The 54,764-nt window shown below is 57.3% G+C and carries 51 protein-coding genes and 1 pseudogene (1 of these 52 only partly in view); 23 read left to right on the top strand and 29 right to left on the bottom strand.

What is annotated here, in order from left to right; translation table 11 throughout:
• The 3 genes from EJA72_RS08315 to rpmE form a co-directional block, all read right to left on the bottom strand.
• Positions 1-265, bottom strand: the 5' portion of a protein-coding gene (locus EJA72_RS08315; protein WP_157711014.1) for a malic enzyme-like NAD(P)-binding protein. The gene continues 1,004 nt to the left of window position 1, outside the view; only the first 265 of its 1,269 coding nucleotides appear in the window; the start codon lies at positions 263-265; the stop codon falls past the left edge of the window.
• A 183-nt stretch (positions 266-448) separates the two neighbouring features.
• Entirely contained in the window at positions 449-1,237 is a 789-nt protein-coding gene (locus tag EJA72_RS08320; RefSeq protein WP_157711015.1) for a thermonuclease family protein, read from the bottom strand.
• Between the two features lie 26 nt (positions 1,238-1,263).
• Complete coding sequence (gene rpmE / locus EJA72_RS08325; protein WP_007899231.1) at positions 1,264-1,494, bottom strand: 50S ribosomal protein L31; 231 nt, start codon at positions 1,492-1,494, stop codon at positions 1,264-1,266.
• Positions 1,495-1,694: 200 nt separating this feature from the next.
• Here rpmE and EJA72_RS08330 point away from each other — a divergent pair, with 200 nt between their 5' ends.
• From EJA72_RS08330 to EJA72_RS08375, 10 genes are all read left to right on the top strand, one after another.
• Positions 1,695-3,914, top strand: a complete 2,220-nt coding sequence (locus EJA72_RS08330) for a primosomal protein N' (protein ID WP_178129186.1) — start codon at positions 1,695-1,697, stop codon at positions 3,912-3,914.
• A gap of 220 nt (positions 3,915-4,134) precedes the next feature.
• Positions 4,135-5,871, top strand: coding sequence for an arginine--tRNA ligase (gene argS, locus EJA72_RS08335; protein ID WP_157711016.1), 1,737 nt, complete (start codon positions 4,135-4,137; stop codon positions 5,869-5,871).
• Position 5,872: 1 nt separating this feature from the next.
• Entirely contained in the window at positions 5,873-6,571 is a 699-nt protein-coding gene (locus EJA72_RS08340) for an SPOR domain-containing protein (RefSeq protein WP_157711017.1), read from the top strand.
• A 279-nt stretch (positions 6,572-6,850) separates the two neighbouring features.
• Complete coding sequence (gene hslV / locus EJA72_RS08345) at positions 6,851-7,381, top strand: ATP-dependent protease subunit HslV (protein WP_007899242.1); 531 nt, start codon at positions 6,851-6,853, stop codon at positions 7,379-7,381.
• Positions 7,382-7,436: 55 nt separating this feature from the next.
• On the top strand, positions 7,437-8,774 hold the full coding sequence (gene hslU, locus EJA72_RS08350; RefSeq protein WP_157711018.1) for an ATP-dependent protease ATPase subunit HslU: 1,338 nt from the start codon (positions 7,437-7,439) through the stop codon (positions 8,772-8,774).
• A gap of 206 nt (positions 8,775-8,980) precedes the next feature.
• Positions 8,981-9,361, top strand: a complete 381-nt coding sequence (locus EJA72_RS08355; RefSeq protein ID WP_157711019.1) for a gamma-butyrobetaine hydroxylase-like domain-containing protein — start codon at positions 8,981-8,983, stop codon at positions 9,359-9,361.
• A gap of 259 nt (positions 9,362-9,620) precedes the next feature.
• Complete coding sequence (gene phaC, locus EJA72_RS08360) at positions 9,621-11,300, top strand: class II poly(R)-hydroxyalkanoic acid synthase (RefSeq protein ID WP_157711020.1); 1,680 nt, start codon at positions 9,621-9,623, stop codon at positions 11,298-11,300.
• 157 nt (positions 11,301-11,457) lie between these two features.
• Positions 11,458-12,312, top strand: a complete 855-nt coding sequence (gene phaZ, locus EJA72_RS08365) for a poly(3-hydroxyalkanoate) depolymerase (protein ID WP_123511108.1) — start codon at positions 11,458-11,460, stop codon at positions 12,310-12,312.
• A gap of 115 nt (positions 12,313-12,427) precedes the next feature.
• Entirely contained in the window at positions 12,428-14,110 is a 1,683-nt protein-coding gene (gene phaC / locus EJA72_RS08370; RefSeq protein WP_157711021.1) for a class II poly(R)-hydroxyalkanoic acid synthase, read from the top strand.
• A 59-nt stretch (positions 14,111-14,169) separates the two neighbouring features.
• Positions 14,170-14,790, top strand: a complete 621-nt coding sequence (locus tag EJA72_RS08375; RefSeq protein WP_157711022.1) for a TetR/AcrR family transcriptional regulator — start codon at positions 14,170-14,172, stop codon at positions 14,788-14,790.
• 159 nt (positions 14,791-14,949) lie between these two features.
• Here EJA72_RS08375 and EJA72_RS08380 read toward each other — a convergent pair whose 3' ends face one another.
• The 3 genes from EJA72_RS08380 to EJA72_RS08390 all read right to left on the bottom strand — a co-directional run bounded on the left by EJA72_RS08380 (position 14,950) and on the right by EJA72_RS08390 (position 16,770).
• Positions 14,950-15,816, bottom strand: coding sequence for a phasin family protein (locus EJA72_RS08380; RefSeq protein ID WP_157711023.1), 867 nt, complete (start codon positions 15,814-15,816; stop codon positions 14,950-14,952).
• Between the two features lie 10 nt (positions 15,817-15,826).
• Complete coding sequence (locus EJA72_RS08385; RefSeq protein WP_157711024.1) at positions 15,827-16,249, bottom strand: phasin family protein; 423 nt, start codon at positions 16,247-16,249, stop codon at positions 15,827-15,829.
• A 245-nt stretch (positions 16,250-16,494) separates the two neighbouring features.
• On the bottom strand, positions 16,495-16,770 hold the full coding sequence (locus EJA72_RS08390) for a polyhydroxyalkanoic acid system family protein (RefSeq protein WP_157711025.1): 276 nt from the start codon (positions 16,768-16,770) through the stop codon (positions 16,495-16,497).
• Between the two features lie 155 nt (positions 16,771-16,925).
• Between EJA72_RS08390 and ubiE the strand changes: the two genes are divergently transcribed.
• The 11 genes and pseudogenes from ubiE (at position 16,926) to EJA72_RS29625 (ending at position 25,142) form a co-directional block, all read left to right on the top strand.
• Positions 16,926-17,696, top strand: coding sequence for a bifunctional demethylmenaquinone methyltransferase/2-methoxy-6-polyprenyl-1,4-benzoquinol methylase UbiE (ubiE, locus tag EJA72_RS08395; protein WP_007948968.1), 771 nt, complete (start codon positions 16,926-16,928; stop codon positions 17,694-17,696).
• Positions 17,696-18,319, top strand: coding sequence for an SCP2 domain-containing protein (locus EJA72_RS08400; protein ID WP_157711026.1), 624 nt, complete (start codon positions 17,696-17,698; stop codon positions 18,317-18,319). The genes ubiE and EJA72_RS08400 overlap by 1 nt, the downstream gene beginning before the upstream one ends.
• The gene (gene ubiB / locus EJA72_RS08405) at positions 18,316-19,920 is read left to right on the top strand and encodes a ubiquinone biosynthesis regulatory protein kinase UbiB (protein ID WP_157711027.1); all 1,605 of its coding nucleotides are present in this window, start codon (positions 18,316-18,318) and stop codon (positions 19,918-19,920) included. The genes EJA72_RS08400 and ubiB overlap by 4 nt, the downstream gene beginning before the upstream one ends.
• Positions 19,921-20,010: 90 nt before the next feature.
• Positions 20,011-20,412: a phosphoribosyl-AMP cyclohydrolase gene (gene hisI, locus EJA72_RS08410; protein ID WP_157711028.1), complete on the top strand. Its 402-nt coding sequence runs from the start codon at positions 20,011-20,013 to the stop codon at positions 20,410-20,412.
• Complete coding sequence (locus EJA72_RS08415; RefSeq protein ID WP_008047820.1) at positions 20,405-20,737, top strand: phosphoribosyl-ATP diphosphatase; 333 nt, start codon at positions 20,405-20,407, stop codon at positions 20,735-20,737. Before hisI ends, EJA72_RS08415 begins: the two co-directional genes overlap by 8 nt.
• 25 nt (positions 20,738-20,762) lie before the next feature.
• Positions 20,763-21,035, top strand: a complete 273-nt coding sequence (locus EJA72_RS08420; RefSeq protein WP_157711029.1) for a twin-arginine translocase TatA/TatE family subunit — start codon at positions 20,763-20,765, stop codon at positions 21,033-21,035.
• Positions 21,036-21,045: 10 nt separating this feature from the next.
• Entirely contained in the window at positions 21,046-21,495 is a 450-nt protein-coding gene (gene tatB / locus EJA72_RS08425) for a Sec-independent protein translocase protein TatB (RefSeq protein WP_157711030.1), read from the top strand.
• Positions 21,492-22,286 (top strand): twin-arginine translocase subunit TatC, encoded by a 795-nt coding sequence (gene tatC / locus EJA72_RS08430; RefSeq protein WP_090176639.1) that lies wholly within the window; start codon positions 21,492-21,494, stop codon positions 22,284-22,286. The genes tatB and tatC overlap by 4 nt, the downstream gene beginning before the upstream one ends.
• Complete coding sequence (locus EJA72_RS08435; RefSeq protein WP_178129188.1) at positions 22,283-22,990, top strand: 16S rRNA (uracil(1498)-N(3))-methyltransferase; 708 nt, start codon at positions 22,283-22,285, stop codon at positions 22,988-22,990. The genes tatC and EJA72_RS08435 overlap by 4 nt, the downstream gene beginning before the upstream one ends.
• Before the next feature lie 232 nt (positions 22,991-23,222).
• Positions 23,223-24,281, top strand: a pseudogene (locus EJA72_RS29620) (methyl-accepting chemotaxis protein); the annotation flags it as partial.
• 144 nt (positions 24,282-24,425) lie between these two features.
• The gene (locus EJA72_RS29625) at positions 24,426-25,142 is read left to right on the top strand and encodes a methyl-accepting chemotaxis protein (protein WP_372240692.1); all 717 of its coding nucleotides are present in this window, start codon (positions 24,426-24,428) and stop codon (positions 25,140-25,142) included.
• A gap of 128 nt (positions 25,143-25,270) precedes the next feature.
• On the opposite strand, the gene EJA72_RS08445 is transcribed toward EJA72_RS29625, so the two are convergent.
• The 5 genes from EJA72_RS08445 to EJA72_RS08465 form a co-directional block, all read right to left on the bottom strand.
• A complete protein-coding gene (locus EJA72_RS08445; RefSeq protein ID WP_157711032.1) occupies positions 25,271-26,041 on the bottom strand; it encodes an ABC-2 family transporter protein in 771 nt (256 codons plus the stop codon).
• On the bottom strand, positions 26,042-26,830 hold the full coding sequence (locus EJA72_RS08450) for an ABC-2 family transporter protein (RefSeq protein ID WP_157711033.1): 789 nt from the start codon (positions 26,828-26,830) through the stop codon (positions 26,042-26,044).
• Positions 26,831-26,833: 3 nt separating this feature from the next.
• Positions 26,834-27,844 (bottom strand): ATP-binding cassette domain-containing protein, encoded by a 1,011-nt coding sequence (locus EJA72_RS08455; protein WP_157711034.1) that lies wholly within the window; start codon positions 27,842-27,844, stop codon positions 26,834-26,836.
• A gap of 72 nt (positions 27,845-27,916) precedes the next feature.
• Positions 27,917-29,380, bottom strand: coding sequence for an ATP-binding cassette domain-containing protein (locus EJA72_RS08460; protein WP_157711035.1), 1,464 nt, complete (start codon positions 29,378-29,380; stop codon positions 27,917-27,919).
• Positions 29,381-29,382: 2 nt separating this feature from the next.
• Entirely contained in the window at positions 29,383-30,795 is a 1,413-nt protein-coding gene (locus EJA72_RS08465) for a phenylacetate--CoA ligase family protein (protein ID WP_157711036.1), read from the bottom strand.
• Between the two features lie 376 nt (positions 30,796-31,171).
• Between EJA72_RS08465 and EJA72_RS08470 the strand changes: the two genes are divergently transcribed.
• Complete coding sequence (locus tag EJA72_RS08470) at positions 31,172-31,609, top strand: VOC family protein (RefSeq protein WP_157711037.1); 438 nt, start codon at positions 31,172-31,174, stop codon at positions 31,607-31,609.
• A gap of 100 nt (positions 31,610-31,709) precedes the next feature.
• Here the strand turns inward: EJA72_RS08470 and EJA72_RS08475 are convergent, their stop codons facing one another.
• Both EJA72_RS08475 and EJA72_RS08480 read right to left on the bottom strand, forming a co-directional pair.
• Positions 31,710-32,666 (bottom strand): NAD(P)-dependent oxidoreductase, encoded by a 957-nt coding sequence (locus tag EJA72_RS08475; RefSeq protein WP_157711038.1) that lies wholly within the window; start codon positions 32,664-32,666, stop codon positions 31,710-31,712.
• Positions 32,663-33,856, bottom strand: a complete 1,194-nt coding sequence (locus EJA72_RS08480) for a pyridoxal phosphate-dependent aminotransferase (protein WP_157711039.1) — start codon at positions 33,854-33,856, stop codon at positions 32,663-32,665. Before EJA72_RS08480 ends, EJA72_RS08475 begins: the two co-directional genes overlap by 4 nt.
• Positions 33,857-34,399: 543 nt before the next feature.
• On the opposite strand from EJA72_RS08480, the gene EJA72_RS08485 reads away from it, so the two are divergent.
• A complete protein-coding gene (locus EJA72_RS08485; RefSeq protein WP_178129189.1) occupies positions 34,400-35,446 on the top strand; it encodes an RHS repeat-associated core domain-containing protein in 1,047 nt (348 codons plus the stop codon).
• A 51-nt stretch (positions 35,447-35,497) separates the two neighbouring features.
• Here EJA72_RS08485 and EJA72_RS08490 read toward each other — a convergent pair whose 3' ends face one another.
• From EJA72_RS08490 to EJA72_RS08565, 16 genes are all read right to left on the bottom strand, one after another.
• Complete coding sequence (locus tag EJA72_RS08490) at positions 35,498-36,232, bottom strand: amino acid ABC transporter ATP-binding protein (RefSeq protein ID WP_178129192.1); 735 nt, start codon at positions 36,230-36,232, stop codon at positions 35,498-35,500.
• Complete coding sequence (locus EJA72_RS08495; RefSeq protein WP_157711041.1) at positions 36,225-37,184, bottom strand: amino acid ABC transporter permease; 960 nt, start codon at positions 37,182-37,184, stop codon at positions 36,225-36,227. Before EJA72_RS08495 ends, EJA72_RS08490 begins: the two co-directional genes overlap by 8 nt.
• Positions 37,185-37,396: 212 nt before the next feature.
• Complete coding sequence (locus tag EJA72_RS08500) at positions 37,397-38,194, bottom strand: transporter substrate-binding domain-containing protein (RefSeq protein WP_157711042.1); 798 nt, start codon at positions 38,192-38,194, stop codon at positions 37,397-37,399.
• A gap of 193 nt (positions 38,195-38,387) precedes the next feature.
• Positions 38,388-40,958 carry a glucans biosynthesis glucosyltransferase MdoH gene (gene mdoH, locus EJA72_RS08505; protein WP_157711043.1) on the bottom strand — a complete coding sequence of 857 codons (2,571 nt, stop codon included), beginning with the start codon at positions 40,956-40,958 and terminating at the stop codon, positions 38,388-38,390.
• The gene (locus EJA72_RS08510) at positions 40,951-42,765 is read right to left on the bottom strand and encodes a glucan biosynthesis protein G (RefSeq protein WP_372240688.1); all 1,815 of its coding nucleotides are present in this window, start codon (positions 42,763-42,765) and stop codon (positions 40,951-40,953) included. The genes mdoH and EJA72_RS08510 overlap by 8 nt, the downstream gene beginning before the upstream one ends.
• Before the next feature lie 321 nt (positions 42,766-43,086).
• Positions 43,087-43,524, bottom strand: coding sequence for a D-aminoacyl-tRNA deacylase (dtd, locus tag EJA72_RS08515; protein ID WP_157711045.1), 438 nt, complete (start codon positions 43,522-43,524; stop codon positions 43,087-43,089).
• Positions 43,521-44,492 carry a prolyl aminopeptidase gene (gene pip / locus EJA72_RS08520; RefSeq protein WP_157711046.1) on the bottom strand — a complete coding sequence of 324 codons (972 nt, stop codon included), beginning with the start codon at positions 44,490-44,492 and terminating at the stop codon, positions 43,521-43,523. The genes dtd and pip overlap by 4 nt, the downstream gene beginning before the upstream one ends.
• 263 nt (positions 44,493-44,755) lie before the next feature.
• The gene (hutG, locus tag EJA72_RS08525; protein WP_178129194.1) at positions 44,756-45,559 is read right to left on the bottom strand and encodes an N-formylglutamate deformylase; all 804 of its coding nucleotides are present in this window, start codon (positions 45,557-45,559) and stop codon (positions 44,756-44,758) included.
• 10 nt (positions 45,560-45,569) lie between these two features.
• The gene (hutI, locus tag EJA72_RS08530) at positions 45,570-46,775 is read right to left on the bottom strand and encodes an imidazolonepropionase (protein ID WP_157711047.1); all 1,206 of its coding nucleotides are present in this window, start codon (positions 46,773-46,775) and stop codon (positions 45,570-45,572) included.
• Positions 46,776-46,876: 101 nt separating this feature from the next.
• Positions 46,877-48,409, bottom strand: a complete 1,533-nt coding sequence (hutH, locus tag EJA72_RS08535) for a histidine ammonia-lyase (RefSeq protein ID WP_157711048.1) — start codon at positions 48,407-48,409, stop codon at positions 46,877-46,879.
• A 131-nt stretch (positions 48,410-48,540) separates the two neighbouring features.
• Positions 48,541-50,064: a histidine ammonia-lyase gene (gene hutH / locus EJA72_RS08540; RefSeq protein ID WP_157711049.1), complete on the bottom strand. Its 1,524-nt coding sequence runs from the start codon at positions 50,062-50,064 to the stop codon at positions 48,541-48,543.
• A gap of 155 nt (positions 50,065-50,219) precedes the next feature.
• Positions 50,220-51,050 carry a glycine betaine/L-proline ABC transporter ATP-binding protein gene (locus EJA72_RS08545; RefSeq protein ID WP_007948989.1) on the bottom strand — a complete coding sequence of 277 codons (831 nt, stop codon included), beginning with the start codon at positions 51,048-51,050 and terminating at the stop codon, positions 50,220-50,222.
• Positions 51,047-51,898: a proline/glycine betaine ABC transporter permease gene (locus EJA72_RS08550; RefSeq protein WP_157711050.1), complete on the bottom strand. Its 852-nt coding sequence runs from the start codon at positions 51,896-51,898 to the stop codon at positions 51,047-51,049. Before EJA72_RS08550 ends, EJA72_RS08545 begins: the two co-directional genes overlap by 4 nt.
• 70 nt (positions 51,899-51,968) lie before the next feature.
• Positions 51,969-52,937: an ABC transporter substrate-binding protein gene (locus EJA72_RS08555; protein ID WP_157711051.1), complete on the bottom strand. Its 969-nt coding sequence runs from the start codon at positions 52,935-52,937 to the stop codon at positions 51,969-51,971.
• Positions 52,938-53,006: 69 nt separating this feature from the next.
• Positions 53,007-54,479, bottom strand: coding sequence for a cytosine permease (locus EJA72_RS08560; protein ID WP_157711052.1), 1,473 nt, complete (start codon positions 54,477-54,479; stop codon positions 53,007-53,009).
• A 154-nt stretch (positions 54,480-54,633) separates the two neighbouring features.
• Positions 54,634-54,764, bottom strand: a 131-nt coding sequence (locus EJA72_RS08565) for a hypothetical protein (RefSeq protein ID WP_157711053.1), incomplete at its 5' end; no start/stop codon positions are given.

Raw genomic sequence — 54,764 nt, forward strand, 5'->3', positions numbered from 1 at the left:
CAGGCTTGGAAGCCAATGGGCCGAGGTTACCCAGACCAAGAATCGCGGTGCCATCGGAAATGACTGCAACCAGGTTGCCTTTGCCGGTGTATTTGTAGGCCAATTCAGGATCGCGGGCGATTTCGCGTACTGGTTCGGCTACGCCGGGGCTGTAGGCCAGCGACAGGTCGCGGGCGGTAGCGGTGGCCTTGGTGAGCTCGACACTCAGCTTACCTGGACGAGGATGGGCGTGATATTCGAGAGCGGCAGTTTTCAGATCAGACATGGGGGCATTCCGCTTTTTACTGTTGGACAGACTGGTCAGCGAGGATACGCGCCTCGCAAAATCCCCACAAGACTGACCGGTCACCCCTGTCAAGCGCCCTACCCTACGACTTTGGCCCAAGAGCCACGGAACACAAGGGATAGACTGTTCACAATCGACATAAAAAATGTCTACAATTTTTTCTTACGGCGCCGGTTGCAGCATCGACGGATCGGTCAACGGCAGTAGCCAGCGCGCCTGTCCGGATTTCAAACCGCCGCGACGGGAACGATCCACCACCCAGCCGCGAGCCTCGACCTGCTTGCCCTTGAGCTTTTCCAGCGTCGACGCGTCGAACGGCCCGAGCAAATTGGGTGCAACCCGCAATACAACCGAATCCTGCAACTCGATCCAGATACCGCCGCGATTTCGCTGCACCTTGCTCACACGCCCGCTCACCACGGCAAAACCGGACGTGCGGATCTGCTCCGCTTTCAGTACAGGCGACTGGCGCCAAACCCCGAGCCCGGCACGACGGGCATGACGCTCGGCAACTTGCTGACAACTGACCAAAGCGACGTTGGGCGCGACCGCCACCTGAAAACCGAGGCCTTCGGCGAGCATCTGCGCTTCGAGATTGGCCCCGTCGGCGCCGTAGACATGAGCCAGCGTGCGGCCGTATTTATCCTTGCTCTCTTTACCCGGCAGCAAACCGACCCGCCCGCCGCTCGACGCCACCAACGCTTCCAGGCGCTTTCGCGCCACCACCGCAAAGGGCTCGTCGGAACGCCCCTGCTTACCCAGCTCAGGCGTGTTCAAACCGATCATGCGCACACTGCGGCCGTCGGCCAGGCGCAATGTGTCGCCATCCACCACGCGCTGCACCGCGACCGTCGCCAGGCCATTGGGTGCCGGGCAGTAGGCCTGGGCGCCGCCCAGCCAAATCGCAGACACAAAAAAGGCGCCCCATAGGGACGCCTTTTTCATCAGCATGGATAAGCCCATCGGGCTTGCCAGCCTTACTCTGCAGCAGCAGGAGCTTTCTTGCCGAAAGCGCCGAAACGGTCTGCGAAGCGCTGTACACGGCCGCCAGTATCCAGAGTCTTCTGCTTACCGGTGTAGAACGGGTGGCACTCGTTGCATACGTCGATCGCCAGAGGCTTGGCCAGGTTCGAACGAGTTTCGAACTTGTTGCCACAGCTGCAGGTAACTGCGGTGATTTCGTATGTTGGATGGATATCGGCTTTCATGGTAATTCCTCGGTCTAGCGTGCCGCCACTCAACACTATTGTTGAATACCGCACGTAATTAGGCCGCGGATTCTACCAGACATTGCCAATCACGCAAGCTGTCACTGAGACCGACCGTCTGCTAGGCTCCCGACCCAAAGCTCCCACAGGTGATGTGGCCAGCTCCTGCATTTATTGCCTGCTGATCGAGAATCCCCCGCGTGCCCGACGCCATTTTGCGCCTCGCCCTGCCTTCGCCCCTGCGCCGCCTGTTCGATTACCGTGCACCTGCGGGAATCCTGCGCGCCCAGTTGCAGCCCGGCATGCGCTTGCGGGTGCCGTTCGGGCGGCGGGAGATGATTGGGATTCTGGTGGAAGTAACCGACCACAGCGAAGTGCCGGTCGAGAAACTCAAACCTGCCCTGGCCTTGCTCGACGCAACGCCACCGCTGCCGCCAGCGCTGTTCAAGCTGTGCCTGTGGACTTCCCAGTATTACCAGCACAGCCTCGGCGACACGTTGAGCTGGGCGCTGCCAGTGTTGCTGCGCCAGGGCGAACTGGCCGAAGCGCGCCAGGAGCGCTTTTGGTCCGCCGCGCCCGGCGCCAGCCTTGATGACCCGCGCATCGCCCGTGCCCCGCGCCAGCGTGAAGCTCTGGCAACGCTGGCCCAGCATCCCCACGGTGTCGCCCATCAGTTGCTGAGCAAGTTGATGCTGAGCAAGGACAGCCTGGACTTGCTGCTGGCCAAGGACCTCGTGCAGGTCGAAATCCGCAAACACGCGCCCGGCGCCCGGCACGAACACTGGCTGGCACAACCGGAACTGCCGCTTAATCCCGAACAGCGTGCAGCCTATGAAGCGATCCGCGCCGGGTTCGACAGTTATCACGCGTTCCTGCTGGCTGGCGTCACCGGCAGCGGCAAGACCGAAGTCTATTTGCAACTGATCCGCGAAACCCTGGAAGCCGGCAAGCAAGCCTTGGTGCTGATCCCGGAGATCAACCTCGGCCCGCAAACCCTGGCGCGCTTCGAGCAGCGTTTCAATGCGCGCATCGCGCTGATTCACTCGGCGGTCAATGATCGCGAACGCCTGGAAGCGTGGCTCGCCGCCCGCGACGGCGACGCCGACATCATTATCGGCACCCGGTCGGCGCTGTTCACGCCCATGAAGAATCCCGGCCTGATCATCATCGACGAAGAGCACGACGGCTCTTATAAGCAGCAGGAAGGTTTGCGTTATCACGCCCGCGATCTGGCACTCGTCCGCGCCCGGCAGGAAAACATTCCGATCGTGCTCGGCTCCGCCACGCCTTCGCTGGAAAGCCTGCATAACGCCTACACCGGTCGTTACGGTCTCCTACGCCTGAATGAGCGTGCGGGTGGCGCCAAGCAGCCACGATTCCTGCGTCTGGATGTAAAAAGCCGTCCGCTGGACAGCGGTATTTCCGGGCCGATGCAACAAGCCATCGGCCAGACCCTGGCAGCCGGCCAGCAAGTGCTGGTGTTCCTCAACCGGCGCGGCTTCGCGCCGACCTTGCTCTGCCACGACTGCGGCTGGATGTCCGAGTGCCAGCGCTGCGATGCGCGGATGACGGTGCATCAACGCTCTGGCGAACTGCGCTGCCACCATTGTGGCTACGTCGAACGCGTGCCCCGGCACTGCCCGAAATGCCGCAAGGTCGATCTAAGGCCGGTGGGCGCCGGCACTGAACGGGCCGAAGAACGCCTGGCGATTCTGTTCCCGGACTTCCCGGTGCTGCGGGTCGACCGGGACAGCACGTCGCGCAAAGACGCGATGAATCAACTGTTCGCCACCATTCAGAAAGGCCAGCCGTGCATTCTGGTGGGCACGCAGATGCTTGCCAAAGGGCATCACTTTCCACGGGTGACGCTGGTGTCGATTCTCGATGCCGACGGCGGACTGTTCTCCGGCGACTTCCGCGCCAGCGAGCGCATGGCACAGTTGATCGTCCAGGTGGCCGGTCGCGCGGGCCGGGCCGAGGAGCCTGGCCGGGTGATTATCCAGACGCACCTGGCCGACCATCCGCTGCTGGTGCAACTGACGGAACAGGGTTACTTCGCCTTCGCCGAGCAGGCGCTGAGCGAGCGCCGCAGTGCGGGGTTGCCGCCGTTTGCGCACCTGGCGCTGTTGCGGGCCGAAGCGCACAAACCGGGGCAAGCCGAAGGCTTTCTCGATGAAGCATGCAGCGAGGCCGAGCGTTTACTGGCCGAGCAGAATTCGAGCGGGATTGAGCTGCTCGGGCCGGTGCCGGCACCGATGGAACGTCGGGCCGGGCGTTATCGGGCGCAGTTGTTGTTGCAGGCGACGGCCCGGGCACCGTTGCACCGGTTGCTGGCCAGCTGGTTGCTGGTGCTGGAGCAGATGCCGAGTGGACGGGCGGTGCGCTGGTCGCTGGACGTCGATCCCGTGGATTTGTATTGAATTCGAGATTGCTATCGCGAGCAGGCTCGCTCCCACAGGGGATCTGTGGCGCTCAACTGACCAATGTGGGAGCGAGCCTGCTCGCGATGAGGCCCGATTTGTCACCACATATCCATAACCTGCCCGCTATAGTTGGCAAGCCCGCTTTCGCAACGGATAATGCCCAGTTTTTCCACTAGCGCATCAAGCGCCGCCGCGCTTGCGGTCGAAAGAGAACACCATGAAAGACACCATTCGCCAGCTGATCCAACAAGCCATCACCCAACTCGTCAACGAAGGTGTGTTGCCTGAAGGCCTGACGCCGGCGATCCAGGTGGAAAACTCCCGTGACAAGACGCACGGCGACTTCGCCAGCAACATCGCCATGATGCTGGCCAAGCCGGCCGGCATGAAGCCGCGCGATCTGGCCGAGAAAATCATCGCCGCGCTGCCGGCTGACGAGAACGTCACCAAGACCGAAATCGCCGGCCCGGGCTTCCTGAACTTCTTCCAGAACACCCAGGCCCTGGCCTCGCGCCTGGACGCGGCCCTGGCCGACGAAAAAATCGGCGTGCGCAAGGCCGGCCCGGCGCAGCGCACGGTGGTCGACCTGTCGGCACCGAACCTCGCCAAAGAGATGCACGTCGGCCACTTGCGCTCGACCATCATTGGCGACGGTGTGGCCCGCGTACTCGAATTCCTTGGCGACGAAGTGATCCGTCAGAACCACGTGGGCGACTGGGGCACCCAATTCGGCATGCTGATGGCTTACCTCCAGGAAAACCCGATCACCAGCGACGAGCTGTCGGACCTGGAAAACTTCTACCGCGCGGCCAAAGGGCGCTTCGATGAATCCGAAGAGTTCGCCGACCGCGCCCGTGGCCTGGTGGTCAAGCTGCAAGCCGGCGACCCGGACTGCCTGGCGCTGTGGACCAAGTTCAAGGACATCTCGCTGTCCCACTGCCAGAAAATCTACGAGCTGCTGAACGTCAAACTGACCATGGCCGACGTGATGGGCGAAAGCGCCTATAACGACGACCTGATCAATGTGGTCAACGACCTCAAGGCCGCCGGAATGCTGGTCGAAAGTAACGGCGCCCAGTGCGTGTTCCTCGACGAGTTCAAGAACGCCGATGGCGATCCGCTGCCGGTGATCATCGTCAAGGCTGACGGCGGTTACCTCTACGCCACCACCGACCTGGCGGCCGTGCGTTATCGCAGCGGCAAACTGAAAGCTGATCGCGCGCTTTATTTCGTCGACCAGCGCCAGGCCCTGCACTTCCAGCAAGTCTTCGCAGTCGCCCGCAAGGCCGGCTTTGTGACGCACCCGATGGAAATGGAACACATGGGCTTCGGCACCATGAACGGCGCTGACGGCCGTCCGTTCAAGACCCGTGATGGCGGCACCGTGAAGCTGATCGACCTGCTGACCGAAGCCCAGGAACGCGCCTACACCCTGGTGAAGGACAAGAACCCGGAGCTGGCCGAGGCCGAGTTGCGCAACATCGCCAAGGTCGTGGGCATCGGCGCGGTGAAATACGCCGACCTGTCCAAGCATCGCACCAGTGACTACAGCTTCAACTTCGACCTGATGCTGAACTTCGAAGGCAACACCGCGCCGTACCTGCTGTACGCATACACCCGCGTGGCTGGTGTGTTCCGCAAGCTCGGCAAGGACTTCAGCGAAGTCGAAGGCCAGATCGTCCTCGAAGCGCCACACGAACATGAGCTGGCGGCCAAGCTGGCTCAGTTCGGCGAAGTGCTGAACAACGTTTCCGACAAAGGGACGCCGCACATCCTCTGCACCTACCTGTACGATGTGGCCGGCCTGTTCTCCAGCTTCTACGAGAACTGCCCGATCCTCAGCGCTGAAACCCCGGCGCAAATGCAAAGCCGCCTGCGCCTTGCCGCGCTGACCGGTCGCACCCTCAAGCAAGGCCTGGAACTCTTGGGTCTGGAAACTCTGGAGCGTATGTAAGTTGGCTGCCAAGAAAAAACCTGCACCCAAGCGTGGCGCCAGCCGTTACCAAGCTCCTGCAAAGCAACCGATCCCGGGCTGGTTGTGGATGGCCATCGGCCTGACGGTCGGCGCGTTCATCGTGTTTCTGATGAAGCTTGAACCGGGCAAGGGCAGCGAGAGTGTCAAGCGCGAAAAGATCGAGCAGCAGAAAGCCACCAAGATCGCCGAGGCCAACAAGACCCCGCCGAGCCCGACGCAACCGGTGAAGCCGAAGTACGACTTCTACACCTTGCTGCCGGAATCGGAAGTGATCGTGCCGCCGGATGCCGTACCGGAGAAAACCCTGCCGACGCCGGCAGTTCCGACCACGCCGGTCACCCCTGCGGAAGCGGCGAAAATCGACACTGCACGCGCTCAGGCCGCCCTGGCCGGCGTTACGCCCCCACCGGCACCGCCCGTCGCCAAGGCCGCACCTGTCACCAAGTTCTTCCTTCAGGCGGGTTCGTTCCGCAAAGAGGCTGATGCGGACAAGGTGCGTGCGCAGATCATCCTGCTGGGTCAGGCGGTGGCGGTCGAGTCTGGCACGGTCAAGGACGAAACCTGGTACCGGGTGCTGGTCGGACCGTTCAGCAACCGCGAACAATTGACCACGGCACAGAAACAACTGGCCGGGGCCGGGTTCAGCAACCTGTTGTTACAACAACGTCAGAACCGCTGATTCCGGCTCAAAACAACGAACGCCTGTGGCGAGGGAGCTTACTCCCGCTGGGTCGCGAAGCGGCCCCAAAGCCCGCAAACGCGGTGGATCAGACAAACCGCGTTCGCCGGGTTTACGACGGCTTCGCCGCCGAGCGGGAGCAAGCTCCCTCGCCACAGGAGATTGCGCCGTACGGCCGCACCGCTCGTCCCCTCTCCTGTCCCGCAGTTGAAATCCTCTCCACCACCCCCATATGAATGGGCAGAAGGCATTTTCGCCCCGCTGCGTGGAGACTCTCCCTTGACCACCATCGTTTCAGTTCGCCGCCACGGCAAAGTCGTCATGGGCGGCGACGGCCAGGTTTCACTAGGCAACACCGTGATGAAAGGCAACGCGAAGAAAGTTCGTCGCCTGTACCACGGCCAGGTGATCGCCGGTTTTGCCGGGGCCACCGCTGACGCCTTTACCCTGTTCGAACGCTTTGAAGGCCAGCTGGAAAAGCACCAGGGGCACCTGGTTCGCGCCGCCGTCGAACTCGCCAAAGAATGGCGCACCGACCGCTCCCTCAGCCGCCTCGAAGCCATGCTCGCGGTCGCCAACAAAGACGCGTCCCTGATCATCACCGGCAACGGTGACGTGGTTGAACCCGAAGAAGGCCTGATCGCCATGGGTTCCGGTGGCGGTTACGCACAGGCCGCTGCCAGCGCACTGCTGAAGAAGACCGATCTGTCGGCCCGCGAAATCGTCGAAACCGCGCTCGGCATTGCCGGCGACATCTGCGTATTCACCAACCACACCTTCACCATTGAGGAGCAGGACCTCGCCGAGTAAGCCTGGTTCGGCCTTAGCGCCACGGCTCACTTTTGCTTGAGGACCGCCAATTACTATGTCCATGACTCCCCGTGAAATCGTCCACGAACTCAATCGCCATATCATCGGCCAGGACGATGCCAAGCGCGCCGTCGCCATCGCGTTGCGTAACCGCTGGCGCCGGATGCAGCTGCCTGAAGAGCTGCGTGTTGAAGTAACCCCCAAGAACATCCTGATGATCGGCCCGACCGGTGTCGGTAAAACCGAGATCGCCCGTCGCCTGGCCAAACTCGCCAATGCGCCGTTCATCAAGGTCGAAGCGACCAAGTTCACCGAAGTCGGCTACGTCGGCCGTGACGTCGAATCGATCATTCGTGACCTGGCGGATGCGGCGATCAAGCTGCTGCGCGAACAGGAAATGACCAAGGTTCGCCACCGTGCCGAAGACGCCGCTGAAGAGCGCATCCTCGACGCCTTGCTGCCACCGGCACGCATGGGCTTCAACAACGACGAAGCACCGACGTCCGATTCCAACACCCGTCAGCTGTTCCGCAAGCGCCTGCGCGAAGGTCAGCTGGATGACAAGGAGATTGAAATCGAAGTCGCCGAAGTGGCCGGCGTCGATATCTCCGCGCCACCGGGCATGGAAGAAATGACCAACCAGCTGCAGAGCCTGTTCGCCAACATGGGCAAGGGCAAACGCAAGAGCCGCAAGCTCAAGGTCAAGGAAGCGCTGAAACTGGTGCGCGACGAAGAAGCCGGGCGCCTGGTCAACGATGAAGAATTGAAAGCCAAGGCCCTGGAAGCGGTCGAGCAGCACGGCATCGTATTCATCGACGAAATCGACAAGGTCGCCAAGCGCGGTAACTCCGGCGGCGTCGACGTGTCCCGTGAAGGCGTACAGCGCGACTTGCTGCCGCTGATCGAAGGCTGCACCGTCAACACCAAACTGGGCATGGTCAAGACTGACCACATCCTGTTCATTGCCTCCGGTGCGTTCCACCTGAGCAAGCCGAGCGATCTGGTGCCTGAGCTGCAAGGTCGCCTGCCGATTCGCGTCGAGCTCAAGGCGCTGACGCCGGACGACTTCGAGCGCATTCTCAGCGAACCGCACGCATCGCTCACCGAGCAATATTGCGCGCTGTTGAAAACCGAAGGTTTGGCCATCGAGTTCCAGCCGGACGGCATCAAGCGCATCGCCGAGATCGCGTGGCAGGTGAACGAGAAAACCGAGAACATCGGTGCCCGTCGCCTGCACACGCTGCTCGAGCGCTTACTGGAAGAGGTGTCGTTCAGTGCCGGTGATCTGGCCAGCGCTCACGACGGCAAGGTGATCCTGATCGATGCCGACTACGTCAACAGCCACCTCGGCGAATTGGCGCAGAACGAAGACCTGTCCCGTTATATCCTGTAGGTCACATTCTGTGTGATCGGGCTCCCGTGGCGAGGGAGCTTGCTCCCGCTGGGTCGCGAAGCGGCCCCAAAATCGGTGAATGCGGTTTATCAGACAAACCACATTCACCGGCTTTACGACGGCTGCGCAGCCGAGCGGGAGCAAGCTCCCTCGCCACAGGATCACCCGTCGACACAGGGCCTTCATACAGACGGAAGACCGGCCCCATGACGACCCAACTCCCCACCGACATCAAACTGCACAAAGCCTCGAAAACCCTGTCGCTGAAATACGCTTCGGGCGAGGAATATCACCTGCCCGCCGAGTTCCTGCGCGTGCACTCTCCTTCCGCCGAGGTCCAGGGCCACGGCAAACCTATCCTGCAATTTGGCAAGATCAACGTAGGACTGACCAAGGTAGAACCGGCCGGTCAGTACGCACTGAAATTGACCTTCGACGACGGCCACGACAGCGGCCTGTTCACCTGGGAATACCTCTACGAACTGGGGCGACGTTATGACGCACTCTGGGAGGATTATCTGGCCGAGCTGAAAGCGGCTGGAAAAACCCGCGACCCGAACGAATCCGTCGTCAAGCTGATGCTCTAAGTCAAGCCTCTCGCTCATTAGAAGGCATTTTCTAATTCCATCTGTTTGAATGCTCCGCCTCAGGGCCGCTGATTGGCCCGCTTGCGAAAAAAATTAAACTCGGGTAACCAATGGAACTGGCAAGTTCCCTGCAGTGCTCTCTGCGATAAAAAAGCAGCGATGCAGTATTAACGGTCACCCGAGTAGTAGTACCTGGCTTTGGCTGTGTGACTACACAGCTGGACTCAGGTACTCGTCTCAGGACAATGGAGCGTCGTAGATGAGTAACAAGAATAACGATGACTTGAAGTATCAAGCCTCGGAAAACACCTTGGGGCTGAATCCTGTCGTTGGGCTGCGTGGAAAGGATCTACTGGCTTCTGCTCGAATGGTGCTCAGGCAGGCCATCAAACAACCGATTCACAGTGCCAAACATGTTGCCCATTTTGGCCTTGAACTGAAGAACGTGTTGTTCGGCAAATCCGAGTTGCAACCTACTAGCGATGACCGTCGCTTCGCCGATCCGGCATGGAGCCAGAACCCGCTTTACAAACGTTATTTGCAAACTTACCTGGCGTGGCGCAAGGAGCTTCACGACTGGATCGATGACAGCAATCTTCCACCCAAAGACGTCAGTCGCGGGCACTTCGTGATCAACCTCATGACCGAAGCCATGGCCCCGACCAACACCGCCGCCAACCCGGCAGCGGTCAAGCGCTTCTTCGAAACCGGCGGCAAAAGCCTGCTCGATGGCCTGTCGCATCTGGCCAAGGATCTGGTACACAACGGCGGCATGCCGAGCCAGGTCAACATGGGCGCATTCGAAGTCGGCAAGAGCCTGGGCGTGACCGAAGGCGCGGTGGTGTTCCGCAACGATGTGCTGGAGCTGATCCAGTACCGCCCGACCACCGAACAGGTGCATGAGCGCCCGCTGCTGGTGGTGCCGCCACAGATCAACAAGTTTTATGTCTTCGACCTGAGCCCGGACAAGAGCCTGGCGCGCTTCTGCCTGCGCAACCACGTCCAGACCTTCATCGTCAGCTGGCGCAACCCGACCAAGGAACAGCGCGAGTGGGGCCTGTCGACTTACATCGAAGCGCTCAAGGAAGCGGTCGACGTGGTCACCGCGATCACCGGCAGCAAAGACATCAACATGCTCGGCGCCTGCTCAGGCGGCATCACTTGCACCGCGCTGCTGGGCCACTACGCCGCGATCGGCGAGAAGAAGGTCAACGCCCTGACCCTGCTGGTGAGCGTGCTGGACACGACACTGGACAGCGACGTGGCCTTGTTCGTCGACGAACAGACCCTCGAGACCGCCAAGCGTCATTCCTATCAGGCCGGCGTGCTGGAAGGCCGAGACATGGCGAAAGTCTTCGCCTGGATGCGCCCCAACGACCTGATCTGGAACTACTGGGTCAACAACTACCTGTTGGGCAACGAGCCCCCGGTGTTCGACATCCTGTTCTGGAACAACGACACGACTCGACTGCCGGCAGCCTTCCACGGCGACTTGATCGAGATGTTCAAAAGCAATCCATTGATTCGCTCCAATGCACTGGAAGTGTGCGGCACGCCGATCGACCTGAAACAGGTTACGGCCGACATCTTTTCCCTGGCAGGCACCAACGACCACATCACCCCCTGGAAGTCCTGCTACAAGTCGGCGCAACTGTTCGGCGGCAAGGTCGAATTCGTGCTGTCCAGCAGTGGGCATATCCAGAGCATTCTGAACCCGCCGGGCAACCCGAAATCGCGCTACATGACCAGCGCCGAGATGCCGGTCAACGCCGAGGACTGGCAGGAAAACTCCACCAAGCACACCGATTCCTGGTGGCTGCACTGGCAGGCATGGCAAGCCGAGCGTTCGGGCAAGCTGAAGAAATCCCCGACCAGCCTGGGCAACAAAACCTACACCGCCGGCGAAGCTGCGCCGGGCACTTATGTACATGAGCGGTAACTGACACACCCGCTCCCTGTAGGAGCGAGCGAGCTCGCTCGCGATGGGCGTCAACGATTACGCGCACTGTCTGATTTAACGCGTTGCCTTGGCGTTTTTCGCGAGCAAGCTCGCTCCTACAGGGGACCGGGATGAATTCACCCACAGGGCCTGAAGCATGCCGCAACCGTTTATTTTTCGTACCGTAGACCTGGATGGCCAGACCCTCCGCACGGCGGTACGCCCTGGCAAGCCTCACTTGACGCCCTTGCTGATTTTCAACGGCATCGGCGCCAACCTGGAGCTGGTGTTTCCGTTCGTCGCCGCATTGGACCCGGACCTGGAAGTCATCGCGTTTGACGTACCCGGCGTCGGTGGTTCTTCGACGCCCAATCGGCCGTATCGCTTTCCAGGGCTGGCGAAACTCACCGCACGAATGCTCGACTATCTCGACTACGGGCAAGTCAACGTGATCGGCGTGTCGTGGGGCGGCGCACTCGCTCAGCAGTTCGCCTATGACTACCCAGAGCGCTGCAAAAAGCTTGTGCTGGCAGCGACGGCGGCCGGTGCGGTGATGGTGCCGGGCAAACCGAAAGTGCTGTGGATGATGGCCAGCCCACGGCGCTACATCCAGCCATCGCACGTGATCCGCATTGCACCCATGATCTACGGCGGCTCGTTCCGTCGCGACCCGACCCTCGCTGCCAGCCACGCAGCAAAAGTGCGCTCGGCGGGCAAGCTTGGTTACTACTGGCAATTGTTCGCCGGCCTCGGCTGGACGAGCATCCACTGGCTGCACAAGATTCATCAACCGACGCTGGTTCTGGCCGGTGACGATGATCCGCTGATCCCTTTGATCAACATGCGCATGCTGGCCTGGCGAATTCCCAATGCCCAGCTGCACATCATCGACGACGGGCATCTGTTCCTGATTACCCGGGCCGAAGCGGTGGCACCGATCATCATGAAATTCCTTGAGGAAGAACGACAGCGCGCGGTGATGCACCCGCATCCGACCCCGTTGGGCGGTTAACCGGCCCTGCATCGCCCGGCAGGACGCCGCGCCGCGCAACAACCCGATACAGCGTCTATGGTGTTCTGGTTCAGTGTGTTTTGTATTTGGCCTGAAGACGAAGGAGTGTTGATTCATGCGCGAAAAACCAGCGAGGGACTTTTTGCCCACTCCCGCCGCGTTCATCAACGCGCAAAGTGCGATTACCGGCCTGCGGGGACGGGACATATTTTCGACGCTGCGCAGTGTGGCCGCCCACGGCTTGCGAAATCCGGTGCACAGCGCGAAGCACGCCTTGAAACTGGGCGGGCAACTAGGCCGTGTGTTGCTGGGCGAAACCCTGCACCCGACCAATCCACAGGACACTCGCTTTGCCGATCCGGCGTGGAGCCTCAATCCGTTTTATCGCCGCAGTTTGCAGGCCTACCTGAGCTGGCAGAAACAGGTCAAAAGCTGGATCGACGAAAGCAACATGACCCCGGACGATCGTGCCCGGGCGCACTTTGCCTTTGCCTTGCTCAACGACGCCGTTTCGCCGTCCAACAGCCTGCTCAATCCGTTGGCGATCAAGGAGATTTTCAACTCCGGCGGCAACAGCCTGGTGCGCGGCGTCAGCCACCTGGTTGACGATTTCCTGCACAACGACGGCCTGCCGCGACAAGTGACCAAACAAGCTTTCGAGGTCGGTAAAACAGTGGCCACCACCACCGGTGCCGTGGTGTTTCGCAATGAGCTGCTGGAGTTGATCCAATACAAATCCATGAGCGAAAAGCAGTACTCCAAACCGCTGCTGGTGGTGCCGCCACAGATCAACAAGTACTACATTTTCGACCTGAGCCCGCACAACAGCTTCGTCCAGTTCGCCCTGAAAAACGGCCTGCAAACCTTCATGATCAGTTGGCGCAACCCCGATGTGCGCCATCGCGAATGGGGACTCTCAACCTACGTTGAAGCCGTGGAAGAAGCGATGAATGTGTGCCGGGCGATCACTGGCGCGCGTGAAGTCAACTTGATGGGCGCCTGCGCGGGCGGGCTGACCATCGCCGCGCTGCAAGGTCATTTACAGGCCAAGCGGCAACTGCGCCGGGTATCCAGCGCGACCTACCTGGTGAGCCTGCTCGACAGTCAGCTGGACTCGCCAGCAACGCTCTTCGCCGACGAACAAACCCTGGAAGCGGCCAAGCGACGTTCCTATCAGAAAGGTGTACTCGACGGTCGCGACATGGCCAAGGTCTTCGCGTGGATGCGCCCCAACGATTTGATCTGGAGCTACTTCGTCAACAACTACCTGCTGGGCAAAGAGCCGCCAGCGTTCGACATCCTCTACTGGAACAACGACAACACGCGTCTGCCGGCAGCGTTCCACGGCGACCTGCTGGACTTCTTCAAACACAACCCGCTGAGCCATCCCGGTGGACTTGAGGTGTGTGGCACGCCCATCGATTTGCAGAAGGTCACGGTCGACAGCTTCAGCGTGGCCGGTATCAACGACCACATCACGCCCTGGGATGCGGTGTACCGCTCGACGTTGCTGCTGGGGGGCGAGCGCCGCTTCGTCCTCTCCAACAGCGGCCATGTGCAGAGCATCCTCAATCCACCGAACAACCCGAAAGCCAACTACATCGAAGGCGCGAAACTGAGCAGCGATCCCCGGGCCTGGTTTTACGACGGAAAGCAGGTCGATGGCAGCTGGTGGACGCAATGGTTGAGCTGGATTCAGGAACGCTCGGGTGCGCAAAAGGAAACCCTGATGACGCTCGGCAACCAGAACTACCCGCCGCAGGAGGCGGCACCCGGGACCTACGTGCGCGTGCGCTGACTTTCCACCCACCACGGCCGCTGTCGGCCGTGGCATGACTCGACCCCTAAGAAGACTGGATGAAAACCCGCGACCGGATCCTCGAATGTGCCCTGCAGTTGTTCAATCAGAAGGGCGAACCGAACGTCTCCACCATGGAAGTTGCCAACGAAATGGGCATCAGCCCGGGCAACCTCTACTACCACTTCCACGGCAAGGAACCGCTGATTCTCGGCCTGTTCGAGCGCTTTCAGAGCGAGCTCGCGCCGTTGCTTGATCCGCCTTCCGACGTGGAGCTGGCACCGGAGGATTACTGGCTGTTCCTGCACCTGATCGTCGAGCGCCTGGCTCACTATCGGTTTCTGTTCCAGGACTTGTCGAACCTGGCCGGCCGCCTGCCGAAACTGGCCAAGGGCATCCGTAACCTGCTCAATGCGCTGAAGCGCACACTGGCTTCGTTGCTGGCCCAGCTGAAGGCTCAGGGGCAATTGGTCAGCGACACACAGGCGTTGGGGCAACTGGTGGAGCAGATCACCATGACGTTGCTGTTCTCGCTGGATTATCAGCGGATTCTGGACCGTGAAGGTGAAGTGCGGTTGGTGGTTTACCAGATCATGATGCTGGTGGCACCGCACTTGTTGCCGCCGGTAAAAATGGCGACCGAACAGATGGCGATGCAATACCTCGAAGACCACGAGTAATCCTGTGGGAGTGAGCCTGCTCGCGATGGCGGTGTGTCAGCCAATGCAGATATTGAATGTAATGGCCTCATCGCGAGCAGGCTCACTCCTACAAGGGGAAATGTGCACAAACAAAAACGCCCGACCTTTGCAGGCCGGGCGTTTTTTTGAGTCCTTGAATCAGGACTGACTGGTTGGCGTCGATGGAGCCGCCGCGACAGTCGGGGTGACCGCAGGGGTCGGTGCGGCAGCAGAGTTTGTGGTGCTGACCGGAGCCGACGGGGTTGCCGGCTTGGCGGCAGCCACTGCTGGTTTTGGCGCGGCGGCTTTCGGCGCTGCCGGTTTTTTCACCGCTGGTTTTTTCGCTGCGGCAGGTTTTGCCGCTGGCTTGGCTGCCGGTTTGGCCGCTGCGGTTTTCGCTGCTGGTTTGGCCGCCGGTTTAGCGGCAGGTTTTGCGGCTGCCTTGGCGGCGACCGGTTTGGCGGCTGCAGGCTTGGCAACCGACTTGGCCGCGGACGCGACTTTCGCTGCGGTCTTGGCAACCGGTTTAGCAGCCGCTTTTGCCAGTGGCTTGGCTGCTGGTTTAGCGGCGGCCGGTTTGGCTGCCGCGGTTTTCGCCGCAACAGGCGCAACCTTGGCACCGGTGAGTTTCTCGATTTGCTTGGTCAGGGTATCGACCTTGCTGTGCAGCGCTTTGACTTCGTTGCGGCTCGGTACACCCAGGCGCGAAATGGCGCTGTTCAGGCGCTTGTCAAAAGCCCCCTCCAGTTCATCCCACTTGCCCAGCGCACGATCTTTCACGCCAGTGATGCGCGACTTGGCCGACGAAGCGGAGTCCTTGGCGGCATCGACTTTTTTGCCCACAGCGCTCTTGGTGAGCTTCTCGGCTTTCTCGCCGTCTTTAACCAATGTATCGAAGAGTTTGCTGCCGTCAGTGTCGATCTTCGAGTACACGCCTAAACCAGCCAGCCAGATTTTGCGGGAGTAGTCTTCGACCTTCCCGATCCACGAGCTGCCTTCTTTATCGACGTTCTTTTTACCAGCCATCCCGTTCTCCTTAAGATTTACGCGCGACGCGTTCGAGCAATGCCGTCAGCTCATCGAGCTTGGCAGAGAGTGTCTCAACGTCATGTTTAGACGGAATGCCGATACGATTCAAGGCACTTGCGACACGCGAGTCAAAAGCCTTTTCGACCTTGTCGAGTTGAACTTCGACCTTGCCTTTGAAAGTGCTGACTTCACTCTTGGCTTCATCGATCTCGGCGTTAGCCGCTTCAAGTTTTTCTGCAACTACTTTTTTGCCTTTGCTTTCAACAGTTTGACCCGCTTTGATCAACTCTTGAAAGTACTCGCTGCCCTCTTGCCCGACCTTGGCGTAGGCACCCAGGCCTGCCAGCCAGATCTTGCGGGCATAGGATTTGACGTCGCCCAGAGCAGTGGTCGATGCGTCGATTTTTTTCTTCAAAATAACTTTGGCCATGGTGCACCTCACGCGCAGAAGGTTTGAGGAACTGCCCGCGAAAGTGTCGGGCTCAGGCACAAAGTAGGGAGAAAAATTAGAAACAGCACCCTAACAACTGACATAAAAAGCCAGGGCGCACCTTAAAACAAATGTGGGAGCCAGCCTGCTGGCGATAGCGATTTATCCATCAACATCGATGTTGACTGATGCACCGCCATCGCCAGCAGGCTGGCTCCCACAGGGGATGTGGTTCGACCCGGAAATCAGACCAACGCTTTATCGAGGGCCTTTTCGATTTCCGCTTTGATCATGCCGCTCATGGCCGACATCATCAGACCCAGTTCCACATCGACGCGAATTGAATCCTCGGAGACATGCACCGCGCCTTTCACACCCGAACGCTTGAGGTTCAAGGTGTCGCCGGACCACTGCGGCTCCAGGCCGTATTGATCGGACAGTTTCTGCGCCAACTTGTCGGCCTTCTCACGGGCCGCCTCTTTGCCCAGGCCGTGGGTACGCTCAACACTGATACGGGCCATCGAATGACTCCTGCTTTATGAATACTTTCCTGAAGCATCTTGACCGCTGCTGCGGCAAAACGTCCCGGAGGTTCTACATCTTACCTTCAGCCTTGCCAAGACAAAGCAGGCCACCGGGATTAGAATGTCCCGCATTCTCTTCTGGTGACAGCGATATGACTGATCAGCGCAAAGGCAGCGATGCCGAACCCACCACTCACTTCGGTTTCAAAAACGTTCCGGAAAGCCAAAAAGCGGAAAAAGTCGCTGAGGTTTTCCACTCGGTAGCCGCGAAGTACGACTTGATGAACGACCTCCTGTCGGGCGGCATGCACCGCTTGTGGAAGCGTTTCGCGATCGAACTGTCGGGCGTGCGCACGGGCAACCGCGTGCTGGACATCGCCGGCGGTACCGGCGACCTGACCAAGAAATTCTCGCACCTCGTTGGCCCGACCGGCCAGGTGGTGTTGGCCGACATCAACGAGTCCATGCTCAAGGTCGGCCGTGACCGCCTGCTGGACCTCGGTGTCGCCGGCAACGTCGAATTCGTCCAGGCCGACGCTGAAAAGCTGCCGTTCCCGGACAACCATTTCGACTGCGTGACCATCGCTTTCGGCCTGCGTAACGTGACGCACAAAGAGGACGCCCTGCGTTCGATGCTGCGCGTCCTCAAGCCAGGCGGCCGTCTGCTGGTGCTGGAATTCTCCAAGCCAACCAACGCGCTGATGTCCAAAGCCTACGACGCCTACTCGTTCGCGTTCATGCCGTTGATGGGCAAACTGATCACCAACGACTCGGAAAGCTATCGCTACCTGGCCGAATCGATCCGCATGCACCCGAATCAGGAAACCCTGAAATCGATGATGGTCGAGGCCGGTTTCGACCGCGTGACCTACCACAACATGACCGCAGGCATCGTCGCCCTGCACCGCGGCATCAAGCCCTGATGCTGCTGGCCGGCCTGCTCGCCAGCGTTGAACTCGGTTTGAACCGGGTGCTGCGTCTCGACAGCACGGCGCTGCCGCGCCTGGCACATTTGAGCGGGCGGGTGATCGCCGTCGATTGCCGCAGCCCGGCGCTGCAACTGTTCATTCTGCCCAGCGACGAAGGCCTGATGCTCGCGGCACACTGGGAAACCGGTGCCGACTGCACCTTGCGCGCACCGGCTTCCAGCCTGTTGAAGCTGGCGATGAGCAAAGACAAGACCTCGGTTTTGCATGAGCCTGAAGTCGAACTCGACGGCGACAGCGGCGTGCTGCTGGAACTGGCGGCCATCCTGCAGGACCTGGAGCTGGACTGGGAGTACGAACTCTCGCGCTGGCTCGGACCGGTCGCCACGCACCTGGTCGGCGGCCACCTGCGCAGTCGCGCACGCTGGTATCAGCAAGGATTCACCAGCCTCAACCAGAACCTGGGCGAATACCTGGCCGAAGAATCGCGCACCCTCGTTGGTCAGCGCGAGGCCGAAGCCCGATTCAGTGAACTGGACCAGATCAAACTCGATCTGGACCGCCTCGAGGCGCGTTTCGAGCGCCTTTCCCGATCCCTCGACCCAAGCGATAACGCATGAAGCTGCTTGCCGTCCGCCGTTTGTTGCGCATCCAGCGCGTTGTGATTCGCTACCGCCTCGATGACCTGCTGTTCGCCCTGCCGCTGCCCTGGTTTTTGCGGGCGCTGCGCTATGCCTTGCCGTGGCGCTGGTTCCCGCGCAAGACCCTGGACCTGAGCCGTGGCGCGCGATTGCGCCTGGCGTTGCAGGACCTGGGGCCGATTTTCATCAAGTTCGGGCAGATCCTGTCCACCCGCCGCGACCTGCTACCGGAAGACATCGCCGATGAGCTGATGAAGTTGCAGGACCGCGTGCCGCCGTTCGACTCGCAAGTGTCGGTCAAGCTGATCGAAGAACAGTTGGGCAAGAAAATCAGTGAGGTCTTCAGCCGCTTCGACGTCGAGCCCCTGGCCTCCGCTTCGGTGGCGCAGGTGCATGCCGCACAGTTGAAAACCGGCGAAGAAGTCGTCGTCAAAGTCATCCGCCCGGGTCTCAAACCGATCATCGCGCAGGACCTGGCGTGGCTGTTCATCCTCGCCCGCGCCGCGGAAAAACTCTCCGCCGATGCGCGCCTGCTGCACCCGGTGGACGTGGTCCAGGACTACGAGAAAACCATCTACGACGAACTCGACCTGCTGCGCGAAGCAGCCAACGCCAGCCAGTTGAAGCGCAACTTCGAAGGCTCGCCGCTGCTGTACGTACCGCAAGTCTACTGGGACTGGTGCCGGCCGAAAGTGCTGGTGATGGAGCGCATCTACGGCATCCAGGTCACTGACCTCGCGACCCTGGCCGATCAGCGCACCGACATGAAAATGCTCGCCGAGCGCGGCGTGGAAATCTTCTTCACCCAGGTGTTCCGCGACAGTTTCTTCCACGCCGACATGCACCCCGGCAACATCTTCGTCAGCACCGTGAACCCGTGGAGCCCGCAGTACATTGCCATCGACTGCGGCATCGTCGGCAGCCTGACCCCGGAAGACCAGGATTACCTGGCGCGCAACCTGTTCGCGTTCTTCAAGCGCGATTACCGTCGCGTGGCGCAGTTGCACATCGATTCGGGCTGGGTCCCGGCAGAAACCAAACTCAACGAATTCGAAGCGGCGATCCGTACTGTTTGCGAACCGATCTTTGAAAAACCGTTAAAAGATATTTCCTTCGGTCAGGTGCTGATGCGCCTGTTCCAGACCGCTCGACGCTTCAACATGGAAGTGCAACCGCAGCTGGTGTTACTGCAAAAAACCCTGTTGAACATCGAAGGCCTGGGCCGTCAGCTGTACCCGGACCTCGATCTGTGGAACACCGCCCAGCCGTTCCTCGAGCGCTGGATGCGTGAGCGCGTCAGCCCCAAAGCCTTGCTCGGCAACGTGCAGAGCCAGTTCGAACAACTGCCGCATCTGGCCAACATGGCCCGCGACCTGCTCGAACGCATGTCCCAGCCCCACGCCTACGATCCCCCCCCACCCTGGCATCGACGCCGGGACGACTGGTTCCTGCGGTTGCTTGGCACAGCTCACCTGGCTGGCGGCGCCATCCTGGCCATGGGTGGTCCGCTGAACGATCTGGCGTACTGGCCAGCCGGAATCATGATGGCCGTCGGCTTGTATCTGGTCGTTCGCCGATAGCCAGTTGTGCTGCGCACTGGCACACTGTTTCAACGCTGAATTTCACGTAGGCTTGTCTTTATGAAGTGTGAGCCTGCTTCGGAGTCGTAGATGAACAACTGGCTGGACGAGATCAAGTGGGACGCCAATGGCCTTGTGCCGGCGATCGCACAGGATCACAAGACCGGGCGCGTCCTGATGATGGCCTGGATGAACCGCGAAGCGCTGGAACTGACCGCTGCCGAGAACCGCGCCATTTACTGGTCGCGCTCGCGTGGCAAGCTGTGGCGCAAGGGTGAAGAGTCCGGCCACGTGCAGACCCTGCATGAGATGCGCCTGGACTGCGATGCTGACGTGATCATCCTGATGGTCGAGCAGATCGGCGACATCGCCTGCCACACCGGCCGCCAAAGCTGCTTCTACCGCGTCTTCGAGAACGGCGACTGGAAAACCGTCGACCCGATCCTGAAAGATCCGCACGCTATCTATTCCGCAGGACACACACATGAGTGACACTCTGACCCGACTGGCCGAAGTGCTGGAAGAGCGCAAAGGCGCCGCCGCCGACAGCTCGTATGTCGCCAGCCTGTACCACAAGGGCTTGAACAAGATTCTGGAAAAAGTCGGCGAAGAGTCGGTAGAAACCATCATTGCCGCCAAGGACGCCGCCATCAGCGGCGACTGCAGCGATGTGATCTACGAGACCGCCGATTTGTGGTTCCACAGCATGGTCATGCTCGCCCAACTGGGGCAGCATCCACAGGCTGTACTTGATGAGCTGGACCGTCGTTTCGGTCTGTCCGGACACGCTGAGAAAGCCTCGCGCCCGTCCGCCTGAACAACTATTAGAGAGGAGCAGCAACATGGGCATTTTTGACTGGAAACACTGGATCGTCATCCTGGTTGTTGTCGTGCTGGTATTCGGCACCAAGAAACTGAAAAACCTCGGCACCGACGTCGGCGAATCGATCAAGGGCTTCAAGAAAGCCATGAACGACGACGAAAAGCCGGCCGAGCCGACAGTAACTCCGGCCCAACCGGTTCCGCCTGTTCAGCCACAGGCCTCGGTGAACCAGCCGCACACTATCGATGTGCAGGCAACAAAAGTTGAAGAGCCGATCCGCAAAGACGTGTGAGCACTGACTAATGTTTGGTATCAGCTTCTCTGAACTGCTGCTCGTCGGCCTCGTGGCCCTGCTGGTGCTGGGTCCCGAACGCCTGCCGGGTGCTGCGCGCACCGCCGGCCTGTGGGTCGGGCGCCTGAAGCGGAGCTTCAACGCGATCAAACAGGAAGTTGAACGTGAAATCGGTGCCGACGAGATTCGTCGGCAACTGCACAACGAGCACATCCTGTCGTTGGAGCAGGAGGCGCGGAAAATCTTCTCGCCGACCCAGCAGGAAGCCACGCCGGTTCAACCGGTCGAACCGGTGGCGGAGCAACAGATTCCCGCTCCCGCCGTCGAGCTTTCACCTGTCGTGCCCGCCGCGGAGCCTGCGCCCGTTGTTGCAGCGACGCCGGTTGAACCTGTTACCCCTGCGGCTGCGCCTGTTGCGCCGGCCCCTCATGACCCAACACTGCCGCCGCGAGCCCCATGAGCGATCTTCCTGAAAACGACCAGCACATGCCGCTGGTTTCGCACCTCACCGAGTTGCGTACCCGTCTGCTGCGCTGCGTAGCGGCGATCTTCATCATCTTCGCCGGGTTGTTCGCCTTCACCCAGCAGATCTACACCTTCGTCTCGACACCGCTGCGCGCCTACCTGCCGGCCGGTGCGACGATGATCGCCACCGACGTGTCATCGCCGTTCCTGACGCCATTGAAGCTGACCATGATGGTCTCGCTGTTCCTGGCGATCCCGGTGATCCTGCATCAGATCTGGGGCTTCATCGCGCCGGGCCTATACAAGCATGAGAAGCGCATTGCCGTGCCGTTGCTGATGTCCAGCATCGTGCTGTTCTACACCGGCATGGCGTTCGCCTATTACCTGGTGTTCCCGCTGATCTTCAAATTCTTCGCCGCCGCCACCCCGGCCGGTGTGGAAATGATGACCGACATCACCAGCTACCTCGACTTCGTCATGACGCTGTTCTTCGCCTTCGGCGTGGCGTTCGAGATCCCGGTGGCCGTGGTGCTGCTGGTGTGGATCGGCGTGGTCGACGTCAAATACCTGAAGAAGATCCGCCCGTACGTGGTCATCGGCTGCTTCGTGGTCGGCATGATCCTGACGCCGCCGGACATCTTCTCCCAAACCTTGCTGGCCGTACCGATGTGGCTTCTGTTTGAAATCGGCGTGCTGTTCGGTGGCTTGATCAGCAAACGTGGCGAACACCCGGACGACCAGCCGGCTGACGATCATAACGACCAGCCGCCAGCGACCCAGCCGTGAACCTGCTGCTTCTCGAAGAGGCCGATTTCATTTCGGCTGACCGGGCGATCCTGCGTGATCGCCGGTTGACTCACATGCAGGACGTTCACCGCTGTGAAGTGGGCGACAGCATGCGTGTGGGGCGAATCGGCGGTTTGATGGGTTCGGCCGAAGTGCTGCGCCTGGACGCCGATGAAGCCGAGCTGCGCGTCATCCTCGACCAACCACCACCGGCCAAGCTGCCGCTGACCCTGGTGCTGGCCCTCCCGCGGCCCAAAATGCTGCGTCGGGTGTTTCAGACCGTGGCAGCCATGGGTGTGCCACGAGTCGTGCTGGTCAACAGCTATCGCGTCGAGAAGAGCTTCTGGCAAACACCGTTCCTGGAACCCGAGGCTATTCGCGAGCAACTGATCCTCGGCCTCGAACAGGCCAGGGACAGCGTGCTGCCGGAGATCATCATCGAGAAGCGCTTCAAACCGTTTGTCGAAGACCGTCTGCCCGCAATAACCGAAGGCACTCTTGGACTGGTGGGCCATCCCGGCAACTACCCGCCCTGCCCTCGTGGCCTAAACGAACCGGTGACCCTGGCCATCGGTCCTGAAGGTGGTTGGATTCCTTACGAAATCGAGCTTTTGGGAAAGTCGGGCCTGCAACCGGTGCAGCTTGGCGAGCGCATCCTGCGCGTCGAGACCGCCGTCACCGCGCTGCTCGCACGCCTCTTCTAACTAAGCACGACCTGTAGCAGCTGGCGAAGCCTGCGTCCGGCTGCGAAGCAGTCGCAAAATCTCGCACCGCTGTCTTTCAGGTTAACCGAGGACACCTGATTGACGACTGCTTCGCAGCCGGACGCAGGCTTCGCCAGCTGCTACAAGGAAAGCGTTCCAGCCACTACAGAATGCCGCCGCTCTGCCGATACAGGCTCCATAAATCCATTTTGTGATCCTGGGGAGTTGCAGCATGTACCGATGGCTAGCCGAGAATCTGGGAAACGTCAGCGTTAATCGCAAACTGAGCATCGGCTTTGGTCTGGTACTGCTGCTGACGTTGCTGATCACGTTCACCGGCTGGACCGGTCTGAGTGGCGTGATGAATCGTGGCGATACGCTGGGCTTCATTTCCAGCCTCAATGTGCTGACCAAAGACCTGCGCATCGCCCGCCTGGATTACGAAATGCGCCGTGGCGAACAGGGTCCGGGCGCCGTCAATGACATGCTGAGCCAGCTGGATTCAGGCCTGCAAAAAGCCCGCAAGATGATCGAACAACCCGCCGACGTGGCGATGATCGACCAGCAGCTGGCCGCTGTCAGCCAGTACAAGCAAGCCTTTGCCGTCATGATTCAGGCCGGCGCCAACCGCGAAGACGCCCGCAGCAAACTCGGCGCTACGGCCGACAATGCCGTGGCCCGCGTTGGCGAAGTCGAAAAGTCGTTGCTGCAGGGCGACAGCGTCGCCGATTTCAATAGCGTTATCGACTTGAGCAAACTGATTCAACAGGCGCGCTTCCAGGTCCGGGGCTACACCTACAGCGGCAAGACCGAGGCCGAGCAGCCTGCGCTGGATGCCATCGACAACGCGCTGAAAAACCTCGAAAGCCTGCCGTCCAAACTGCCGGAACAGCATATCGCCAACCTTCAACAGGCCGCCGACTCGCTCAAGGCCTACCGTGCCGCCGTCAGCCAATACCGTGATTCCCAGGTCGCGAGCGCCGCGGCCCTGAAACGCATGGCCGAACAAGGTGAAATTCTGCTCGATGTCAGCAACAAACTGACCGTCTCGCAAACCATCGTCCGCGACACCGACGCTTCTCACGCCAAGAACCTGTTGCTGCTGGCCACCGGGCTGGCGCTCGCTTTTGGCATACTCGCTGCCTGGGCCATTACCCGCCAGATCGTTATTCCCCTGACCCAGACCCTGAAAGTGGCCGAGCGCGTCGCAGCTGGCGATCTGACCCAGAACCTTATCTCCCAGCGTCGTGACGAGCTCGGTCAGCTGCAGCGGGCCATGCAGAGCATGACCCTGGGCCTGCGCGAACTGATCGGCGGCATCAGCGACGGCGTCACGCAAATCGCCAGTGCCGCCGAAGAGCTGTCGGCCGTCACCGAACAGACCAGCGCCGGGGTCAACAGCCAAAAGGTCGAGACTGACCAGGTGGCAACCGCAATGAACGAAATGACGGCCACCGTGCAAGAAGTCGCGCGCAACGCCGAAGAAGCGTCCGAAGCCGCCGTCGCCGCTGACCAGCAGGCTCGCGAAGGCGACAAGGTCGTCGGCGAAGCCATCGCGCAGATCGAGCGCCTGGCACTGGAAGTCGGCAACTCCACCGAAGCCATGGGGCATCTGAAACGCGAAAGCGACAAGATCGGCAGCGTGCTCGACGTGATCAAGTCCGTCGCCCAACAAACCAACCTGCTGGCGCTCAACGCAGCGATCGAGGCTGCTCGTGCTGGTGAAGCGGGACGCGGATTTGCCGTGGTCGCCGACGAAGTGCGCAGCCTGGCCCAGCGCACCCAGAAGTCCACGGAAGAGATCGAAGAGCTGATCGTCGGTCTGCAAAGCGGCACTCAGCAAGTCGCGAACATCATGGACAACAGCCGCAGCCTCACTGACAGCAGCGTCGAGCTGACCCGCCGCGCCGGTGGCTCACTGGAAAGCATCACCCGGACCGTGTCGGCGATTCAGACCATGAACCAGCAAATTGCAGCGGCGGCAGAGCAGCAAAGCGCAGTCGCCGAGGAGATCAACCGCAGCGTGCTGAACGTACGCGATGTGTCCGAGCAGACCTCGGCAGCCAGTGAAGAGACTGCGGCGTCCAGCGTAGAGCTGGCACGCTTGGGAACTCACCTTCAGATGCTCGTGAATAAATTCAAGACTGCATAACTCGCCGGAGTAACGACTCCATCGCAACACTATTCAAGCGGCCTGCATTGTGGGGGACCACCAGCCGTACACAATGCAAGCTGCCTTGGGTGCCGATTCTTTGAAGGCATCCTCTATTAAGTTCGAATTCATCCTCCAATACTGTCAAAGCGATTAAAGAAACCATAAACGATTTTGACGACGATAAAAAAAGCACAATTCACGCCTATAACAAACATCAAGACGAAAAAGGTTAACCCGTTGTAAAGGGCATCCAGCGCAACGGAAGCAAATACAATCATCGGCAAAACTGCAACCAGAACGTACAACAATATCTTCGAGTAAAAATTGGAGGGCAGCAACGCGAACGTGAAAACCGAGGAGTGAATGTAATCCACAGGTAAATCACGCTGAGTAATAAACGAAAAAGAACTCAGCGCCAGTATAAAGGTGATACTGGCAACAACCCCGGTTAACAGCGCAATGAAATATAGCCCTGTATTGAAAGCACTGATAAAAAAAGGAGAGAAATCCACCTTATTAGAAACAACACATATAGTGATCAACAGCAGCGCGACCACAAGATAATAACTTTGGCACCACCTGAACAAAATCAACACCAGTAAATTGATGGGGCGTACCAACAGGGTATCGACTCTACCTTGTGTTAACTGTCGAAAAAAGCCTGCCACTGCCGAACTAAAAAAATTAACAATTAAGCCTCCCACCGCATAGGTCATAAAAAAAACCATCAACCAATTAGCATCTACTTCATCATCGACTATGAACGAGTTAATCACCTCAAAAAAGACAAACTGAAGGCTATAAAGCACCAAAAGAGCAAATATCCCACCTAGAAAATTAACCCTGTACCTGGCCTCTTCTTTAACCGAATTCCTTATCAAGCTTAAAATATGCATTTAGCCTCCCGCCCCCGAATACCTGCCACAGCCAGCGCTGAACACAACTTTACAAGCCAACCAAATAATAGAAAACCAAACTAAATATAGGCACCCGAGCTCTACCAGCAGCCCTGCACTTGGGCGTAGCAAAAATTCAGCCGGGCCACTTATAATTAAACGGAATGGGTTATATCTCATTAGCGGTTGAAGGTAATCCGGCCAATATGCTATCGGCAGTAAGGTCCCGCCGATGACACTTGCCATAATCATCTGGAAGCTGAGTGTCATGTCCGGTCGCGTTAACCAAAAAGTAGAGAGCGAAAACAAAAAGCCCAACACAAAACAAAATATGATGTTTACAAGACTTAACATGATGAACCCCGTGACGCCAACCCAATCGCCACCAGTGATAATCACAAACGCGGCAATTAATAAAACCGGAATATAATAAAGTATGCTCTCGCCTAAAAAAATGAATAAATTGTATGTGAAATAGCTAACAGGTTTTACAAGAACCCCCTCCAGCCTGCCTTCGTGTATATGTGTCGATACTCGAACAATTAGATCATAAGAATTGTTCAAACGATTTAGTGCCAACACGGCGACATAATATAAATAGGTTTCCTCCAGGCTATATTGCGGCAATCTATCTGTACTGGCCCCATCATAAACAAAGCGCCAAATAGCAAACTGGATGAAGAAAGGGACGCCGGTAGCGATGACCAGGTCCGTAATTAACATCGATCTGTCTCTGTACACGGAGAGCAAGCCAGTGTGCATAAGCTTTAAATAAGCAAAATTGTTCACGATTCACTCACTTGACCAGGATTTGAATAGATTCACCACATTGTTTTCAAAATCCATGGGGGAAATTTCTAAATCATAAATGCCGTGATGGAACATCTCAAAAACTGCTCCTAACAAAACCTTGGGTACCAGATAAACCACTTGGGTGGGCGCGTCATTGATTAAGCTTATGTTTTGAAATGCCCCAATAGTCTCTTTAAACTTCAACAGATCGCATTCGCTCTGGGCCATATTCAGAGGGGACACCGTTAATTTTACGTTAGCTTTGAAATTTGCACTAAGCTCATGCATTGATCCATCAAAGCGGATTCTCCCTTTATCAATGATTATTGCATCATCGCAGCAGGACTCGATGTCCCCCAAATCATGACTGGTGAGAAAAACAGAAAGGTTACTTTCCTTACGCTTGTAATTTAAATACCTGCGTATTTCGTACTTTGAGGTAACATCCAGCCCCACGGTTGGCTCATCCAGAAAAATGAGTGATGGCGAATGCAAAAGATTTAATGTCAGTTCACATTTAACGCGCTCTCCCAAGCTAAGATTGCGCACCGGTTTGTGAAGTACATTGCCTAGATTCAGCGCGGTGCTTAACTCCTCGAGCCGGCTCGAGTAGTCACTGTCTTTTATTTTGTAAATCTCTTTATAGGTATCAAGACTGGTTTTAACTGGCAAGTCCCACCACAGCGAAGTCTTATGGCCGAACACCACGCCAATCTTATTAAGAAACTCTTTTTCACGGAGAGCAGGGTTATGGCCTAGAACCCGGACAGTTCCAGAAGTAGGCTTTTGTATCCCACATAAAATCTTTATTAAACTTGACTTGCCTGCACCATTAGGACCTATAAACCCAACCGCAGCTCCTTTAGGAACCGTAAGATTTATTCCGCTTAATGCTTGATAGGAGTTATAGCTAGGTTTTATCAATTGCTTACACCATGACGCAATGCCCGTTGTTTCGCGCGCCAGATAATAGGATTTATCGACAGACGTTAAATCAATAATATTATTCATAAAGCAATCTCATATCCAGAAAAGCTCAAAACGATTATTGAATATCAAAGGCTGGCTTCAGATATTTTATATTTAATAATTTTCTTCTTCCAACAACCCGTTTGAAATTCTAAAAAAACGAACACCTACGTTTTGCACAAACCTGGCATCATGGGAGACTATTATTCCGGCTGGATCAAGGCGCTGTATTTCAGACTCCAATAGTTCTTGGGTGCTTATATCCAGATGATTCGTTGGCTCATCCAAAATCAAAAAATTCGGATTGATCAGGCGTAGCGTCAATATTGCGAGACGTGCGCGTTCTCCGTAACTCAGTTGCCCTATCTTTTTTTGCGAGTCCAGGTATGAAAACCCGGAAGCCGCAAGTGTATTGATTGCCTGCTGACGATCAAGCCCGAAGCAAGCATTGATAAACTCTAAAATCTCTGATTCTTGAGGCAGCAATGAAAGTTCTTGATCGACAATTCCGATCTTTACTGAAGGGCCGACTACAACCCCCGAAACCATATCGATTATGGCTTTTAAAAAAACACTTTTCCCGCAGCCATTGCCTCCTGAAATGATGATTCTATCGCCCCTGTTAATAACCAAGGACTTTATGTAAAACAAGGCGACACCATCCGGGGAGCAAAGTGTCAAATCATCTATTTGCAATATTTTTCTGGAATTGAATTTATCAATGGCCAATGTTATTTCCCTATTTATGGGCACTGGCTTTTCTGGAACCACGGATTCGAAGCCTTTGATTTTTTTTTCGATTTTTTTAGCTTTCTGTAAGGCCTTGTCACTGTGGTGGTTTACACCAAGTTGGCGTTGAAAAATAGCGCTTTTTTTGAGCCGCTGAATTTCATTCAAAGCCTCGATTCTAACGTTTGCAGAAGCTTCTCTTTGATCTGCCAATAGCTTTCTGGCCGGAGTGAAAGGGACTTTGAAAATACTGAAGCGTTGATCATGTATAATTAGCGTACTGTTAGTAACAGTGTCTAGAAAATCTCTGTTATGACTGACTACAGCAAGGGCAGGAACGATATTGCTGTCTCTTAACAAATGACAAAGATTCGTTATGTGTGTCTGATCCAAATGATTCGTGGGCTCATCCAACAATAGTAGGTCCGGTTCTAAAAGGACGGCCCTGGCAATTGCCACCATTTTTTTCCAGCCACCACTCAGTTGGCCGAATGGTTGAGACCAATATTCCTGTGGAAACCTGAAAAGTTCAAGAGTGCAGCCTACTTTCCATTTTTCGTTAACAGAATCCTCCAGACTATCTTTCAGGATCTGAAAAGCATTACATTCATTCCAATCTTCGTTAAAACCCTGTTCAACATATTGAAATCGCATGCCTCTCGAATGGACGATGCTTCCTTCGTGATCATTTGAATACTTAGCGACACACCGTAACAAGGAGGTTTTACCAGCGCCGTTATCGCCAATAATGCCCAACCTGTCGCCACTATTGATTGAAAAGCTCATGTTCGAAAAAAGTGGAGTTTCACTATAAGACAAGCCTACATTATCGACTTTTACCAAAGCCATAGTCAGCTCAGCCCCCACTCTCGTACAATACTTCTACGCTTGTACGACTTTGTCTCTGGCAACTCATCAACTTCACGGTGCAGCAGACCAACCTGATAGCCGAACAAGTGAGAGAGTCTATCTTGGAGCAGCCTCCGTATCTCCGAAAAATTCTTCGGGATCGCTCCAGAGTATTGAGTTAAAAGCTCTACTGAGTCCGCGCTTTTTTGTATCAATCGAAATGATCTGAGTGTTTTATCTGGAGTGATCAGAATATCGTCCACCGCAGCAAGGATAGATGCACTTGGAACCAATTGATGGCCACGAGTGCGAAAAGCATCATCCTTCCTGCCATTTATTTCATAAAGGGCGGTCGACATGCTTCCGCACTTGCAGCACTCATCATCGAGTTTTTTTCTAGCGACATCACCATGATCGAATCGGATCAACGGCATCAACTCGTTATTCAGATCGGTACACAATACCGTGCCGAAACCGCTTTTATCCGTATTTACCACTTCCAGGTAAACACCATCTTCAACCACGTGATACACGCCATGAGCGCACTGAGTGGCAATCATTCCGATTTCCTCGGAGCTATACTCGTCAAACACAGGAACGCCTAGGGCCTTTGAGTAATAATCTCTCTCGAGTTGCGTGCTGCTTTCAGAGTTGGTCAAAACTGCTTCAACACCGCTCAATTTCAACGCCGACTTATGCTCAAGTATCAATGGTAAGTAGCTGGGCAATGTAACAAGCACTCGCGGCCTCAAAAACAATAAATGTTCACCTAAAGGCGTGCTCGCGTGCAAGTCTGGCAATTGGAACGTTCTATAGTTTCCATGAAGGGAAGAAAATGCCAACCCGGAATGGTGGAGCAGATAAATCCAGTCGTTTTTTTGTAAAGGTTGCTGCAGACACGAATTATAAAATCGCATCACTTGCAAATGATCCAGGATTATATCGTCATCATCGCTATAGATAGTGAACGGCCTTCCGCTTGAACCGGAAGTTCGAGAGCTGTTGGCGGACTCAAGAAACCCAGGATTGTTCACAATCGCGCTGGCGTCGTAACGGCTAAGGGCTGCTTTCGTCACAATTGGAAGTTGCTCGAAATCGGCGAAGCTGGAAATGCAGCCCTTTTCGTAACCGCAGGCATCATAAAGCTCACGATAAAAGGGTACTTTTTCGTATGCGTTATCGACCAGACACTTTATTTTTAGCAACTGATTTTTTCTAAACTCGTCTTTCGGCCTACTTAAGTACTCGACCATATGGGCTGAGACTTTAGACCAGGACGCTAGAGCCTTTCCTTGCAGCTTGTAATTGTCAGTTGGCATTCGGAATGCCTGCTCCGCCAATTTTTTAATCGCTAGTAAGTTACCACTGTTTAAGTGCGAAGCATAAACACGTTCAATAGCATCAAAGTCATTCATTAATATGCATCCAGCGCTAAGAAATATATCAAGCTACAAATAATGACTTGTAACAATAGTTGCGACCCAGGCACACCACAAAAAACAATAACTAATCTGTTTAAATACACTGTCCACATCAACAACCGAACCATCAACTCCTTCGCCAAGTACTTAATGACTAATTCGAAATTACAAAAAGGCTAATGCGGTGTAAAGGGGCAAAATCTTAATTTATATTTCAGCAACGTTTTGCCGTAAACATTACATCCTATAAACAGAAAATACAGCTACAAAACATTTCTAGCCCACAACTAAAATACCTCTTGACACCTTTTCAATTGCGGTCGATATTTATTCCGCACAAAAAAATATTTCTTCACGGCGAAGGATTGTCATGATCAAATTTAATGCGCTTCTACCTGAGCTTATCGTTTCCAACGTAAAAAACAGCTTGAAGTTTTATTGCAAAGTAATCGGTTTTAAAATCGAGTATGAAAGACAGGAAGATGGCTTCGCTTTCATTTCATACAATGGAAGCCAACTGATGCTAGAACAGGACTGCTACAAAGCTTCGCCTTGGCGTGTCGAACCGTTAGAACCACCTTTCGGACGCGGAATAAACTTTTCAATTGAGTGCCCGGATGTTGCTGCGCTCGCGAGAGACTTGGTGACTTCGGGATATTCTCTTCGCAAACCTATAGAGGAGTTCTGGTACAAGGAAGGAAAGTTAATTCAAGGAGAACTTAACTTTCTTGTACTGGATCCTGATGGTTATCTGCTTAGATTTGCGCAAGATTTGGGGTTTAAGCCTATGAATAAAGATCTGCTATAACCCCATCCATCTGCCATCAATAAAGAAGGTCTGACCCAGGCCATTTTTGATTCTTTCCTGGTTTAAAAAATCAATTCGGCCAATCAGACCTTTTTTGTGCTCACTCGTTGCTGGCAGAATCAAAGCCAAGTTCTAGAATACGTTTCGCCGCATGAGCAAATATCTTATTAATCGTTTCTTTTTCCTGCGCCGCAATGTGCGATGTCACGATGAGGCTTTTAACAGGGAGATGAAGCAACCCATGTTCATCATTTACCAGGCCTTCATTATCTGCCCATTCATTGTAATAGCCATCCATGAAACAGAACGCTTCTGAATTGTCTGATAAAAATGTTTTCAAGGCGACTGGGCAAATGATTGCCGGACTCGACAGATTGAATATCTTCAAATTGGTTGATGCGTTTTCCAATATAACTTCATCTATCAAGTGGCGTGTTTCAGCTCCTCCTGTAAGATGTATACATAAGATATCAACGCAATTGACTATATCAACCAAGGCGTTAAATTTTAAACCAAGGGATTCTTCCAGCTCTACCTTCCGGCTTCGTGACCAGTACTGCATGTTTCTGCAACCACGCAGATGGAGCTGATGGGCAACCTCGCTACCGATCGCTCCCATTCCTACAAACCCGATGTTCAAAGTCGACAACGAAGGCCTGGGGGTTTGAAGCCATTGCGTGCCTTTTTTTACACCGTCGACACTTTCAAATACTTTTGCCAAGCAGGTTGTCATCATGGCAAGGGTGAACTCTGCCACTGCCGCGATGTTCATATATGGGGTATTGGCCAGTCGAATGCCCTTTTTTGTCGCGTATCCGATATCTACGAAACTGGCAATACCGGTTCCCATCACGACGAGGTTTTCTAGCCGGGTTGCGGTGTCTATAAAACGTGCAGACAGATATTCCGGCCCCCCCAGAATATAATCTTGTACTTCCGGCAAAACGTCTAAAATCTCCTGTTCATCAATGGGTGTTTTTATGTGAATGAGCTCATATCCATATGGAAATAGGCCGCTTTCGACTTCAAAATCTCCTGTTACCAGAATTTTTCTCATTCCAAAACCTCCAGTACTTTCTTTTTGTTCGCCAACCTCTCTTCAAGATCGGAGACTGCTTTTTTCAGGCGCAATATCGAAGAGTAAAACAGGTCGTCGGGTTTCATCAGTGCAATCCGAATACGGTTATGCCCCGCGACAATATGGCTATTCCAATAAAAGTACCTACCCGGCAATACAGCGACGCCATATTTTGCGAGGTAATCCGTAAACTGCAAATCGGAGAATCCGGTTTTTTCGATATTGATCCACATTACAGTCATCGCGGCGTCCGGGTCGGTCGCCTCAATAGTTATTAGCGTGCTCTTGAGCTCTGATGTCGCAATATCAATATTTTTCTTGACGATGTTGTGCATGTACTCAAGCCCACCTTGCTTCAGGGTGGCGTCAATAAACTCAATTATTACTCTTAATGAAAAATTGGAGCAGCACAAATATATTTCTTCATAAATATTTCGAATTTCACCGCTAAGATTTTCGCTGTATGAAAGAAGACTGGCTTTTGTATCTAACGTAGGCCATTGCTTACCGGTGTCTTCTAAAATGATAAATGACAATCCTTTCTCGATCAGAAGTGAATACTCGTCTATGGCTTGCTGATGACAAAAGCGAAAGGAAGTATCGAGCACCAAGACTACATTGTGTCGTTTGCATAACTCTATTATGCCCTCCATCGCAGCCGCATCAATGACAAAACCAGTCGGGTTATTCGGATTGACAAGAAACAGTACATCAATCTGCTTATCCCGCAAAAATTCTTCCACAAAAACAAAATCGAACAACATTATTTCTGGAATCGCTTCTAATTCAACTTCGCGACGGCGAAGCAGCTGTGCAAGATTATCAAACGTCGGCTCCACGAGTCCTACTTTGTAGTTTTTCGAACGCGCCCATGCCCCCACAATATCAATGCTGTTAGAAGCCGTTGGGCAGACCGAAAAATGCTCATGTCTGCGCAACCCATCAAGCCCGAAGTATTCGGAAAATTTGTTTTTGAACAGCTTTTCCATTTCTGGAATCGGCGTTTCAGTTGCCGATTGCCATAGCGCTGGCAATTCAGTTAATACACTATTGAAATATTGCTCCGCCGAGATATAGCTGTGCCCATCAGCAAGGTTATATCGTGCCGACAAGCCGAAAACCTCTAGTTCAGTCAAATTGTCATTTTTGTGACCTGGCAAATTCTTCATCGCGGATTGCAACCTCAGCAGATAGTTGTTTTCAGATAATTAGATTCACCTTTTAAAGGCTAATAACCTGAGCCCCAACTGTAAAGTTCTTGCGCCCCCCCACTTCCAGTCTGAATATTTCTGTACTCCTCTCAACTCATGAAGCTAACGTTATCAATTATTTCTACATTCATTCGAGCGCGAAAAAACGAACAGCATTTAATAATCATCAATTGTTTATTTGTTACTTAACCTCTCGAAAAGCGCTAAAACTTATAAAATCCGTAGTTTTGCGCGTTAAGTTAACCTCAAGCTGTTTCGCAGCGGAATCGCCCAAGAAGCATAACGTTACGTGCGTCGTGAAATAATCCGCATGAAATAACCCGGCAAACACTTTCAACATCAGCTACCTAGGAAGACATACTGCCCTCCGTCGGCGTTTTTGATGATATTTGAGCATCGCCGAAAACTCCGTGTATCTGTAGTCCTATCACTTCTGATAGGTAGACGGCCCCTCCCAACCCGATTGAAACTGTTTCACAAGCTTCCCCCATAGGTTGAAAAGTGAACGGATCTCCTGAGTTTTTATTTATCTCCTACGAATACGACGCTCTTGCTCGTTTGGTCAGCCACGTGCTCGCTGGCCAATCTCGTCGGAAGCGCTTTTACCAAAGAGATCAGTTGGCAACGGAAATTCAAGACGCCCTTGGGCACCAAATCTTTCAATCAGCCGACAGGTTGTTAGCAGAGCGCTACAAGGAGGGTGCCCCACACGCGGCTTTATTACTGATGACCGATAAGCAACGATCGGTGCTGCAGACTCCTGACGGCGAGTCGGCATACACCCCTTATGGGCATCACGCGGCTGTAGGTGAGTGCCCTGGCCTTCTAGGATTCAATGGCGAACGTCCCGACCCGTACACCCAACATTATTTACTGGGGAATGGGCACCGCGCTTTCAATCCGACGCTCATGCGCTTCAACAGTCCCGATAGCTTGAGCCCATTTGGGAAAGGCGGTTTGAATAGCTATGCGTATTGTCAGGGAGATCCCGTTAATCGCACGGATCCTACAGGGAGGTTTCACGGATGGGCGTGGTTTACAAATGGCGCCCTGGGATTTGTGAGCGACTATGTGACCCCCTACTTTCCTAGGAGGCTGGCACAGCGGATTCCGGGAGTGGGGAACAAGACCTTTGGACAGGCCACCAAGGCAATGTCAGCCGTCAGCGGTCTTGCTGCGACTGTGCTTTACCTGGTCATGAACCGCATTGAAGACGAATTCCCAGACTCACCGGCCAATGACCCGCTCTTCTTCGCTTTTTTGACGACAAGTGCAGTTGGCTTCCTTAGTGGTACTGGTTTAACCCTGCACAAGTTGGGCAGGCGCCCCCCTCGACTCCAACCGAAAGCGGGGCTCCGCTCACGATCCCAGTCGCAACCTAATACGGGCCATGACTTTGGCAGCAAAACTCCAACGCCAGTCATCAATACGAATCTGGACAGATTCAATCTGAAGATGAGATTTGATCAAGGCGAATTCAGCCCCGACCCAGTCATCCAAATCTCAACCCTCATCCGGCAAGGCTTCAGAAAGCGGCATTCAATCTAAAGCAGGGCACGAGGGCTGCGCGGACCCTCGCAACTCGAGTGAGTACAAGACTTACAGCACCTGCCGTAAAAACGCCTGAGCACGCGAATCCTTCGGCGCGTCGAAGAACTCCGTTGGCGAAGCGTCTTCCAGCAGTTTCCCGTGATCAAAAAACAGCACCCGATCCGCCACTTCCCGCGCAAAGCCCATTTCATGGGTGACGCAGACCATGGTCATGCCTTCCACGGCCAAGGTCTTCATCACATCCAACACTTCGCCGACCATTTCCGGATCTAGCGCCGAGGTGGGTTCGTCGAACAACATGACCTTCGGTTCCATCGCCAACGCGCGGGCAATCGCCACGCGCTGTTGCTGGCCGCCGGAAAGGCGTGACGGGAACTCGTTGGCCTTTTGGGAAATGCCCACCTTTTCCAGCAACGCCATCGCCTTGGCCTCGCGCTCCTTCTTGCCGCGCTTGCGCACGACTTTCTGCGCCAGGCACAGATTTTCCAGCACGGTCATGTGCGGGAACAGATTGAAATGCTGAAACACCATGCCGACTTCACGGCGGTAGGCATTCACATCGGTTTTCGGATTGGCCAGTTGCAGTCCGTCAATGCTGACCGAACCCGAGTCGAACTCTTCAAGGCCATTGAGGCAGCGCAGGAAGGTCGACTTACCGGAGCCGGACGGACCGATCACCACCAGCACTTCGCCCTTGGCAACACGGGTGGAGACGTTATCCACCGCGCGTACCACCTGGCCACGGGTGTCGAAGACTTTTACCAGATCGCGGACTTCAATCACTTTGCGCGAGCCTCCGCTCAAGCCGGCTGGCGATTTTCGACAGCGGCAAATTGATCAACAAATACAGGCCGGCCACGCAGAACAGGATTTCAAACGGCGAGAATGAGGTGGTGATGACTTCTCGACCGCTTTTCAGCAGCTCGGTTATCGCGATCACCGATACCAGCGAAGTGTCTTTGACCAAGCTGATGAACTGCCCGGCCAGAGGTGGCAGCACCCGTTTCAATGCTTGCGGCAACACCACGTGGCGCATCGACTGGCCAGCGCTCAAACCCAGCGAGCGCGCAGCTTCATTCTGGCCACGGGCGATCGACTGCACGCCGGAGCGGATGATCTCTGCCACGTAGGCGCCGGTGAACAGCGACAGCGCGGCGATCCCGGCGAACTCTCGGGACAGGTTCATCACGGTGCCGATGAAGAAGTAGAAAATGAAGATCTGCACCAGCAGCGGGGTGCCGCGCACCAGCTCGACATAAATCGTCGAAAGGTCGCGCAACGTCGGATTGTTCGAGAGGCGGCACAAGCCCATGACGAGTCCGATCAGCAGGCCAAGCACACCGGAAACCACCGACAGCCACAAGGTGGTCCAGAGGCCCCACATCAGCGGTCCTGCGGCCCAATGGCGAGTTACGCCGATGACGTCGCCTTCCGCCACGTCATCGCCTTGGGCGACTTGCAGGCTGTTGTCGTCGACGGTCAGGTGCTGCTCGTCGCCTGCGTCGTTGCGCAGGGTGACTTCAGCCTTGTCGCCCTTGCGAACCAGTTCGCTGACCGTGGAGATGTCGGCGGCGCGCTGGGATTCTTCGGCGTGGTAGGCGAAGTATTGCGGCACACGGTTCCAACGCCATTCGTAGGACATCAGCGAGGTGGCGTAATACAACGCGCCGGCCAGGCCGATCAGCACCAGCACGGTCAGGACGTGCCAGGGCCATTGGGCTTTTTTCTGTTTCATTGCGGGTTCCGGATTCTGTGTTGCCTTGGAGGCCGTCATCGCCAGCAGGCTGGCTCCCACAAGAGAATGCAATTCATTGTGGAAACCAGACTGCTGGCTCTCACAGGGGAATGCTTTTCATTGTAGGAGCCAGCCTGCTGTCTCCCAGAGGGGAATGCATTTCATTGTGGGAGCCAGCCTGCTGGCGATTGGGCGCGACTCGGTCTCGAGCCTTATTCCATGTCCTTCTGCCAGGCGGTGTCTTTGAACCACTTGTCATGGATGCGATCGTAGGTGCCGTCTTCGTGGATCTGGTGCAGGAAGTTGTTGATGAAGTTGATGCTGTCGTAGTCACCCTTCTTCAGTCCAAACGCCAGCGGCTCATAGGTGAACGGCTTGTCGAGGAACACCAGTTTGCCGTTGCCGACCTTGTTCACCGCCACAACGTTGTACGGCGCGTCGTAGATGAAGGCGTCGGCCTTGCCGTTGACCACGTCGAGCACGGCTTCCTGCTCATTGTCGTAGCCGTGGTACTTGGCCTTGGCGATCAGCTTTTTGGCGACCATCTCGCCGGTGGTGCCGAGCTTGGAGGTGATGCGGTAGTCGGCGGTGTTCAGGTCTTTGTAGGACTTGATGGTGCCTTCCAGATCCTTGCGAATAAGCAACGTCTGGCCAACCACGATGAACGGTTCGCTGAAGTTCAAGCGCAGGTTGCGTTCCTGGGTCAGGGTCATGCCGCTGCCGATCATGTCGAACTTGTCGGTCATCAGGGCCGGGATGATGCCGTCGTAGCCGGTGGAGACCAGCTCCAGCTTGACGCCCATCGCTTTCGCCATGGCTTTGAGGATGTCGACTTCGAAGCCGATGATCTCGCCGCGCTTGTTGGTCATCTCGAATGGCATGTAGGTCGGGTCCATGCCGACTTTCAATGTGCCACGCTTGACCGCGTCATCGATGGCACCGGCTTGCGCCGCGCTCACAGCAACCAATGCCGTGACGCCGACCAGCAGCATCGAGAGATACTTCTTCATCATCATGTCCCCAGAACCCTTGCGTTGTGAGGCGCGCAAACCGCCGTTTTCCTTTGGAAAACCAGCAGATACGAACAGAAAGTTGTCCGGGCGCACCCATCCGGGGGCGGATGCTAACGCACTCACTCGTTTTCACAAGTGTTTGGCAACGTTCAGGCAAAAAAAAGCCCCGCTATTCAAGCGGGGCTTTAAGTCATGCCAACTGAGGCTGTGAGCTCAGCGGTTTGAGCGGCAGCAGCGGCGCATGGGGATCGGCCTTGACCGATTTGCGCCAGGCTTCAAGCCACTCGGGGTGACCTTCGCTCCAGACCTGCTCGTGCAAGCGGCTCAGGGCCACCGGATCACTCAGCAGTTGCACACGTTCGTTGTTGTTCAGGCCGTCTGGCCCGACTTTCAACGCATGGCGAACCCGCTCGACCCGCAGCCATTCGATCGGCTCGGCCTGACCGTGGCGCGAGGTCGCCAGCGAGCACGCCAGGGCGTTCTGCTGAGGATCGACCACCGACCGGATGAAGCCGTCTTTCAACGCGTGATAACGGTTTTCATGGGTGTACTGGTCAGTCGCCAGCAACGCCTGTGGCGGATTGTATTCCTCAGGGATCAGGAACAGGCTCTCGTCACGGGACTTGAGGCCCAGGCCCACGCGGCTGGAAATCACCGACACCGGGATCGACAACATCAACGAACCGACAATCGGCACCAGCCACCAGAGGAAGCTCGGGTTCAGCCAGATCACCAACAGGGCCCAGAAGAAGCCCAGCAGGGTTTGCGGACCGTGGCGCTTGACCGCTTCGCTCCATGGCGTGGAGTCATCGTCACGTTGCGGCGAGTTCCAGGTCGCGGCCCAGCCGAGGAACGCGGCGAGCACGAAACGGGTGTGGAAGATCATTCGCACCGGCGCCAGCAACATCGAGAACAGCATCTCCAGCAGCATCGACAAGGTCACCTTGAACTTGCCGCCGAACTCTTTCGCGCCCTTGGCCCAGATCAGGATGATGCTCAACAGTTTCGGCAGGAACAGCAGCACGATCGTGGTCGAGAACAGCGCAATAGCCTTGTCCGGATGCCATTGTGGCCACAGCGGGTAGAGCTGACGCGGTTCGAGGAAGTACTGCGGCTCCATCAGCGTGTTGACCGCCAGCAGCGCGGTCGACAGCACAAGGAAGAAGAACCACAACGGCGCCGACAGGTAAGACATCACGCCCGTCAAGAACACCGCACGGTGCACCGGGTGCATGCCCTTGACCAGGAACAGGCGGAAGTTCATCAGGTTACCGTGGCACCAGCGACGGTCACGCTTGAGTTCGTCCAACAGGTTCGGCGGCAGTTCTTCGTAGCTGCCCGGCAAGTCGTAGGCAATCCACACGCCCCAGCCGGCACGGCGCATCAGCGCAGCTTCGACGAAGTCGTGGGACAGAATCGCGCCAGCGAATGCGCCTTTACCCGGCAACGGCGCCAGGGCGCAGTGCTCGATGAACGGCTTCATGCGGATGATCGCGTTGTGGCCCCAATAGTGGGATTCGCCCAACTGCCAGAAGTGCAGACCGGCGGTGAACAGCGGACCATAAACACGGGTCGCAAACTGCTGCATGCGTGCATAAAGGGTGTCCATGCCCGACGCACGTGGCGCGGTCTGGATGATCCCGGCGTCCGGCGTGGCTTCCATCAAGCGCACCAGACTGGTCAGGCACTCGCCGCTCATCACGGAGTCGGCGTCGAGTACGACCATGTACTTGTAGTCACCGCCCCAGCGACGGCAGAAGTCGTCGAGGTTGCCGCTTTTGCGTTTCACGCGACGGCGACGACGGCGATAGAAGATCTTGCCGAAACCGCCCGCTTCGCGGCAGACGTCCAGCCAGGCCTGTTGTTCGGCGACGCAGATATCGGCCTCGTTACTGTCACTGAGGACGAAAAAGTCGAAGCGATCCAGGTCGCCCGTGGCCGCAACCGACTCAAAGGTCGCACGCAGACCGGCAAATACCCGAGGCACGTCTTCGTTGCAGATCGGCATCACCAATGCGGTGCGCGCGTCCTTCGCGATCGGCTCGTTACCGGCGCTTTTACCGGAGATGCGGTATTTATCGTGCCCGGTGAGCAACTCGAGGAAGCCCATCAGCGCCGTCCAGAAACCGGCCGATACCCAGCAGAACAGAATCCCGAACAGAATCAGGATGCTGGTTTGCAACGCATACGGCAGCACTTGCGTGGCCGTTTGCATCAGCGGTTGATGCAGGACTTCGTTCAGGTCGACGAACGCCCAGCCCTGGTACGGCATGATGCCTTTCATGTACCAGCCGGCAACGATGGTCTGGCCGAGCATCAGGACCAACAGGATGTAACGACGGATCGAACCGACGGTGCGCCAGCGAGCCGCCGGCAACACGCGCTCATCCTTCGGCGGGGCCGGCGGATTGGTGCGACCGGTCAGACGGCGCCAGCCGCGCACCAGAATGTTGGTGCGCCACGGCTCCGGCACGACCTTGGTCCGACGGATCGGCGGGGTCGCCTTGAGGCAAACGCGGCCGCTGGCGTCGAGCACCAGCATTTCGGCGTCCTGCAGCTCTTCGGCGGTGTTCAGGGTCAGGCGCTTGCCGACCGAAGCCTGGGCGGCCTCGGTCGGGGCGTCAAATGTCGAAGACGACAGACGCTGGTGCAACTCGCTGAAAGACTGGCAGCCCGCGAGTTCCGCGCGCTGCTCGTCCGTCATTGGCAGATGCGCCAGATACTCGGACAGAGTTTCTGGCTGTACGTGTGAATTACTCATCGGCAGGCAACTGATAGCTCCAGGTCTCGGTCAGGACTTCTTCAGTCGCTGCCGATTCCGGTGTGGCTGGGGCCGCGTCCGCAGCAGCAGGCTGCTTGGCGTCTTTGTTGGCCTTGTCCTTGGCATCGGCTACCGGGCTGGCGTCGGCCTGTTTGGCTTCAGCTTGCTTCGCTTCCTTGTCCGCCTTCTCTTGCTGTTTGGCGGCAACCTTGTCGGCCTTGGCTACAGAAGAACTGGACGCGGGTACCGACGATTTGGCCAGGTCTTCCGGCACGATGTTCTGCACCAGGGCAGCACGCATCTCGGTGGATTTGCCCGGGTCTTTGATCTTCATGCGCAGGGTCAGGCGCCAGCCCTTGGTCTCAGGGTTGTAGCGTACGCTGTTCTCGACCAGCTCGGCGTTGTCGCCAACGCTGACTTGGCTGCGCACGTCTGCATCTGCCGGCAATGCCGCCAGGGACGGGCCTTCGAAGTCGACCAGATAGGCAACGCTGCCGTCCGGTTGACGAATCAGGTTGGACTGTTTGACGTCGCCGGTGGAGCGCAAGGTCTGTTTGACCCAGGCGCTGTCCGGTGCGTGAATCGCCGCTTCGTCCATGGTCCAGTGCAAGCGGTAGCCAAACTCAAGCGGCTGGCCAGGCTCAGGCAGTTTTTCCGGGCTCCAGAAAGCAACGATGTTGTCGTTGGTTTCATCAGCGGTCGGAATTTCGACCAGGTCTACAGAACCCTTGCCCCAATCGCCTTTTGGCTCGATCCAGGCACTTGGGCGCTTGTCGTAGCGATCGTCGAGGTCTTCGTAGTGGCTGAAGTCGCGGCCACGTTGCAGCAAACCGAAACCGCGCGGGTTCTCGATAGAGAAGTTGCTCACCGACAGGTGTTTCGGGTTGTTCAGTGGGCGCCAGATCCACTCGCCGTTGCCGGCATGGATCGACAGGCCGCTGGAGTCGTGTAGTTCGCGACGGTAGTTCAGCACTTTGGACGGCTGGTTGGCGCCGAACAGGAACATGCTGGTCAGCGGCGCAACGCCCAGTTTGGTGACCTTGTCACGCAGGAACATCTGCGCCTTGACGTCGACGATGGTGTCGCTGCCCGGACGCAGGGTCAGGCGATAGGCACCGGTCGCGCGAGGCGAATCCAGCAGGGCGAAAATCACCAGGTGCTTGTCGCCCGGTTTTGGCTGCTGAATCCAGAACTCACGAAAACGCGGGAATTCTTCGCCCGACGGCAATGCGGTATCAATGGCCATACCGCGAGCGGACAAACCATAGGTGTGCCCCTTGCCGACAACGCGGAAGTAACTCGCGCCGAGCATGGTCATGATTTCGTCTTGCTTGTCGGCCTTGTTGATCGGGTACAGCACACGGAAACCGGCATAACCCAGTTGTTCGGTGGCTTTAGGATCGAATTTCAGGTCGCCGAAATCGAAACGACTTGGGTCGTATTTGATCTCTTCGACGGTGTTAGCCGTGATTTCGTTGATTTTCACCGGCGTATCGAAATGCATACCCTGGTGATAGAACGACAGCTTGAATGGGGTCTTCTGATCGGCCCACTCGGCTTTTTCGGTCAGGAAACGAATTTTTTGATAGTCCGCGAATTTCATCTCACGGAATTCGTTCGGCAGGTTACTGCGCGGGGCTTCGTATTTCTGCCCGGCCAGCTCTTTTGCCTTGGCCGACACATCATCCAGATTGAATGCCCAAAGCTGACCGGCGCTCAGCAGGCAGAGCAGTGCAGAGCCCGCTACCAGTGCGCTTCGTAACCGTTTGGCAGACAATTTTGGTGCATTACAGGGACTAACAATCACGAGCAACCCTCGCCGAAAACAGATCAAAAAACCAACGGCCAGTTAAAGGGCCTGTGAGGTAGACGGCACAAAAAAACCGTCCCTGCAGACCACTCTTGCCAAGTTGGCGAGCATTGTTCCGACTCCTATGGGGCTAAATGATTCCCCAAAAGGTCCAGGACAAGTCTCTACCTAAGTCAAAACGGACCAACGAACGCTGATCCCCGTAGCGCGCGATTATCTAGTAGGCCGCGTTACAACGCATCAGGGGCAACCAAGTATTTATCGCGAAAATCCCCTGTTTTCAGTCGAAATGAGCTTAAAAGGATGTTTTAAGCGCTTTTACGTCTGTAACAGGAAGGTTACCGGGCCATCGTTGACCAGGTGCACCTGCATATCCGCGCCGAATCTACCTGATGCCACTGTGCCATGCACCTGTTTCGCCTTTGTTAATAGATAGTCGAAAAGCTCCTCGCCAAGGGCTGGAGGGGCGGCGGTCGAAAAACCCGGGCGCAGCCCGCTTCTTGTGTCGGCAGCGAGGGTGAACTGCGAGACCAGCAGCAACCCACCGCCTACATCCGCCAGGGACAAATTCATCTTGCCCTCCGCGTCGCTGAACACACGATAGTTAAGCAGCTTATGCAGAAGTTTGTCGGCGTTGGCGCGAGAGTCCTCAGGCTCGACCGCCACCAGCACCAGCAATCCCTGATCGACGGCACCAACCACCTCCCCCGCGACCTCGACTCGCGCGCCACGCACGCGTTGCAACAGGCCCTTCATGCTTCTTCGGGCGGCAGGTCGAGCAGGCGACGAGCCATCTGATTGGCGGCGCGCACCAATGCATCGGTAATCCCCGGCTCGGCGGCGGCATGGCCGGCGTCACGGATGATTTGCAGCTCGCTGTTCGGCCAGGCCTGGTGCAACTCCCAGGCATTGTCCAACGGGCAGATCACGTCATAGCGACCATGGATGATCACGCCGGGCAAATGGGCAATCTTGCCCATGTCGCGAATCAACTGATTGGGTTCAAGGAACGCATTGTTGGTGAAGTAGTGGCATTCGATGCGAGCGATGGACAGCGCACGCTGTGGCTCGGAGAAACGATCGACCACCATCGGGTTCGGGCGCAGGGTCGCGGTCCGGCCTTCCCAGGTGGACCAGGCCTTGGCGGCGTGCATCTGGGCGATCTGATCGTTGCCGGTCAGGCGTTTGTGGAAAGCGGTGAGCAGGTCGTGGCGCTCGTCCAGCGGGATCGGCGCGATGTAGTCCTGCCAGTAGTCCGGGAACAGACGGCTGGCGCCGGCCTGATAGAACCACTCGATTTCCTGCGGACGGCAGAGAAAAATCCCACGAACAATTAGTCCGTGCACACGCTCAGGATGGGTTTGCGCGTAAGCCAACGCCAGGGTCGAACCCCAGGAGCCGCCGAACAGCACCCACTTGTCGATGCCCAGGTGTTGGCGGATTCGCTCAAGGTCGGCCACCAGATCCCAGGTGGTGTTGTTTTCCAGGCTGGCGTGAGGCGTGGAGCGACCGCAGCCACGCTGGTCGAAGGTCACAATGCGGTAAAGGTTTGGATCGAAGTAGCAGCGGCTCGCCGCATCGCACCCGGCGCCGGGGCCACCGTGGATGAACACCACCGGCAAACCTTCCGGTGAACCGCTTTCGTCGACATACAGGGTGTGGGTTTCATCGACTGCCAGATCGTGCCGGGCGTGGGGTTTGATCTGCGGGTACAAAGTCTGCATTGCGCGCTCCGTAAGGGGTCGAGGTCATCCCTGGGGGGACTTCTATTATTCTGCCGTCCGGCATCATAAACCCGAATTACGTCAATGAGCATGTCATGCAGGATTGAAACTCTGTGGCGAGGGAGCTTGCTCCCGCTGGACTGCGAAGCAGTCCCGAAATCATTCAACCCGGTTTCGCCAGAATGATTGCGGTACCAGGGTTTACGACGGCTACGCCGCCGAGCGGGAGCGAGCTCCCTCGCCACAGAGTGCAACACAATGCATCAGCGGTTGTAGTGCTTTTCGCCCCAGGCCAGCAAACCTTGCAGCAATTCCTTGAGCACCACTTGCGTCGGTGCCGCCAGGTCCGGCCGGTAGCGGAACGGTTCGAATTCTTCCATGTAGGTGCACTGGCCCAACTCCAGTTGCACGGCGTGGATGTTTTCGGCCGGGTTACCGTAATGCCGGGTGATATGGCCGCCCTTGAAGCGACCGTTCAACACATGGCTGTAGTCGGTGTGCTTCGCGCAGATCGCTTCCAGCTGAGTGGCCAACTGAGGATCGCAACTGGCGCCATTGAAGGTGCCGAGGTTGAAGTCTGGCAGCTTGCCGTCGAACAGGTGCGGGATGATCGAGCGAATCGAGTGCGCATCGAACAGCAACGCATAGCCAAACTCGGCTTTCAGTCGCGCCAGCTCGTTTTGCAACGTGCTGTGGTACGGCGTCCAGACTTGTTCCAGATAAGTTGCGCGCTCTTCAGCCGACGGTTCCATGCCCTCGCGGAACAACGGAATGCCGTCGAATAACGTTGCCGGGTACAGACCGGTGGTCGCGCCGACGTACAAGGGTTTGTCGTCGGACGGGCGGTTCAGGTCGATGACAAACCGCGAATACTCGGCAGCCAGGGTGCTGGCGCCCAGTTCGGCGGCGAACTCGTAAAGTGTGGGGATATGCCAGTCAGTGTCCGGCAGGCTTCTCGCGTCGGGAATCAACCCGGCCTCGACCGCAGGGGTCAGGCGCACGCCGGCGTGGGGCATGCTGATCAGCAGCGGCACGCGGCCTTGTTTGAAGTTCAGAACCTTATCCACAACTGCTCTCCTAAACGCTTGTCTCGACGCCGTGACGCACGACGCGTTTTTCCAGGTCTCCGCCCAGCCAGTACGACAGGTCGGCGGGACGATCGATTTGCCAGGCGACAAAATCGGCGACCTTGCCCGCTTCCAGCGAACCGTGCGTGTCGGCCATGCCCAAGGCAGTGGCGGCATGGATCGTTGCGCCGGCCAAGGCTTCTTCCGGGGTCATGCGGAAACAGGTGCAGGCCATGTTCAGCATCAAGCGCAGCGACAACGCGGGCGAGGTACCCGGATTCAGGTCACTGGCGATGGCGATTTTCACGCCGTGCTTGCGCAAGGCTTCCATCGGCGGCAACTGGGTTTCGCGAAGGAAGTAGAACGCGCCCGGCAGCAACACCGCGACGGTGCCCGATTCGGCCATGGCGATGGCGTCGTCTTCGGTCATGAATTCCAGATGATCGGCCGACAGTGCGTGATAACGCGCCGCCAGCGTAGAACCGTGCAGCGACGACAATTGCTCGGCATGCAGCTTCACCGGCAAGCCGAGTTTTTGTGCGGTGATGAACACGCGCTCGACCTGCGCTGGCGAAAACGCCAGGTACTCGCAGAACGCGTCGACTGCGTCCACCAGACCTTCGGCGGCCAGGGCCGGAAGCATTTCAGCGCAGATGTGATCGATGTAATCGTCGGCGCGGTCCTTGTATTCCGGTGGCAAGGCGTGAGCAGCCAGGCAGGTGCTGCGCACGCTGATCGGCAGTTCGGCACCGAGGCGACGGGCGACCCGCAGCATCTTGCGTTCGTTGGCCAGGTCGAGGCCGTAGCCGGACTTGATTTCAATGCTGGTGACGCCGTCGCGTATCAGGCTTTTCAGACGCTTGGCGGCGCTGGCGAACAACTCGTCTTCGCTCGCCGCGCGAGTGGCGCGCACGGTGCTGGCGATACCCCCGCCGCTTGCTGCGATCTCCGCGTAGCTGACACCTTGCAGGCGCTGTTCGAATTCACCGCTGCGGTTGCCGCCGAACACCGTGTGGGTGTGGCAGTCGATCAGGCCCGGCGTGACCCAGGCCCCGTTCAAATCGTTGACCGCCGGGTATTCGCCGGGCGGCAGTTCGCTTCGCGGGCCGACCCACTCAATGAGCGCACCGGACGTCACAATGGCCGCATCCTCGATGATCGAGTAGACGCCTTGCGCCATGGTTGCGACGTGGCAGTGTTGCCAGAGGGTTTTCATCCCTTAGTCTCCACAGTATTCAAATTCGAATCGCCAGCAGGCTGGCTCCCACAGGGATGCGCAATGCAACGGTGGGAGCCAGCCTGCTGGCGATGAGTGCATCACAGGCTAGGCAGCAATTTCGCTGTGATCAGTTCGTTCAGGCAACGCGACGCCAGCAACTCGGTCGCGGCATTGATGTCCGGTGCAAAGAAGCGGTCCTTTTCATAGAACGGCACTTCCTTGCGCAGAATGGCCCGAGCCTTTTCCAGTTTTACGGAAGTCTTCAGACCATTGCGCAGGTCCAGGCCCTGAACGGCCGCCAGCCACTCTACGGCGAGAATCCCGCGAGTGTTCTCGGCCATTTCCCACAAACGCTTGCCGGCAGCCGGGGCCATGGACACGTGGTCTTCCTGGTTGGCCGACGTCGGCAGGCTGTCCACCGAATGGGGATGGGACAACGCCTTGTTTTCGCTGGCGAGTGCCGCAGCAGTCACCTGCGCGATCATGAAACCGGAGTTCACGCCGCCATTGGCCACCAGGAACGGTGGAAGCTGCGACATGTGCTTGTCCATCATCAACGAGATACGACGCTCGCTCAGGGAGCCGATTTCAGCAATGGCCAGGGCCATGTTGTCAGCGGCCATTGCAACCGGTTCGGCGTGGAAGTTACCGCCGGAAATCACGTCGCCTTCAGCGGCGAAAACCAGTGGGTTGTCTGAGACGGCGTTGGCTTCGACCGCGAGCACTTCGGCTGCCTGACGGAACTGGGTCAGGCAGGCGCCCATGACTTGTGGCTGGCAGCGCAGGGAGTACGGGTCCTGGACCTTTTCGCAGTTCTGGTGCGAATCGGAGACTTCAGTGCGCTCACCCAGCAAATCGCGATAGGCGGCAGCGGCGTCGATCTGGCCTTTCTGGCCACGAGCGGCATGGATGCGTGCGTCGAACGGCGAGCGCGAGCCCAACACCGCTTCGACGGTCAAGCCACCCAGGGACAAGGCGCCGGCGAACAAATCTTCACCTTCGAACAGGCCACGCAATGCAAAAGCGGTAGACACCTGAGTGCCGTTGAGCAACGCCAGGCCTTCTTTCGCGGCCAGGGTCAGCGGCGTCAGGCCGGCGACTTTCAGCGCTTCGGTCGCTTCCATCCACTCGCCTTTGTAACGAGCCTTGCCTTCACCCAGCAGCACCAGCGACATGTGGGCCAAAGGCGCCAGGTCACCGGAGGCACCGACCGAGCCTTTCAATGGAATGTGCGGATAAACCTCAGCGTTGATCAGGGCGATCAGCGCGTCGATGACCACGCGGCGAATACCGGAGAAACCACGGCTCAGGCTGTTGACCTTGAGCACCATGATCAGCCGCACCAGCGCGTCGCTGATGGGCTGGCCGACACCGGCCGCATGGGACAGCACCAGCGAGCGCTGAAGGTTTTCCAGGTCTTCGCTGGCGATGCGGGTCGAGGCCAGCAGACCGAAACCAGTGTTGATGCCGTACGCGGTGCGGTTCTCGGCGAGGATCTGCTCCACGCAGGCAACGCTGGCTTCGATCTGCGCCGAGGCGCTGCTGTCGAGGGTCAGTGTCACTGGTTGCTGATACACATCACGCAGTTGGGCAAGGCTCAGTTGGCCGGGAATCAGGTTTAGCGCAGTCATTTCATTCTCCTTTTGAGAGTCTTTTACGCTCTTGGTTTAAGAGGCCTACCAGTCGCTCCGGAGATATCCGTTGTCCGTCGCTTCCCTCTTTTTGAGAGGGCTGGCGCCTTGGCACGCTGGTTTGTGTGGACTCAGTTCAAATTCGGCAACGCTTTTTGCAGCAAAACGGGGTCTTTCAAAACGCCGGCAGCAGCGGCGATGTCCGGTGCCAGCCAGCGGTCCTGATCGTAAGCGGGGACGCGTTCGCGCAGCAGGCACCACGCGGCATCGGTGCCGGCGCCAAAACGCTGTTCTTTCAAAAATTCGAAAGCCTGGGCCGCCAACAGGTATTCGATGGCGAGGATCTGCGTGCAGTTTTCCAGGGTACGGTGCAGCTTCAACGCGGCGGTGGTACCCATGCTCAAGTGATCTTCCTGCAGGCCCGAGGTAACGTAGTTGTCGAGCACCGCCGGTTGCGCCAATTGGCGGTTTTCCGCGCACAACGAAGCGGCGACGTATTGCACGATCATCATCCCGGAGTTCACCCCCGGATTAGCCACCAGAAACGCTGGCAGACCGCTGACGTGCGGGTTGATCAAACGGTCGAGGCGACGCTCGGCGATGGAACCGATTTCCGCCATGGCGATGGCCAGCAAATCTGCTGCCATAGCCACGGATTGGCCGTGGGGATTGGCCTGGGACATCACGCGGAAGTTGTCCGGCGTCCCCAACAACAACGGGTTATCGGTGCAGCCGTTGAGTTCGATTTCAATCTGTTTAATCGCGTGCTGAAGCTGATCGCGAGCAGCGCCGTGAACCTGTGGAATCGAGCGGATGCTCAGCGCGTCCTGAGTGCGAATGCCTTTGCTGCCGGCAATCACTTCACTGCCGTCGAGCAACGCCCGCAGGTTGATCCCGACCTGCTGCATGCCCGGGTGCGGCTTGAGCGCGATGATCTCGGCGTCGAACGCCGCGATCTGGCCACGCTGGGCCTCGAAGCTCATGGCGCTGATCACGTCGGCCCATTGCAGCAGGCGCGTGGCGTCGGCAATGGCCAGGCAGCTGAGACCGCTCATGCAGGGCGTGCCGTTGACCAGGCACAAGCCATCTTTCGCGCCGAGCTGAACCGGCTGCAAACCTTCTTCGGCGAGCGCCTGCTGCGCGGACACGATTTTCCCGCGATAGCTGACATTTCCGACACCCAGCAACGCGATGCCGATGTGGGCCATGTGGGTCAGGTAACCGACCGAACCCTGGGACGGCACTTGCGGGGTGATGCCGCGGTTGAGCAGCGCCAGCAGCGCTTCGACCACCTGGCGATGGATGCCGGATTTGCCCTGGGAGAAATTGCGGATCGCGGCACACATGATCGCGCGCGTCTGTTCGTCGGCCAGCGGTGCGCCAACGCCACAGGCGTGGCTGAGCAAGGTGTTGCGAGACAGTTGGGTGAGTTGTTCGCCCTTGAGCGATACGTTCGACAAGGCGCCCAGGCCGGTGTTGACGCCATAGGCGCGTTCGCCGCTGATGACGATGCGCTGGACAATGGCTTGGGCATTTTCGATACGAGCCCAGACCTGCGCCGACAGCTCGAGCTGTGCGCCGTGACGGGCTACGGCAACCACATCCTGCCAACGCATCGGGGCGTCGGCGATAACGATTTTTTCAGCCTGGGACATCTTCAACCTCATGGCAATTCTGTTGATGCATGACTTCTGTGGCGAGGGAGCTTGCTCCCGCTGGACTGCGAAGGAGGCCCAAAAATCTTGCGACCGCTACGCGCTCGAGCGGGAGCAAGCTCCCTCGCCACAAAAGCGGTCTCGCCACAAATTTTTTAAACCACCGCAGCCCGACGCTGTACGAACCGGTCCACATATTCATCCGCCGGCGAGTGCAGAATCTCTCGCGGTGTGCCGACCTGAATCAGGCGGCCATCCTTGAGGATCGCAATGCGGTTGCCGATGCGCACGGCCTCGTCGAGGTCGTGGGTGATGAAGACGATGGTCTTGTGCAGGGTCTTTTGCAGTTCCAGCAACTGATCCTGCATCTCGGCGCGGATCAGCGGGTCGAGCGCACTGAACGCTTCGTCCATCAGGATGATGTCGGTGTCCGCCGCCAAGGCACGGGCCAGGCCCACACGCTGACGCATGCCGCCCGACAGCTGATGCGGGTATTTGTTTTCGTAGCCCTTGAGGCCCACGGTGTTGATCCAGTGCAGCGCGCGCTCGGAGCACATTTGCTTGCTCTCGCCACGCACTTTCAAACCGTAGGCAACGTTATCCACCACGGTCTTGTGCGGCAGCAGGCCGAAGCTCTGGAACACCATGCTGATCTTGTGCCGGCGAAATTCGCGCAGGGCTTCCATGTCGTATTGCAGGATGTCCACGCCGTCCACCAGGATCGCGCCGCTGGTCGGGTCGATCAGGCGATTGAAGTGGCGCACCAGCGTCGATTTTCCAGAGCCCGACAGCCCCATGATCACGAAGATCTCGCCGGTGCCGATGCTCAACGACAAGTCGTTCACACCAACCACACAACCGGTTTCGGACAGCACCTGATCCTTGGTTTTACCCTGGCCGATCATGGCCAGCGCATCCTTGGAACGGTTGCCGAAAATCTTGAAGACGTTTTTGACTTCGATCTTGCTCACGGTTGCGTTGTTCATTTGCTCACCTCATGCCGTGCACGACCGTACGCCTGTGTAATGCGGTCGATTACCACTGCCAGAATCACGATCGCCAGACCGGCTTCAAGGCCACGTCCGACGTTGAGGGTCTGAATCCCCACCAACACGTCTTCGCCCAAGCCACGGGCACCGATCATCGAGGCGATCACCACCATCGACAGGGCCATCATGGTGGTCTGGTTGATCCCGGCCATGATGCTCGGCAGGGCCAGCGGCAGTTGCACGCCGAACAGTTGCTGCCAGCGGTTGGCACCGAAGGCGTTGATCGCTTCCATCACTTCGCCGTCAACCTGGCGGATGCCCAGATCGGTCAGGCGGATCAGCGGCGGGGCGGCGTAGATCACCGTGGCGAAGATCGCCGGGACCTTGCCCAGGCCAAACAGCATCAGCACCGGGATCAGGTACACGAAGCTCGGCATGGTCTGCATGATGTCCAGCAGCGGCATCAGGATCGAACGCAGGCGATTGCTGCGTGCCGAGAGAATGCCCAGCGGAATGCCGATCAGCACCGAAATGATCGTGGCGACCATCATCAGCGCCAGCGTCTGCATCAGCTTGTCCCACAGGCCGACCGCACCCACCAGGAACAGCAAGCCGACGATGACCGCCGTGGTCACGACCTTGCGGGTCGCGTGCCAGGCAACGCCCGCCACGATCGCCAGCATCAGCCACCAGGGCGCCGCACGCAGCAGCCCTTCAAGATTGACGATGGCCCACAACAGGGTGTCGGAGATGTGCCGGAACACGTCGCCGTAGTTGGTAACCAGCGAATCGACCCAACTGTTGACCCAGTCGGCGATGGAAAAGGTAAAGCTTTCGGGAAACATAAGAGACTCTCAATCAAGGGGTTGCGATCAAGCGTCCGACTGCCGTTGTCGACAGCCGGAGAGACTCAACCTACAAAGCCGCGTCGATTTTCTTGGCTGCGTCGTCGCTCACCCACGCGTGCCAGACTTCAGGATGTTCCTTCAGGAAGATCTTGGCCAGTTTTGGCGACTCGATCCGCTCTTTGGTCATGCGTCCCAAATTCTGGTTCAGCAGGTCGATTGGCAAGTTGACTTTTTCCAGCACAGCCACCAATTCCGGGGCCTCTTCGTGGAAGGTCTTGGACAGGCCGACCTTGATGGTCACGCTCTTGTCGACGCCTGGCTTCTCTTCGAGTTTGACCGCATCGATTTGCCCCATCAGCGGAGTTGGCGACCAGTAGTAGAACAGGATTGGCTCGCCACGCTTGTAGCTCGACAGCACGGCCGCATCCAGCGCCGGGCCGGTGCCAGGGCGGAAGTTGGTGTAGGTGCTTTCCAGGCCGTAGCTTTTCAGCATTTCGCTGTTGTCCAGCTCACAGGTCCAGCCGGCCGGGCAGTTGTAGAAACGGCCTTTCGATGGCTCTTCCTGGTCCTTGAACACGGCGGAGTACTTGGCCAGGTCAGCAATGTTTTTCAGGTCCGGCGCCTTGGGTTCCAGCTTGCGCTTGGCGTCGCCTTCGATCACATAGCGCGGCACGTACCAGCCTTCTACCGCACCCACGACCGGAGCGCCGACACCGACCACTTTGCCGGCCTTCTCAGCCTTGTTCCATACTTCGCTGCGGCCGACCCACTCTTCGGCAAACACTTGGATGTCGTTGCTGCTCAGGGCGTTTTCCATGGTGATGGAGTTGCCCGGCAGGCTGTCAGTCTTGCAGTCGTAACCTTTCTCCAACACGACTTGCAGCACGTCGGTCAGCAGCATGGCGCTTTCCCAGTTCAGGCCGGCGAATTTCACCGGTTTGCCGGACTCGCACCAACCCGCCGCCTGAGTGGCGCCAGCGCTGGCCAGCAGGCCCATGGAAAGCAATGTGGTCAGCAGGGTCTTGTTCGATTTCATTGTTGTGACGCTCCTAATCATGAATTGGCTTACGGCAGTCAAGAGGCATCCAGCCCTGTCCACGTCCAATCAGGCCTGCACCGCAGCGCGACCGGCACCGATTGTTCCAGGTTGTACAACGCTGTCCTGCTCGACCGGCAGAATCAGTTGATCGGGCACCGTGCCATGCCATTTTTTTGCACACACGTAATACAGGGCGGCGGGAATCACCAGACCGATGATCCAGGAGATATCCACATCCCCCAGCGCCGCCACCAGCGGACCGGTATAGAACTTGGAGGAGATGAACGGCAACTGCACCAGCACACCGAAAACATAGACGCTGATACCCAGAACGTTCCAGCGACCGTAACGTCCGTTCGGATCGGACAGTGCCGGCACGTCATAGCGCTCACGGGTGATGCAGTAGTAGTCCACCAGGTTGATCGCGCTCCATGGCGTGAAGAACGCCAGCAGGAACAGGATGAAGGACTTGAACGCACCGAGGAACGAGTGCTGGCCGAGCAACGCCATCAGCGTCGCCGCACCCACGATGACCAGCACGAACACCAGACGCTGCAAGCGCGTGACTTTCAGGTCACCACGGAAGCCGCTGATGATGGTCGCAATGCACATGAAGCTGCCGTAGGAGTTCAGTGTGGAGATGGTGACCTTGCCGAACGCGATGCTGAAGTACAGCAGCGCGGCGGTGGCACCGGTTCCACCCAGACCCACGATGTAGGCCACTTCGTGACCCGCGAATTGCCCGTTGGCCGAGGCGGCGGCGAACACGCCGAGGATCATCGCCACTTGTGCGCCAATGACCGAGCCCGCGCCGGCGGCAAAAAAGGTTTTCACCGAAGACGTCTTGCTCGGCAGGTAGCGTGAATAGTCAGCCACGTAAGGGCCGAAGGCGATCTGCCAGGACGCCGCGAGCGACACCGCCAGCAGGAAGCTGCTCCAGCTGAAGTGGCGGATTTGCAGCAGTGCGCCAACGTCCGTCTGGCTCATCAGGCGACTGAACAGGAAAACAAAGGCAATGACACCAATGACACTGGCGATGCGGCCAATCCAGTGGATCACCCGATAACCCAGCACCGTGACCAGCACGATGACACTGGCGAAAATCAGAATGCCGGCGCTGTCGCTGACGCTAAACAACTGCCCCAGCGCCTGGCCGGAAAGAACGGTACCCGTGGCGGTGAAACCGAGGTACATCAGGCAGACCAGTACGATCGGGATAGCCGCGCCATAAACACCAAACTGCACGCGACTGGAGATCATCTGCGGCAGGCCAAGTTTGGGCCCCTGCGCAGCGTGCAGCGCCATGACGCCGCCGCCGAGCAGTTGGCCGATCAGCAAACCGATCAACGACCAGAACACATCACCGCCCAGCACCACGGCCAGGGCCCCGGTGACAATCGCGGTGATTTGCAGGTTGGCCCCCATCCACAGGGTGAACTGACTGAATAGACGACCGTGTCTTTCCGCTTCCGGGATGTAGTCGATCGAACGTTTCTCGATCAACGGTTTACTGCCTGCACGTTCATCTTGGACAGCCATGGTTCAACCTCTGTGGATTGTTATTAGGGTTTACTCGATCCCTGTAGCAGCTGCCGAAGGCTGCGTCGGGTTGCGAAGCGACCCCGGCATTCCAAGTTGGAACGAAGGTCCTTCGGCCCTTAACGCAGCCTGCGGCAGCTGCTACATGGCTAGTTTATTTGCCGGTAATCATCGGCAGGTTCAGCCCTTGTTCCTTGGCGCAGTCGATCGCGATCTGGTAACCCGCATCGGCGTGGCGCATGACGCCGGTCGCCGGGTCGTTGTGCAGCACGCGAGCGATTCGCT

This window comes from Pseudomonas sp. PB120, assembly GCF_009761815.1.
Classification (GTDB): domain Bacteria; phylum Pseudomonadota; class Gammaproteobacteria; order Pseudomonadales; family Pseudomonadaceae; genus Aquipseudomonas.

Excerpts from the sequence above, each read along its gene's own strand:
- EJA72_RS08320 (WP_157711015.1), bottom strand. The coding sequence starts at position 1,237 with ATGCTGATGAAAAAGGCGTCCCTATGGGGCGCCTTTTTTGTGTCTGCG.
- rpmE (WP_007899231.1), bottom strand. The coding sequence starts at position 1,494 with ATGAAAGCCGATATCCATCCAACATACGAAATCACCGCAGTTACCTGC.
- argS (WP_157711016.1), top strand. The coding sequence starts at position 4,135 with ATGAAAGACACCATTCGCCAGCTGATCCAACAAGCCATCACCCAACTC.
- hslU (WP_157711018.1), top strand. The coding sequence starts at position 7,437 with ATGTCCATGACTCCCCGTGAAATCGTCCACGAACTCAATCGCCATATC.
- EJA72_RS08355 (WP_157711019.1), top strand. The coding sequence starts at position 8,981 with ATGACGACCCAACTCCCCACCGACATCAAACTGCACAAAGCCTCGAAA.
- phaC (WP_157711020.1), top strand. The coding sequence starts at position 9,621 with ATGAGTAACAAGAATAACGATGACTTGAAGTATCAAGCCTCGGAAAAC.
- phaZ (WP_123511108.1), top strand. The coding sequence starts at position 11,458 with ATGCCGCAACCGTTTATTTTTCGTACCGTAGACCTGGATGGCCAGACC.
- phaC (WP_157711021.1), top strand. The coding sequence starts at position 12,428 with ATGCGCGAAAAACCAGCGAGGGACTTTTTGCCCACTCCCGCCGCGTTC.
- EJA72_RS08375 (WP_157711022.1), top strand. The coding sequence starts at position 14,170 with ATGAAAACCCGCGACCGGATCCTCGAATGTGCCCTGCAGTTGTTCAAT.
- EJA72_RS08380 (WP_157711023.1), bottom strand. The coding sequence starts at position 15,816 with ATGGCTGGTAAAAAGAACGTCGATAAAGAAGGCAGCTCGTGGATCGGG.
- EJA72_RS08385 (WP_157711024.1), bottom strand. The coding sequence starts at position 16,249 with ATGGCCAAAGTTATTTTGAAGAAAAAAATCGACGCATCGACCACTGCT.
- EJA72_RS08390 (WP_157711025.1), bottom strand. The coding sequence starts at position 16,770 with ATGGCCCGTATCAGTGTTGAGCGTACCCACGGCCTGGGCAAAGAGGCG.
- ubiE (WP_007948968.1), top strand. The coding sequence starts at position 16,926 with ATGACTGATCAGCGCAAAGGCAGCGATGCCGAACCCACCACTCACTTC.
- EJA72_RS08400 (WP_157711026.1), top strand. The coding sequence starts at position 17,696 with ATGCTGCTGGCCGGCCTGCTCGCCAGCGTTGAACTCGGTTTGAACCGG.
- ubiB (WP_157711027.1), top strand. The coding sequence starts at position 18,316 with ATGAAGCTGCTTGCCGTCCGCCGTTTGTTGCGCATCCAGCGCGTTGTG.
- hisI (WP_157711028.1), top strand. The coding sequence starts at position 20,011 with ATGAACAACTGGCTGGACGAGATCAAGTGGGACGCCAATGGCCTTGTG.
- EJA72_RS08415 (WP_008047820.1), top strand. The coding sequence starts at position 20,405 with ATGAGTGACACTCTGACCCGACTGGCCGAAGTGCTGGAAGAGCGCAAA.
- EJA72_RS08420 (WP_157711029.1), top strand. The coding sequence starts at position 20,763 with ATGGGCATTTTTGACTGGAAACACTGGATCGTCATCCTGGTTGTTGTC.
- tatB (WP_157711030.1), top strand. The coding sequence starts at position 21,046 with ATGTTTGGTATCAGCTTCTCTGAACTGCTGCTCGTCGGCCTCGTGGCC.
- tatC (WP_090176639.1), top strand. The coding sequence starts at position 21,492 with ATGAGCGATCTTCCTGAAAACGACCAGCACATGCCGCTGGTTTCGCAC.
- EJA72_RS29625 (WP_372240692.1), top strand. The coding sequence starts at position 24,426 with ATGAACGAAATGACGGCCACCGTGCAAGAAGTCGCGCGCAACGCCGAA.
- EJA72_RS08445 (WP_157711032.1), bottom strand. The coding sequence starts at position 26,041 with ATGCATATTTTAAGCTTGATAAGGAATTCGGTTAAAGAAGAGGCCAGG.
- EJA72_RS08455 (WP_157711034.1), bottom strand. The coding sequence starts at position 27,844 with ATGAATAATATTATTGATTTAACGTCTGTCGATAAATCCTATTATCTG.
- EJA72_RS08460 (WP_157711035.1), bottom strand. The coding sequence starts at position 29,380 with ATGGCTTTGGTAAAAGTCGATAATGTAGGCTTGTCTTATAGTGAAACT.
- EJA72_RS08465 (WP_157711036.1), bottom strand. The coding sequence starts at position 30,795 with ATGAATGACTTTGATGCTATTGAACGTGTTTATGCTTCGCACTTAAAC.
- EJA72_RS08470 (WP_157711037.1), top strand. The coding sequence starts at position 31,172 with ATGATCAAATTTAATGCGCTTCTACCTGAGCTTATCGTTTCCAACGTA.
- EJA72_RS08475 (WP_157711038.1), bottom strand. The coding sequence starts at position 32,666 with ATGAGAAAAATTCTGGTAACAGGAGATTTTGAAGTCGAAAGCGGCCTA.
- EJA72_RS08480 (WP_157711039.1), bottom strand. The coding sequence starts at position 33,856 with ATGAAGAATTTGCCAGGTCACAAAAATGACAATTTGACTGAACTAGAG.
- EJA72_RS08495 (WP_157711041.1), bottom strand. The coding sequence starts at position 37,184 with ATGAAACAGAAAAAAGCCCAATGGCCCTGGCACGTCCTGACCGTGCTG.
- EJA72_RS08500 (WP_157711042.1), bottom strand. The coding sequence starts at position 38,194 with ATGAAGAAGTATCTCTCGATGCTGCTGGTCGGCGTCACGGCATTGGTT.
- mdoH (WP_157711043.1), bottom strand. The coding sequence starts at position 40,958 with ATGAGTAATTCACACGTACAGCCAGAAACTCTGTCCGAGTATCTGGCG.
- dtd (WP_157711045.1), bottom strand. The coding sequence starts at position 43,524 with ATGAAGGGCCTGTTGCAACGCGTGCGTGGCGCGCGAGTCGAGGTCGCG.
- pip (WP_157711046.1), bottom strand. The coding sequence starts at position 44,492 with ATGCAGACTTTGTACCCGCAGATCAAACCCCACGCCCGGCACGATCTG.
- hutI (WP_157711047.1), bottom strand. The coding sequence starts at position 46,775 with ATGAAAACCCTCTGGCAACACTGCCACGTCGCAACCATGGCGCAAGGC.
- hutH (WP_157711048.1), bottom strand. The coding sequence starts at position 48,409 with ATGACTGCGCTAAACCTGATTCCCGGCCAACTGAGCCTTGCCCAACTG.
- hutH (WP_157711049.1), bottom strand. The coding sequence starts at position 50,064 with ATGTCCCAGGCTGAAAAAATCGTTATCGCCGACGCCCCGATGCGTTGG.
- EJA72_RS08545 (WP_007948989.1), bottom strand. The coding sequence starts at position 51,050 with ATGAACAACGCAACCGTGAGCAAGATCGAAGTCAAAAACGTCTTCAAG.
- EJA72_RS08550 (WP_157711050.1), bottom strand. The coding sequence starts at position 51,898 with ATGTTTCCCGAAAGCTTTACCTTTTCCATCGCCGACTGGGTCAACAGT.
- EJA72_RS08555 (WP_157711051.1), bottom strand. The coding sequence starts at position 52,937 with ATGAAATCGAACAAGACCCTGCTGACCACATTGCTTTCCATGGGCCTG.
- EJA72_RS08560 (WP_157711052.1), bottom strand. The coding sequence starts at position 54,479 with ATGGCTGTCCAAGATGAACGTGCAGGCAGTAAACCGTTGATCGAGAAA.